Source organism: Marinobacterium sp. YM272 (assembly GCF_050908845.1).
In the GTDB taxonomy this organism is placed as follows: domain Bacteria; phylum Pseudomonadota; class Gammaproteobacteria; order Pseudomonadales; family Balneatricaceae; genus Marinobacterium_D.
This window is the reverse complement of record NZ_CP194171.1, coordinates 1-56,929: the sequence shown is the minus strand read 5'-3', so window position 1 is coordinate 56,929 and position 56,929 is coordinate 1. Positions and strand designations below refer to the sequence as shown.

Below are 56,929 nucleotides of genomic sequence, written 5' to 3'. Positions count from 1 at the left end.
ACATGGAGATGCTCGCCCTTGCGGTTCTGTACCATCGGTGCCAGCAACATCAGTTTGCTGCCCTCGGGCAGAGCCAGTACCTGGTCGACCATCTGGCTGATGGTCTGGGCCTGTAGCGGCAGATCGTGATCCGGGCAGCGTGGCTCGCCGGCACGGGCAAACAGCAGACGCAGGTAGTCGTAGATCTCGGTAATGGTGCCGACGGTGGATCGCGGGTTATGCGAGGTGGATTTCTGCTCGATGGAGATCGCGGGGGAAAGCCCCTCAATATGATCCACATCGGGTTTTTCCATCATCGACAGGAACTGTCGGGCGTAGGTGGAAAGTGATTCGACATAACGTCTCTGGCCCTCGGCATACAGGGTGTCGAAGGCGAGGGAGGACTTGCCGGATCCGGACAGGCCGGTGATGACGATCAGCTTGTCGCGCGGGATATCCAGATCAATGTTCTTCAGGTTATGCGTACGGGCACCGCGTACCAGAATCTTGTCCATGAACTCTCCGGCCAGAATGAGCAAAACGACTATTATAGGCGTTCACAGAGGGCGCCTTAAACCGCTTTGCTGTGTTATTCTGAGCGTTACGCGTTCCGCCCGAAAAAGGAGATTTCGGCGGACGATGAGTTGTGAATTAAACCGCTAAGTGGAGACAAAGATGGCGCGTGGCATCAACAAAGTAATTCTGGTCGGTAATCTGGGCGGCGACCCCGAAGTACGCTACATGCCCTCTGGTAACGCGGTTACCAACGTAACCGTAGCGACCAGTGAGTCCTGGAAGGACAAGCAGTCCGGTCAGCAGCAGGAACGTACTGAATGGCACAGGGTTGTGTTTTTCAACCGCCTGGCCGAGATCGCCGGTGAATACCTGCGTAAGGGCTCGAAAGTTTATGTCGAAGGCTCCCTGCGCACCCGCAAATGGCAGGGCCAGGACGGTCAGGACCGTTACACCACGGAAATCGTCGCCAGCGAAATGCAGATGCTCGACAGTCGTGGCGGTGAAGGCGGTGGTTATTCACAGCCTGATCCGATGGGATATGGTCAGCCTCCGGCCCAGCAGCCGCGTCAACCGCAGCGCCAGGCTCCGCAGCAGCCGCCTCAGCAACAGCCGCAGCAGCCGGCGGCTCCGGATATGGACCCGTTCGACGACGATATCCCCTTCTGAGGCTATTACTCACGCGAATAGCCGGTTTACCGCTACCCGATGCTGGCCGTTTCGGGTAGCGGTAGACAACCTCGCTGGACCCCCATCGTTACACAACGCTTTGCACCTAAGCTGAGGCCGTTGCGGCTGTAGGCGATACCGTATACTTGTGCTATGAATGTACCACTCCCACTGGGATTTGCTGGACGTAATTGGTTCCAGTTTCAATCTGTTAGGTTTGGGTATGGTGGTTAGCATACTGGGCTAACGGCGGTGGCGTCGGTTCGGGCTGTTGTCTGCCTGCAAGTGAGAGGTTTGAGGAGAGAAAAACCGTTTTGGAAAGCGTTTCCCAATTTTACACGGAGCCAACCAGGCTGCTGATAACCGGGGCTGAAGGCCAGATCGGCAGGGCACTGGTGCGCATTATTCAGGACGATTCCCATTTCAGAGTAACGGCGCTGACCAAACGTCAGCTCGATATCACCCGGCGCGAGCAGCTTACCGAGATCCTGGCCTCCGACCTGCCGGACTATGTCGTTAACTGCGCCGGTTTTAATCGGGTTGATCCGTCCGAGCGGAATCCTGAACGCGCCTACGCCGTCAATGCGGAAGGGCCGCGGCTGCTGGCCGAGCTCTGTGGTGAACTGTCGATCCCTCTGTTGCACCTCTCATCCGACTATGTCTTCGATGGCCACTATGCCAGTGGTTACACCGAAGCGGACGATGCGGCGCCGCTCGGGGTTTACGGTAACAGCAAGTGGGAAGGCGAAGAGCTGATACGACAGCTGCTGCCGCGCCACATTATTCTCCGTGTCAGCTGGATTTTCAGTGAGACCGGCAGCAACTTCCTGTTGAAAACGCTGCAGCAGGCGCGAAAAGAGAACTGCGTGCTGGCGGCGGATGATCGGCGTGGCTGCCCCACGTCCGCCGATGATGTGGCGCGGGTGCTGGTCGCAATCCTCAAACAGCTGGCCAATGGCGCCGATGCCTGGGGCACTTACCATTACTGTGGCGCGGAAATAACAACGCGCTACGGTTTCAGCGAAGCGATTCTGGCAGCTGCGCGTCAGTATGAAGAGCTGAAAGTCAGCGAGCTGATGCCGGTGGCGTCGAAAGATCTGCCGAACGAATCAGTGGAACGTCCGGCTTCGTCTGTCCTCAAATGTAGTAAGCTGTTAAATACCTTTGGTATTCGCCAACGCCCCTGGCGCATTGAATTGCAGCGCCTGGTGCGTGAACTTTATGAGTCGGGCGCGTTAAAACAGGCCGATAGTCGGGGAATGAATCCGGGCGACCGCGACCAGGTAGCCGAGGCTTAGCAGGGCGAATAACAGGGCTGTCAGACGCGTCCTGCGGGTACGTCCGCGTTTCAACGCCAGCGTGCCAAATACAATGTAAAGCAGCAATGCCGTCAGTTTCGCGGTCAACCAGTGGTTCACCAGCGGATACTGGTGGATCAGGAACATCAGCCCTGTGCCGCTGAGCAGCAGCAGGGTATCGATGACATGAGGGACCACTCGGACCCAGCGCCAGTTCAGGCCCCTGGGATACCAAAGCATCAGCGCCGAGCGAAAAAGAAACAGCATGATGGTCAGTGCTACCGTGGTGAGGTGAAAGTGTTTCAGGGCAATATAAAGACTGGACATGTTCCGAAGGATCAACAGGTTGTGAGTTCGGAGAGCACCTTGAGCGATCGGTCGTTTTGAGTCAAATAATATAAGAATGTTAGTAGTGGTGGTTCTATGAGTGTTAAGGGTCCTGCGCCGCTGATCGACCGTTTCGGACGACAGGTCACCTATCTGCGGATGTCCGTCACCGACCGGTGCGATTTCCGCTGCGTTTACTGCATGTCCGAGAAGATGGAGTTCCTGCCCCGCTCCGAAGTGCTGTCGCTGGAAGAACTCTACGATATCGGTGAGACCTTTGTGCGCCTGGGCGTCAACAAGATCCGTCTGACCGGCGGAGAGCCGCTGGTACGGCGCGATATTCTTTCGCTGATCGAGCGGCTCGGACGTCTGCCGGTGGAGCTGGTGATGACCACCAACGGTTCACAGCTGCCGCACATGGCCCAGGACCTGGTACGCGCCGGTGTACAGCGGCTCAATATCAGTCTCGACTCCCTCAATGCCGACAAGTTTTCAGAGCTGACCCGCACCGGCAAGCTCGACAAGGTGCTGGCCGGTATCGACGCAGCCCGTGGCGCCGGTTTCAAGCGTATCAAACTCAATGCGGTGGTACTTAAGGGGCGCAACGATGACGAGGTACTCGATCTGGTCGAGTTTGCCCGCCGCAGCGGTCTGGATATCAGTTTTATCGAAGAGATGCCGCTGGGTCAGATCAGCGAGCACGGTCGTGCTGAGGCCTACTGCTCGAGCGATGAGCTGCGCGAATTGATCAGCAGCCGCTATCCGCTGATGAACAGCACCGAAGATACCGGTGGTCCGTCGCGTTATTACCGTATGGCGGACTCTGCGTCCCGTATCGGCTTTATCTCCCCGCACAGCCATAATTTCTGCGGCGACTGTAACCGCGTGCGCCTCACCGTCGAGGGTATGCTGCTGCTCTGTCTCGGCAACGAACACTCCATGGATCTGCGCGAGATCGTGCGTAACCATCCCGGCGATAGTGAAGCACTGGAAGCGGCCCTGCGTCAGGCGATGGAGATCAAGCCGGAGAAACACGAATTCAATCTTGATGAAGAGCCGCAGATTCTGCGGTTTATGAATATGACCGGCGGCTGAGTACCGCCGTCTGCCGGTAACAGGAGATTCCATGTCCCACAGCGCCGAAAAAGCGTTCCTTCCCCTGGATATCGCGGTCCTGACCGTATCCGATACACGCACTTCAGAGAACGATACCTCCGGTGACCTGCTGGCCGAGCGGGTTGAATCCGCAGGGCATCGTCTTGCAGACCGGGCCCTTATTGCCGACGACATCTATCGGCTGCGGGCGCGGGTGTCACAGTGGATCGCCGATCCGGAGATTCAGGTGGTCGTGCTTACCGGCGGTACCGGCTTTTCTCACCGGGATTCCACACCGGAAGCGATAGCCCCGCTGCTGGATAAAGAGGTAGAGGGCTTTGGTGAGCTGTTCCGCCACATCTCCTGGGAGGAGATCGGCAGCTCCACCGTTCAATCCCGCGCCCTGGCCGGGCTGGCCAACGGAACCCTGATCTTCTGCCTGCCGGGATCCACCGGTGCCTGTCGCACAGGCTGGGACCGGATCATCGCCGAGCAACTGGATAGCCGTCACCGCCCCTGCAATTTTGTCGATACCCTGATGCGTGCCCGGGAACAGCGCAGGGCGCTGTCATGAGCTGCAGCCAGCCTGGCCTGATATCGCTTGATGTCGCCCTCGCCGACCTGTTGTCACGGATACAGTGCCTCGCTGAGGTGGAGTACTGCCCGTTGGCGGATGCTGTTGGCCGTGTACTGGCGGAGCCGATCGAGGCGGGCGTAGACGTTCCCCCGGCTGATAACAGCGCGATGGATGGCTATGCCGTGCGGCTGGCCGATCTGCAGCGCGGTGAAGCGCTGCCGGTGAGTCAGCGTATAGCGGCCGGTGCCGCACCTGGGCCGCTTGAGCCGGGCACCGCCGCGCGTATTTTTACCGGCGCAGAGATTCCCGCAGGGGCCGACACGGTGGTGATGCAGGAGCAGACAGAGTCTGTTGGTGACAGGGTTATGTTCACCGCTTCCGCCTCAGCAGGGCAGAATATCCGGCGTGCCGGACAGGATATACAGAAGGGCCGAGAGGTACTGGCGGCGGGCAGCCGCCTGACACCGGTGGCTCTGGGTGTACTCGCCTCGGTAGGCATCGTAGAGGTAGCGGTCTACCATCCGCTGCGGGTGGCTATCTTATCCACAGGCAGTGAGCTGGTGCAGCCGGGGCAGCTACTGGCGCCGGGGCAGATCTACAACTCCAATCTTTACCTGTTGCAGGGGCTGATCGCCGAACTCGGCATGGAAAGAGTGGATCTGGGCGCGGTGGTCGATACGCTGCCAGCCACCGAAGCGGCACTCAGCCGTGCAGCCGCCGAGGCCGACTTTATCCTCACCACCGGCGGTGTATCCGTGGGGGAGGAGGATCACGTCAAGGCGGCGATTGAGAAGCTTGGCCAGCTGGACCTGTGGAAGGTCAATATCAAGCCGGGTAAGCCCTTTGCCGCTGGCCGTGTCGGTGATACCCCGCTCTGCGCCCTGCCCGGTAACCCGGGCTCGGCGTTGATTACCTTTGCGTTGCTGGCGTTGCCCTGTCTGCGCAAGGCGCAGGGGGAGCAGGTCTCCGAGCCGGTTTCGTTTCCGGTGTCTGCGGGCTTCAGCCGCAGTCGGACGCAGAGTCGTGACGAGTATCTGCGTGTCGAGTGCGATGCCGAGGGTGTCGTGCGTCCCTACAACAACCAGAGTTCGGGCATGCTGGCGTCATTGCTCTACAGCAACGGCCTGGCACGGGTGCCAGCGGGTACTCTGGTTGAAGAGGGTCAGGCACTGAGATTCTACCCGTTGACCTCTTTGCTGCGCTGATTTTCCGCCGATGCATGAAAAACGGCGAATTGTTGGCTAAAATGTGCGCCCATTTGACGCGAAGTTCGAGGTTAATGCCGGCGCATGAGTGAACAAGATCTGGTGAACGATCCCTATCAGGCGATTCGCCCCTATCGTGATGACGAAGTGGGCGAGGTGCTTACCGGCCTGATATATAACGACGAGTTCGTTCGCGCCATCACCCATTACCAGTTTCCCCGGCTGTCCGAGTGGATGGGCTGGGTGCTGCGTCCGATCGTCCGGATCGCGCTGGCGGCGCGTATCGGCGATGTGTCTGACGTACATGATTTCCAGAAGCTGGTCGCTGATTACATGGCGAAGATGATTTCGCGCACCACCACCCGGATGACCTGCTCCGGTATCGAGCAGTTCGACGATGAGGAGGCCTACCTGTTTGTCTCCAACCACCGGGATATCGCCATGGACCCTGCGTTTGTGAACTGGGTGCGTTACCAGTACGGCATGAGCACGGTACGCATTGCGATCGGCGATAACCTGCTGCGCAAGCCCTATGTGTCCGACCTGATGCGTCTTAACAAGAGCTTTATCGTCAACCGTTCCGCCCGTGGTCGCGAAATGATGACGGCTCTGACCCAGCTCTCCAGCTATATCGACCACAGTATCCAGAATGGCCACTCGATCTGGATCGCCCAGCGCGAAGGCCGGGCCAAGGATGGTAACGACCGCACCGATCCGGCACTGCTGAAGATGTTCTACATGTCGCAGCGCAAGCAGCGCAGCTTTTCGGAAGCGGTGGAGCGGCTCAATATCGTGCCGGTATCGATCTCCTACGAATACGATCCCTGTGATGCCAGCAAAGCGCGCGAGCTGGCGGCGAAGGCGACCTCTGGTGCTTATGAAAAGCAGGAGTTCGAGGATATCGACAGCATCGTCAAGGGTATCACCGGTAACAAGGGCCATGTCCACGTCGCCTTTGGCTCGCCGATCCGTGGCCAGTTCGATACGCCGGAGGATCTGGCGCTGGAGATCGACCGGCAGATCTACCTGAACTATCACCTGCATCCGTCCAACCTGGCCGCCGCCGGCGAAGAGGTTTCAGCGGAAGATCAGGCGCAGTTCGATTCTCACCTTGCCCAGGTCGAAGAGGGGCCAGAGCGGGAAATCATGAAACAGATGTACGCTAATCCGGTATTCAACCGCCGCCGCATGGAGGGCAACCTGTGAGTAAACTGACCCACCTAGATGCCGAAGGCCGGGCCTCCATGGTCGATGTCTCCGACAAGGCGGTGACCTCCCGCGAGGCGGTTGCCCAGGGCCGGGTGCGGATGCAGCCGGAGACGCTGCGGCTGATCATCGAGGGCGGCCACAAGAAGGGCGATGTACTCACCGTGGCACGTATCGCCGGCATTCAGGCGGCCAAGCGCACCCATGAACTGATCCCGCTCTGCCATCCGCTGATGCTTACCGGCATCAAGGTTGAACTGAGCACCAACGAGGCCGACTGCTGCGTCGATATCGAGGCGCGATGCAAGGTCAGTGGACAGACCGGTGTGGAGATGGAAGCGCTGACGGCCGCCTCCGTGGCGGCCCTGACCATCTATGACATGTGCAAGGCCGTGGATCGTGGCATGGAGATCGAGGGCGTGCGGCTGGTCGAAAAAAGCGGCGGTAAAAGCGGCCACTGGTCGCGTGGAGACGAGTGATGAAATTGGTTTATTTTGCCAGTGTGCGCGAGCAGCTTGGCGCTGATACGGAAACCCTGGACCTGCCAGCCGGTGTGACCACTGTTGCCGGGTTGGTCGAGTGGTTGAGTGCGGAAAGAGGTGAGCCCTGGAGCAGTGTACTCGGCAATGCCCGCCTGCTCTGCGCGGTGAACCAGGAGATGTGCGGGCTCGATACCGCTATCGCTCAGGCCGATGAGGTCGCGTTTTTCCCACCGGTAACGGGGGGCTGAGGCGAGATGGCGAAACGCTCAACCTTCCTGCCGGCCCTGCGTTCCGGGCTTTACTACCTGCTGATGTACCCGGTCACCATTATCTATGCAATTTTCTGCCTGATCGTCGGCCCCCTGTTGCCTTTCCGTGCCCGCTTTGCCGTGCTCAGCAGCATCAACTACTTCTATATCGCCTGGCTGCGGATCAGCTGCGGGGTAAAGGTTGATGTGCAGGGGCGTGAAAATCTGCCCAAAGGCCAGGCGTTCGTCGTTGTTGCCAACCACCAGAGCGAGTGGGAAACGCTGTACCTGCAGCTGCTGGTGCGGCCCCAGGTGGTGGTGCTCAAGCGCGAGCTTCTGAAAATCCCCTTTTTCGGCTGGGCGCTGGCGCTGTTGAAGCCGATCGCACTGGATCGCTCCGAACGCCGCGGTGCGCTGAAACAACTGCTGCAGCAGGGTGTGGCGCGTTTGCAGGAGGGCATACCGGTGCTGATCTTTCCGCAGGGTACGCGGCTGCCGGTGGGCAAACTTGGCCGTATGAACAAGGGGGGCTCGATGCTCGCCTGCAAAGCGGGTGTGCCTGTTGTGCCTCTGGTGCACAACGCCGGTGTTTTCTGGCCGGGTAAATCCTTCGTCAAGTACCCGGGCACGGTGCAGGTGCGGGTCGGTAAGCCGGTTCCGGTGGAAGGGCGTTCCGTGGATGAAGTACAGAAGGACGCCAGCGAGTGGATGGAGCAGCAGATGCGCGAGATCGGCGCAATCTGAACTTGCTGGCTGATCGCTGATACAAAAAAACCGTCCAGATGGACGGTTTTTTTAGGTCTGCAGACTGCTATCAGTCTTTGTACTTCTGGAACACCAGGGTGGAGTTGGTGCCGCCGAAGCCGAAGCTGTTGGACATGACGCGCTCCAGGTTAACGCCGTCCTGACGTACGGTAACCACGGGCAGACCCTGAGCTTCCGGATCCAGCTCCTCGATATTGGCCGAGGCGCAGATAAAGTCGTTCTGCTGCATCAACAGGCTGTAGATCGCCTCCTGTGCACCGGTTGCGCCCAGGGAGTGACCGGTCAGCGACTTGGTGGAGCTCACTTTTGGCATATCATCGCCAAAGGTGGTCTTCATCGCTTTCAGCTCCTGGATATCGCCGGCCGGCGTAGAGGTGCCGTGGGAGTTGATGTAGTCGATCGTGCCGTCCACGGTGGACATCGCCTGCTGCATGCAGCGTACCGCGCCTTCACCGGACGGGGCGACCATGTCGTAGCCGTCGGAGGTAGCGCCGTAGCCCACCAGCTCGGCGTAGATCTTGGCACCACGCGCCTTGGCGTGCTCGAGTTCCTCGAGTACCAGCATGCCGGCACCACCGGCGATGACGAAGCCGTCGCGGTTGGCGTCGTAAGCGCGGGAGGCTTTCTCCGGCGTATCGTTGTACTTGCTGGACAGGGCGCCCATGGCGTCGAACATGCAGGTCAGCGACCAGTGCAGCTCTTCACCGCCACCGGCAAAGACCACGTCCTGTTTGCCCAGCTGGATCTGCTCCATGGCGTTACCGATGCAGTGTGCGCTGGTGGCACAGGCAGAGGTGATGGAGTAGTTGATACCCTTGATCTTGAACGGGGTCGCCAGGCATGCGGATACGGTGGAACCCATGGTGCGGGTTACGCGGTACGGGCCGATGCGGCGAACGCCTTTCTCGCGAAGCACGTCGGCGGCTTCAACGATGTCGGCGGATGATGCGCCGCCTGAGCCGGCAATCAGGCCGGTACGGACGTTGGATACCTGGTCTTCGCTCAGGCCGGAGTCTTTGACCGCCTGGTCCATGGCAACGTAGGCGTATGCCGCTGCGTTACCCATGAAACGGCGCAGCTTGCGATCGATCAGTGAGTCGAGATCGATGTCCACGCTGCCCGCGACCTGGCTGCGAAAACCAAGTTCCGCATATTCCGGCTGGTATTTGATGCCGGAGCGGCCCTGTTTCAGCGATTCCAGAACCGTTTCCTTGTCATTACCCAGACAGGAAACGATCCCCATTCCGGTCACTACGACACGTCGCATGTGTAGCCTCTCTAAATTTGTCGAGTTCTGTTAATTGGGTTCGCAGTGCTCCCTGGCCGTCAACGCTGGCCGTTACTTATTGGAGCAGACTCTGCGCAAATAGGTTCAGAAGCTGTCGGTGCTTTTGAACAGTCCAACCCGCAGATCCTTTGCAGTGTAGATCTCCCGGCCGTCAACCGACAGTGAACCGTCAGCGATGCCCATGACCAGCTTGCGCTCGATCACACGTTTGAGATGGATGTGGTAGGTCACCTTGCTCGCGGTTGGCAGAACCTGGCCGGTGAATTTGACCTCGCCGGAACCGAGCGCGCGGCCGCGGCCTTCGTTACCACGCCAGCCGAGGAAGAAGCCAACCAGCTGCCACATGGCGTCGAGTCCCAGGCAGCCAGGCATCACCGGGTCACCGGGGAAATGGCAGTCGAAGAACCAGAGGTCGGGCCGGATATCCAGCTCGGCAATGATCTCGCCTTTGCCGTACTGACCGCCCTCGGCACTGATCCGAGTGATGCGGTCCATCATCAGCATGTTGTCGACTGGCAGCTGGGCGTTGCCCGGGCCAAACATCTCGCCGTGACCGCACTTGAGCAGGTCTTCGCGTTCAAAGGAAGAAGGTCTAGTCATGAGAAAACTGTTTATCCACATCCAATTTGTTCAGAATAGCGGCATATTATAGCGGTTAGCAGCTTGTGAGGCACGAGCTGTGTCAGCTAATTTCCATGGAGAGGTCGCGATTCGGCACATTACCTCCGTTTGTTCATATGGTTGGCAGGTGGGATAAATAAAAATGGAACATGATTTCTGGCATCAGCGCTGGCAGGAAAACCGCATCGGCTTCCATCAGGCAGAGATAAACCCCTGGCTGCAGAAGTACTGGTCGAAGCTGCGCTTCGAACCGGGCTGTCGGGTGTTGGTGCCGCTGTGCGGCAAGTCAAAGGATATGCTTTGGCTGCGTGAGCAGGGGCACGAAGTGCTCGGGGTGGAGTTGAGTGATATCGCCTGCCGCGATTTCTTTTATGAGCAGGGGTTGGACGTCGCTGCCGTGACGGTGGATACCTATCACCGGCGTGAGCGCGATGGCATCGTGTTGCTGACCGCCGACCTGTTTGCGCTGCCCTGGGAGAGCTTTCGTGGCGTCGGTGCCGTATATGACCGGGCGGCCCTGATCGCGCTGCCGCCAGAGATGCGCAGGCGCTATGCCGAGCGGCTGGCGCAACGAATAGCGTCCGGTGTGGAGATGCTGCTGGTGTCTCTGGAGTTTGGCGGCGACGCTGGCCCGCCGTTCGCGGTACCGGAAAACGAGATCCGCGAGCTGTTTGAGCCGGCGTTCACGGTGATTCGCCTGGCTGACGCGGAGGCGGAGAAAAGCCGCAGTGGCGAAACCGTTCGCGAAGTTGCTTACCTGCTGCATCGCCAGTAGTAAGGCACGCACCCAAAGGGCATAACAACCCCGTGTCGATTGAATCTGGCATGGCGGTGATTCAAAACACCGGCGGTTGATCGCGGCGAGGGCGTCGCTCCTGCGTGAAACGAACCCGGTAGGGCGCGCGCGCGCGCCGATAGGAGGCCCGAAAGCGGCTCAGCTGGTGCGCTGAACCGCCATGCCCGCGATCTGCTCAAGGGTCTCGCGGAAGCTGGTTGCCGGCAGGCTTTGCAGTGCCGCTAGTGCCAGATCAACCTGCTCCTGGGCTTTCTGACGGGTGTAATCGATAGCGCCGGTGTTGCGGACGATCTCAAGGATCGGCGTCAGGTCATCGAGGCCGCCCTGGCGGATCGCCTCACGTACCTGTTTGCGTTCCTCTTCGCTGCCGCTACGCATGGCGTGGATCAGCGGTAGCGTCGCCTTGCCTTCGGCCAGATCGTCACCGACGTTCTTGCCCATCTCTTCGCTGCTGGAGAGGTAATCCATCACATCGTCGACCAGCTGGAAGGCGATGCCGAGGTGGCGGCCGTACAGGCGCAGCGCCTCGCGTGATTTCTCGTCGCTGCCCGCCAGAATCGCACCGCACTCGGTGGCGGCTTCGAACAGCATGGCGGTCTTACCGAGAATCACGTTCATGTAGGACTCTTCGGTGGTGTCCGGATTGCGCTGGTTCAGCAGCTGCAGCACTTCGCCCTCGGCGATGACGGTGGTGGCGTTGGAAATCACCTCCATGATCGCCATTTCGCCGATCTCGACCATGATCTGGAAGGAGCGCGAGTAGAGGAAATCACCCACCAGTACACTGGGCGCGTTGCCCCATTTCGCGTTGGCGGTGGCGTTGCCGCGTCGCAGTTCGGAGTTGTCCACCACGTCGTCGTGCAGCAGAGTCGCGGTATGGATGAATTCGATCACTGCGGCCAGCGGGATATGCTCTTTACCCTCGTAGCCACAGGCGTTGGCAGCCAGCAGCACCAGTAGAGGGCGCAGGCGTTTGCCGCCGCTCTCCACGATGTAGTGGCCGATATTCTCTACCAGGGGAACGTTGGAGCCGAGGTGGTTGAGAATATACTCGGTTACCGCATCAAACTGCGGTTCAATCAACGGGTTAAGCTGGTGTGGCTGCATGGATATAGGCATAAATGTCGACAAAATAGTTCGCGGAATGCTAGGGAGAAGCCCAGGACCTGTCAAGAAATGAGCAATATGGCGGGTTTAGGCGCTGTTTTTCCTTGAGCGGGCTGGGGTGTTTGTGTAAAATTGCGCGCCCTGAGCCTGTCCATCTTTGCTCCCTACCATAGGGTGTCGTGGTTTCCACGCGGAGCTGGTCCCTTAGAAGTAGGTTTGTGTCCTAGTAGCCGGGCAGGCATAACACTGGAGAAAAACATGTTTGCAGTTATTGTTAGCGGTGGTAAGCAGTACCGCGTACAGGAAGGCCAGACGCTGAAGCTGGAAAAGCTGGCAGCTGAAGCTGGTTCCAACGTTGAATTCGATCGTGTGCTGCTGGTCGGCAACGGCGACGACGTTAAAGTCGGCGCGCCGGTTGTTGAAGGTGCCAAGGTTGCGGCTGAAGTCGTTTCCCACGGCCGCGGCGAGAAAGTGAACATCATCAAGTTCCGTCGTCGTAAGCACCACATGAAGCGTCAGGGCCACCGTCAGTGGTTCACTGAGGTTAAAATCACTGGTATCAGTGGCTAATCAGACAGGAGATTTATAATGGCTCATAAGAAGGCTGGTGGTTCAACGCGTAACGGACGCGACTCACAGTCCAAGCGTCTGGGTGTCAAGCGTTTCGGTGGTCAGAACGTTATCGCTGGTAACATCCTGATTCGTCAGCGCGGTACCAAGTTCCACGCTGGTGAAAACGTTGGTGTTGGTAAAGACTTCACCCTGTTCGCCAAGGCGGACGGTGTGGTCAAGTTCGAGGTTAAAGGCCCGAACAACCGTAAGTACGTCAGCGTGGTTTCTGCCTAAGCGGCACGCTGAAGTTGAAAAAAGCTCCGCTAAGGCGGGGCTTTTTTTGTTTTTAAGCCGGTTGTTCCGGCGTTTAACTCTTTCGGGAGGTAACAGATGAAATTTGTCGATGAGGCGATCATCACGGTTGAGGCCGGGAAAGGCGGCAACGGTTGCATGAGCTTCCGGCGCGAAAAGTTTATCCCGAAAGGGGGGCCGGATGGCGGTGATGGCGGTGATGGCGGTTCGATCTTCGTCGAGGCCGATGAGGGCCTGAATACGCTGATCGATTACCGCTACACCCGCCAATACAAAGCGCAAAATGGTGAGCAGGGCAGCGGTCGTAACTGCACCGGTGCCAAGGGCGAGGATATGGTCCTCAAACTGCCCGTGGGTACCACCGTTGTTGATGTGGATACCGATGAGGTGCTGGCGGATCTGACCCAGATTGGTCAGGTCGAAAAGATCTGTCAGGGCGGTTTCCATGGTCTCGGTAATACCCGCTATAAGAGCAGTGTGAACCGCGCGCCGCGCCAGACAACCAATGGTACGCCGGGCGAGCTGCGTCATGTCCGTCTCGAGCTGAAAGTGATTGCCGATGTGGGCCTGCTGGGTCTGCCCAATGCCGGTAAATCGACACTGATTCGCTCTATTTCAGCGGCCAAGCCCAAGGTGGCGGACTATCCGTTCACCACGCTGGTGCCGAACCTCGGGGTTGTGCGTACAGCGGCGCATCGCAGTTTTGTGGTGGCCGATATTCCCGGAATCATCGAAGGCGCGGCCGAAGGGGCCGGTCTTGGTATCCGTTTCCTTAAGCATCTGGCGCGCAACCGCGTGCTGCTGCATCTGGTGGATATGGCGCCCTGGGATGAGAAAACCCCAGCCGAGGCGGCGGTTACCGCTGTGGCTGAGCTGGAAAAGTTCAGCCCGACGCTGGCGCAGCAGCCGCGCTGGCTGGTGTTGAACAAGCTGGATCTGTTGCCGGAAGAGGAGCGCGAGGCGGCCTGTCAGGCGGTGCTTGATGCGCTGGAGTGGGAGGCGCCGGTTTACCGTATTTCCGCGCTCAACAAAGAGGGCCTCAAGGAGCTTGTGCATAACCTGCAGGACTTCCTTGATGAGCGTGCTGCGGCCGTCGCGGAAAATCCGGAGCTGCTGGAGCAGGAGCGGGAAGTTCGCGCAATCATCGATCAGGAAGCCCGGGAGAATCTGGAGCGCCTGAAAGAGGAGAGGCGCGCACGTCGCCAGGCTGCAAAAGATGGTCTGGATGACGACGATGATTTCGACGACGACGATTATGATGTAGATGTTGAGTGGGTGCGCTAGGCCCTGCTTTGGCATTAGGGAGACACAGGTGGTAACGGGTCGTAAGGGGTTGGCTCACAAGGGCCGTTGGGTTGTTAAGATTGGTAGTGCGCTGCTGACCAACGATGGTCGCGGTCTGGACCTGGAGGCGATCTCCGACTGGGTGGACCAGGTGGCCGAGCTGCGTGCTCAGGGTGTCGAAGTGGTACTGGTCTCCTCCGGTTCCATTGCCGAGGGGATGAAGCGTCTGGGCTGGGATACCCGCCCGGGCGAGGTCTATCGCCAGCAGGCGGCGGCTGCGGTTGGGCAGATGGGGCTGGTAAAAGCGTACGAATCCAGCTTTGCCCGTCACGGTCTGCACACCGCCCAGGTGTTGCTGACCCATGATGACCTGTCGAACCGCAAGCGCTACCTGAATGCCCGCTCCACGCTGAAGGCGCTGATCGAGCTGGGTGTCATCGCGGTGGTCAACGAGAACGACACCGTTGTCACCAGCGAGATCCGCTTTGGCGACAACGATACCCTGGGTGCTCTGGTGGCGAATGCCATCGAGGCTGATGCATTGATTCTGCTGACCGACCAGGAAGGTCTCTACGAATCGGACCCGCGCTCCAATCCCGATGCACCGTTCGTGCATGAGGCGCGTGCGGATGATGATCGTCTGATTGCCATGGCCGGTGGTGGTGGCAAGCTGGGACGCGGTGGTATGGCCACCAAGGTGCGTGCAGCGCGCCTGGCGGCGCGTTCTGGCGCGCAGACGGTGATCGCCAGCGGGCGTGAAAAGAATATCCTGCTGCGCCTGTTTGCCGGGGAGTCGCTCGGCACGCTTCTGGTACCGAACAAAGAGCCTGTGGCGGCGCGTAAGCAGTGGATTGCAGGTCATCTTCAGGCCCGTGGCACGCTGGTGCTGGATGCCGGAGCGGTGAGAGCGCTGGTCTCGGGCGGCAAGAGTCTTCTGCCGGCGGGTGTCAAATCGGTGACGGGAGATTTTTCCCGGGGCGAGATGGTGCTGATGCAGGACGAGGCGGGGGCGATAGTCGCGCGTGGCCTGGTCAATTACGGTGCCGACGATGCCCGTCGCATCATGGGTCTTCCGAGTCGTGAGATTGTGGATATCCTGGGGTTTGTCGGCGACCCTGAACTTGTCCACAGGGATAATCTGGTGTTGGCCTGACAGGGCTGCAATTCAATCTGGTAATTGGAAGGGTGGGTCTCGTGCGAGGTCTGCCCTTTTTATTGGGCGTTGTAAGTGTGAATTTCAGGCACAAAAAAACCGGCGGCTGCCGGTTCTTTTGGAGCTTCGATCAGGCGGCTTATGCCATTGCCTTGATCTTGGCGTTCAGGCGGCTCTTGGTGCGAGCAACCTTGTTCTTCTTGAAGATGCCCTTGTTGACAGCGCTGTCGAGCAGCGGCTGGGCAGTCTTGAAAGCGTCCTGGGCAGCAGCCTGGTCACCGCTTGCGATGGCTTTCAGAACTTTCTTGAAGTAAGTGCGCACCATGGAGCGAAGGCTAGCGTTGTGTTTACGACGCGTCTCCGCCTGGCGAGCGCGTTTACGGGATCCTGCGGAATTCGCCACGATCGGCTCCTTAAAGCTTTGAGTTAATCAGAATACGGCGGTACGTTGTGCCGAAAAATTAGACGCGAGATTATTCATGTTAGGCGGTTGAGTGTCAAGTGATCGATCCGCTTTTTACAGCGTTTCGTCCAACCGCCTGTCGCTGTATGATCAGCCGGCCCAACTCCCGAACTCAGACGAACGGAAACAGTAGCGTGTCCGATACCGAAAAACAGCCCGCAGGCCTGCTCCGGTCCAGCGCAGTCGTTGGCGTGATGACGATGCTGTCACGTGTCCTGGGCCTGGTGCGCGATGTGGTGATCGCCGGTTATTTTGGTGCTAGCGGTAGCGCTGATGCGTTTTTCGTCGCGTTCAAAATACCCAATTTTCTGCGCCGCCTGTTTGCCGAGGGGGCTTTTTCCCAGGCTTTTGTGCCGGTGCTGTCGGAGTATCGCAGTCAGCGCGACCTGCAGGCGGTGCAGAGTCTGGTTTACCGGGTCTCCGGCACGCTGGGGTCGGTACTGCTGGCTGTAACGCTTGTCGGTGTCCTGGGAGCGCCGCTGCTCGCTGCGCTGTTTGCGCCGGGGTTCTATATCGCCGGCGGTGAGAGGTTCGATCTGGCGGCGCAGATGCTGCGGATCACTTTCCCCTATCTGGCGCTGATTTCGATGACCGCGTTCTGCGGTGCCATTCTCAACGCCTATGGACGTTTTGCTATACCGGCGTTTACGCCGGTGCTACTGAACCTGACGTTGATTTTCTCTGCTGTGGTGCTGAGCCCTGGCTTTGAAACGCCGATCATGGCCCTGGCCTGGGGTGTATTTATGGCCGGTGCACTGCAGTTGCTGTTTCAGCTGCCATTTCTGGCCCGGCTGCAGCTGGTGCCGGTACCGCAGCGAGGCTGGCGCGATGAGGGCGTACGCCGCATCCTGAAACTGATGCTGCCCGCCCTCTTTGGTGTGTCGGTGGCACAGATCAACCTGCTGCTGGATACGGTACTGGCCTCTTTTCTGCAAACGGGCAGTGTCTCCTGGCTGTATTACTCCGATCGCCTCTCCGAGCTGCCGCTGGGCGTGTTCGGCATCGCTATCGCCACGGTGATCCTGCCAAGCCTGTCGCGGCGTCATGCGGAGCGCTCTCCAGAGCATTTCCGCAAAACCCTCGATTGGGCCGTGCGCATGGTGCTGCTGATTGGTGTGCCGGCAGCGGTGGCGCTGGTGGTGCTGGCGGAGGAGCTGCTGACGACCCTATTCCACTACGGCACCATGACCGATCTGGATATAGAGATGTCCGCGCGCAGTCTGCGAGCCTATGCCCTGGGACTGGTGGCATTCATGCTGATCAAGGTGCTGGCGACCGGATTCTTTGCGCGCCAGGACACGGCAACACCGGTCAAGGTAGCGGCCCTGGCGATGGCGGCCAACATGGTCTTCAACCTGATTCTGGTCTGGCCGCTGGCCCATGCGGGGCTGGCGCTGGCCACGGCGCTGTCGGCATTTATGAACGCAGGGCTTTTGCTGCGCGGGCTGTTGCGTGACGGCGTGTTTCACTGGCAGCGTGGCTGGGGCGTTTTCGTGCTACGGATGCTGCTGGCCAATGGGGCGCTTGGCGCGCTGTTGATCGGCTTTTCGCGACCGGTGGCTGAGTGGCTGGCGGCGGACGTTTGGCAGCGGGCGCTGTGGATGTCGACGCTGGTTTTTTCTGGCGTGGCGCTCTATGCAGTTGTGCTTTTTGCCTCCGGGATCCGTCTGCGGCACCTGAGAGGGTGATCAGGGCTTAATCAACCACCGCTTTGTAGGCTATAATCCGGCGTTTTCGTATAACTGGCGCCGCTTTCGGCGGTACCGTTTTCTCGCTTGCATGGGGCTTAAGTTCAGTCGCGTATGGAATTGATTCGCGGTTTACACAATCTGCGTGAACGCCATCTCGGGTGCGTCGCAACCATCGGTAATTTTGATGGTGTGCACCTGGGTCATCAGGCCGTGCTCAATCAGTTGCATAGCAAAGCTGAAGCGATGGGGCTGCCGAGTGTTGTCATCATCTTCGAACCTCAGCCCCGTGAATACTTCGCACCGGATGGTTCCGCGCCGCCAAGACTGACCCGTTTCGGGGAAAAAGTCCGCTTTCTGGAGTTTGCCGGTGTCGAGCGGGTGCTCTGCCTGACCTTCAACACCCGCCTGCGCAGTATGTCGGCGGACGAGTTTGTCCAGCAGCTGCTGATCGAACGGCTCAATATCCGTCATCTGGTGGTGGGGGACGATTTCCGCTTTGGCTGTGATCGCCGCGGCGATTTCGCGTTGCTGGAGCGGGCCGGCGAGAGTTTCGGTTTTTCCGTCGAGGAAACCGCTACCTGTCTGCTGGACGGTGAACGTATCAGCAGCACCCGCGTGCGTTCTGCGCTGCAGGCCCATGATTTCGACCTGGGCGCGCGCCTGCTGGGGCGCCGTTATCGGGTCGTCGGGCGTGTCATGCATGGCCAGAAACTGGGCCGCGAGCTGGGGTCGCCCACGGCGAACGTGCGCATGCACCGTTTCCCCTGCCCATTGCGTGGCGTCTATGTGGTGGATGGGCTGGTCAACGGGCAGCGCTATCCCGGCGTATGTAACGTGGGGATGCGGCCAACGGTACACGGTCGGCAGCCGGTACTGGAGGTTCACCTGCTGGATTTCAGCGGCAACCTTTACGGCGAGCTGATGCAGGTGGAGTTCAGACATTTCTTGCGTGCCGAGCGTCGCTTTGACGGGCTTGATGCGCTGAAGACACAGATTCAGACCGATATCGAAGCCGCCAGAAGCTGGCTCGAATCGCAGGCTGATTAAGTTAACGCTGGGAAGTTTTTTGATATGACCGACTACAAACCGACACTGAATCTGCCGGAAACGGCCTTCCCGATGCGGGGGAATCTGCCCAATCGCGAGCCGCAGCGGCTCGAGCGCTGGGCCCAGATCGACCTCTACGCCAAGCTGCGCGAAGAGGGTAAGGGACGCCCGCAGTTCATCCTGCACGATGGCCCTCCGTACGCCAACGGCAATATTCATATCGGTCATGCGGTTAACAAGGTGATCAAGGACATGATCATTAAATCGAAGACGCTGAGCGGTTTCGATGCGCCCTACGTGCCGGGTTGGGACTGCCACGGTCTGCCGATCGAGCACAAGGTCGAGACCATGATCGGCAAGGCCGGTGACAAAGTGCCTTATCGTGAATTCCGCCAGAAGTGTCGTGAATACGCCGCCGAGCAGGTTGAAGGCCAGAAAGCCGACTTCATCCGTCTGGGCGTGATCGGTGACTGGGAAAACCCCTATCTGACCATGAACTTCGATACCGAAGCCAACATCGTCCGTGCGCTCGGCAAGATCATCGAAAACGGTCACCTGGTGAAAGGCTACAAGCCGGTTTACTGGAGTGTTGTGGGTCAGTCTGCGCTGGCAGAAGCCGAGGTGGAGTACCAGGACAAGACCTCCACCGCCATCGACGTGCGCTTCACTTTTGTCGATCAGGACAAGGTACTGGCACTGTTTGAGACCAGCGCGGGCGAAGCGCCGGTGTCTCTGGTGATCTGGACTACCACTCCCTGGACTATCCCGGCTAACCAGGCGGTATCGCTGAATGGTGCTCTGGACTACGCCCTGGTCGATGCCCACACCGAACAGGGTGTGGATCGCATGGTGCTGGCGGCGGAGATGGTCGATGACATCATGGACCGCTGGGGGGTGGACAAGTTCGAAGTGCTGGCAACCTGCAACGGCGCTGCGCTGGAACTGCTGCAGCTGCAGCACCCGATCTACGCCAAGCAGGTGCCGGTGATCCTGGGCGACCACGTCACCACCGATGCCGGTACCGGTGCCGTACACACCGCGCCTGATCACGGTATGGAAGACTTTGTTGTCGGCCAGCAGTACGGCCTGAGCACGCTGAACCTGGTGCAGGCTAACGGTACCTATACTGATGACGCGGGCGAGTTCGCCGGCGTACACGTCTACAAGGCCGATGAGCCGGTCTGCGAGGCGCTGGAGCGTGAAGGCAAGCTGGTGCACCTGAAGCGCTTCCAGCACAGCTACCCGCACTGCTGGCGTACCAAGACACCGCTGATCTACCGCGCCACACCGCAGTGGTTCGTCTCCATGGAAGAGAAGGGCCTGAAAAAACACGCGCTGGAAGCGATCAAGGGCGTGCAGTGGTTCCCGGACTGGGGTCAGAACCGTATCGAAGCGATGGTCGAGCAGAGCCCGGACTGGTGTGTTTCCCGTCAGCGCACCTGGGGCGTGCCGATCACCCTGTTTACCCACAAGCAGAGCGGTGAGCTGCATCCGCGCACCAAAGAGCTGATCGAGCAGGTGGCGCAGAAGATCGAAGCGGGCGGTATGGATGCCTGGTTCGAGCTGGATGCCAAAGAACTGCTCGGCAACGAAGCGGACGACTACGACAAGGTAACCGATACTCTGGATGTCTGGTTCGACTCCGGCGTGACTCACTACTCCGTGCTGAACCAGCGCGATGGCCTGCGCTTCCCGGCGGATATGTACCTGGAAGGCTCGGATCAGCACCGCGGTTGGTTCCAGTCATCGCTGAAGACCTCCATCGCGATCAACGAATGCGCGCCCTACAAGCAGGTGCTGACCCACGGCTTCACCGTCGACGAGAAGGGCTACAAGATGTCCAAGTCGCTCGGTAACGTGATCGCGCCCCAGGAAGTCACCGACTCCCTGGGTGCCGATATCCTGCGTCTGTGGGTGGCTTCCACCGACTACTCCGGCGAGATGGCGGTCTCCAAACAGATCCTGCAGCGCACAGCCGATTCCTATCGTCGTATCCGTAACACCTCGCGTTTCCTGCTGGCGAACCTGAGCGGCTTCGATCCGGCAACCGATATGGTCGAGCCGGAACAGATGCTGGCGCTGGACCGCTGGGCGGTAGATGCGGCAGCCAAGCTGCAGAAGAAAGTGATCGACGCCTACGATGGTTACCGTTTCCTCGATGTGTACCAGCAGGTGCATAACTTCTGCGTACGCGAGCTGGGTGGCTTCTACCTGGATATCATCAAGGATCGCCAGTACACCACCAAGCCGGACAGTCTGGCGCGCCGCTCGTGCCAGAGTGCGCTGTTCCATATCGCCGAAGCGTTGACCCGCTGGATCGCGCCGATCCTCAGCTTTACCGCTGAAGAGATCTACGAGGTGCTGCCGGGCGAGCGCCGTGACAGTGTGCTGCTCACCACCTGGTACGATGGGCTGACCACCGTCGCCTTTGATGACGAGTTTACGCCGGAGTTCTGGCAGCGCGTGATGGGGGTGAAAGATGCTGTGAACAAGTGTCTGGAAGATGCTCGTGGCGAGAAGCTGGTCAAGGCCTCCCTGGCGGCTGAAGTGACACTGTACGCCGATGAAACACTGCAGCAGGATCTGGCCCGCCTGGGTGACGAGCTGCGCTTCGTGCTGATTACGTCGGTAGCGCGTATCGCGCCGCTGGCTGAAGGTGCGGATGCCCGCGACACCGACGTTGCTGGTCTGAAGGTGGCGGTTAAAGCCTCCGAACAACCCAAGTGCGCCCGCTGCTGGCACCATCGTGAAGATGTGGGTCAGCACAGCGAAGACCCGGAACTGTGCGGTCGCTGTGTCGAAAACGTCAGCGGGGAAGGCGAACAGCGCCAGTACGCCTGATGGAGTCGCTCACGACAAAGGCCAGCGCACTGCGCTGGCTCTGGCTCAGCGCGGTCGTCATTCTGCTGGATCTGGGCAGCAAGTACTTGGCGGACAGCCGTCTGACCTACGCTGACCCGGTTCAGATCCTGCCGGTATTCGATCTGACACTGCTCTACAACAAGGGTGCGGCGTTCAGCTTCCTGGCGGCAGAGGGCGGCTGGCAGCGCTGGCTGTTTATCCTGATTGCACTCGGCGTCAGCCTGATGCTGCTGGTGTGGATGAAACGCACCCCGGCACGCGTCTGGTGGCTGGGGGCTGGACTGTCTCTGCTACTCGGCGGTGCTCTGGGCAACCTCTATGACCGTATAGTCCACGGACATGTGATCGACTTCATCTCGGTGCACTACGCCGGCTGGTACTTCCCCGCATTTAATCTGGCCGATACCGCGATCACCTGCGGGGCGATCCTTCTTATTATTGATATGCTGTTTGCTGGACGCGAAAGCGCTGGAGAAACTGAAAAATGAGCGAGCTGACCATAGGCCCGGACAAGCAGGTCACCCTGCACTTTGCCATCAAACTGCAGGATGGCCAGATTATCGACTCCAACTTCGACGCCGACCCGGCTACCTTCACCTTCGGCGATGGCAACATCCCTGAAGGCTTCGAACAGGCCTTGCTGGGCCTGAAGGCCGGCGACGAAGCCGAACTGACCATCGCCCCGGAACGTGGCTTCGGTCAGCACAACGCCAGCAACATCCAGGTGATGAAGCGCAGTGATTTCAAGGATATGGATCTGGAGCCTGGGCTGGTGGTCTCGTTTCAGGAACCGGGCGGTGAAATCCCCGGCGTGATCGTCGAGTTCAACGATGAGCGCGTGTCAGTGGATTTCAACCATCCGTTGGCGGGGAAGACCTTATTATTCAGTGTGAAAATACTGACTGTGAATGCAGCGGCAGGGTGATCTTCTGATCAGTCCTGCCAGCAGTCCGCCGGGGTTTTTGTGTTGCTCTGGTTGATGGTCAGTGTCTGACCACCGCAGTCATTGACCTGGTCATTTTGAGGTATGGCCTGGATGGTGTAGGTCGATGCAGTGGGAACGCCCTGCAGGGAAAAGTTATAGTCGCCATGGCTGCCGATTCCCAGGGAGGCCGCGTTTAATTCTGCTACAGACCCATAACTATTGTTGTAGGCCCGATAGCGCTCCTGCTTGATCTGCGCGTCCAGCAGCACAGCCTGCGCCTCTGCGCGTCGACTTTTCCGAACGTAGTCGAGATACGATGGATAAGCGACCGCTGCAATAATGCCGATGATGGCGACTACGATCATGAGCTCGATCAGTGTAAATCCGCGGTGTGAGTGGTTCACTGTAGTTCCTTTATGCTGCTATGCTCAGAGAGCTCAATCTTAGCATCCTAAAAAAGGATTTGGTCGGTGGAAGTTTCGGTTACAAGGAAAGACTGTTCTGCGTCAGGTGGGGCTGTCTTACATAAAGAATCTGGCTTCACTCTGATAGAGCTGGTAGTCACCCTTGCCGTCGTCGCAATTCTGGTAACAGTGGCCGCACCGGCTTTCCGCGACTTCTTCGAGAATAGGCGACTGACCGGGGCTGCACAAACTCTTTATGCCGATCTGCAGTTCGCCCGTGCAGAGTCCATAAAACGAAATCAAGCCATTTTCGTCAAGTTCGATGATACACCATCCAATGATTGGTGTTACGGGCTGGAAGAGGCATCCTCGGCGACCTCCTGCGATTGTTCTGATGCAACCAATACTTTCTGTACGATCAATGGCGTCCGTACAGTGACCGGTGTGGAAAATTACCCGGGTGTGCTGATGAGTGCTGCATCGGTTTCAGGGTCTACAGTCACCTTCGATCCTCGGCGCGGGACTCTCTCTCCAGCGGGCTCCATCTTTTTTACCGGCAATAACGGTAATCAACTGCGTATCGTTATGAGCTTCCTGGGTAGGCTAAGGTTGTGTACGCCTCCTGGCTCGGCAGTATCGGGGTTTGAATCATGTTAAGGATGAAGAAACAGTCGGGTTTCTCATTGATAGAACTGATGATCGCGCTTTTACTGGGGTTGATTGTCACCGGTATAGCGATATCGATGTATGTCTCAACTCTGGGGATCACCCGGCAGACCGTTACTACAATGAGATTGAATCAGGAGCTGAGGACCACTATGGATATGATGGTTCGGGATATCCGGCGCTCCGGGTATTGGGCGGCGGCCAGCCTGGCGGGGAGTCCCTACGAGGATGCAGTGGCGGGCGGTTTGCCTGTCAATTTGTTCGACGATTTTACGGCGACTGCGCCGACTACGGCGTCAGCGGCGACCTGCGTTGTGTTGGCCTATGATTATGATGGCTTGGGCGCATCGGATATCAACAAGTTGATTGGATATCGCCTGAAAGACGATGCTGTAGAGGTGCTATGGAAGACCTCCGTAATCACCAGTGGGGCGGACTGCACGGGGGTATCCAATTGGCAGAATCTGACTGACGAAAACAGCACCGTTATTACCGGACTGGTGTTTGAGCCCCTGCCATCGGCCGCATCCTTTGCTTCAGCGGCTGCACGCTCAATAAAAATCACCCTGACCGGGCAATCTGCTACAGATGCGCGTTTGGTTAAACAGTTGGTAGAAGAAGTGAGGGTTCGAAATGACCTCTAAATTCAGGCTGTTACGTGATCATGGCCAAGTTCTTCGGCGAGAAGGCGGTGCTGCGACATTAATCGTTGCAATCGTGCTACTCGCGCTTTTGACATTAACAGTATTGACCGTGGCAGGTCTTACAATGTTGGAGTTAAAAACTGGTGCCAATACCAACCGTGCAAAAGAAGCCTTTCATGTGGCTCAGGGCGGTTTGGATTATGGCGCCATGAAATATGTTGAAGATGCCTCGGCCTGGACACCCAGTGGTACGACAAGTGTTGCGATTCCCGCCAGCGGTGCTACCGAAGCGCAGGTTTCCGTCGTCGTGTCTGGCGGTTATGCCACAGTGACAGCAACCGGAGAGTCGCCCGATCAGACAGGTTCTGCCACCATTACCGAAAGATACGGCACAGTGCCGCTGCTCGGTAGTGGCGAACTGCCACCGTTGATGGCGAACGGAAATATACCAATAAATGGTTCCTTTTCTATCGTCACTAACCCCAATGGCGGCGGTGAAGGTGTGCCAGTATCGGGCTGGGCAAAGACGGCTGACAAGAATGGGACGGGCTCTTGGGATACCTGTAATCTGGATGAGTTTCTGTACGCAGGTGGTAACGCTGACGAAAAAGCTAAAGAAGATAGTGATGTTGCGGAGTGGGTTTGCGACGACTGTAAGTGCAGTAATGTACCCGCTGACGAGAAGTTGTGTGATTCCAAGGCGGTTGTCGATGCCTGGGAGTGCGATGATATCGTGGCCGAGCCTTGTGCACCGGATACCTTTGAAAATTTATTTGGTGTAAATGTTGCTACCAATCCCTGTGGCAGTGACTCAGGCGTTACTCCGAGTGCCTGGCAAGAATACAGAGACTTGGGCATGCAGTACGGTGTGACCTGCGGTGACTTGGACGAGGATATTGGCGATATGTTCTACTCCGGTGGTGCGCATGAGGGTGAGATGCCACTGATCTGGATAGAGGGTAACTGCAAACTGCCCACAAGAGTGGGCAAGGAAGAAGCGCCTATTATATTGGTGATTCATGGTGATGTTACCGCGAACGCGAACATAGTTATGTACGGTATTCTGTTTGCATTCAGCGATATCTACACAGCGACCCCAAAGGAGGATTACGGGATCAAGCTTACAGGTACCGCGACGGTCTATGGCGTGGTTATGGTGAATGGAACTGCGGAACAAGTCACGGGGACTTATACGCTGGTCTACTCGAACGATCTGCTCGATAAGCTAACCAATGACGGTGAAGGTTTTGATGAGTTAGCAAGGTTTCCCGGCTCATGGACGGATATAAATTAGAGGGTATGGCTATGAGCTATATAACGAGGAGTGGGCATCTTAAAAAGGGTAAGGGTTTCACCCTGATAGAAATTCTGGTGGCTCTGGTTGTACTGATGGTGGGCCTCGCAGCATTATTGCAGCTGCAAGCCAGCTTTATTACTGGGGCCTCTGACTCTGAAAAGCGCGCCGTAGGGATGGCGCTGGCTGAGAAAAAACTGGAAGAATTCAGGGATTTTCAGTCCATTGCCGAGTATGACAGGATTGGTTCCGCCGCTTTCCCCACATCAGATACGGAAACAGTATCGGTGGGGAACTCATCGATGGATTACACGTTGGATTGGGCAGGTATAAATACAGTTTCGTCTGCAGTTAATGCTTCCGAGTATAAAGAGATCACAGTTCGGGTTAGTTGGGATGCAGGAAGCTTGGCGTTGTCGACTATCCTTGCGCGGATAGATCCTGGTGTCGGGGCCTTGTTAGGTGTGTCGGGTATAGGCGGGGGAACTCCGGAAGTTAGCCATGCCCCCGGTACGATACCAGATGTTATACCGATAGAACTCGGGAACGGCAATATCAAAGAAACTTCAAAACCTCTGCCTGAGATTGCCAAGAAGAATCAGGGTAATGAAAGTACCGAAGTTAAGTTTTCAACGACGACGTACGATACAAGCAGTAATAAGCAAATTCAGGAAGAATTTATTACTGTCAACTGTTTCTGCCAGTTAGAGTCGGGTAATGGCGTAGCTTTACAAACCCCCTATCATTATGAGTATCTGAATGGGGAACTGGTTGTTAAAAAGGGGGTCTACTACACCGGCGGGGCAAACGATAGAACGGGGTCCCCGGTTAGTGATATGGATCAGTCACAGTACTGTACCCGCTGTTGTGCGGGACATCATGATGCGGCCACTGTGAATATTTATACTTTGAATGGAGTGCCTGGATTCAAGGAAACATCCCCGAGTAGTGCTCATGCTCATTATGCATTGGATAAGGATGAATTGCTTGCCAAAAATCCGGCGACTCCTGCCGTTGTATTTACCGGGGCAGAGGCTGTAAGTGATGATTTTTATCCTGAGGCCTGCCGCTTTCGGCGGGTTGATGGCATCTTCCGGCTCTTTCCTGACTGGAAAATGGTTGCTTTGAACGTAATGCTTCCAGAGTTTATCGATGATACTGCCAGCTCTGCGCTCAGCGACTATCAGGACTATGTTGTCGATGAAATATGGTATCAGGTCTTTGGTTCACCATCGGCGGCGATGCCGTCTGGGCGTGATTTTACCGCCAATAACGCCGAGAAAAAGCAACTGTTGTCCCGCAGTATCTACTACGATGATATGACCTATGATAGCGCTTGGAATAGTTACATCGCTTCCATTGCGGCCGGCACTGTGGCCTCTCAGGGCTGGTTATCGGTGGTGCCATTTTTTGAGATTAATACAACGTTGTTGACGACCTGGACCTCTAGTTCCGCTACTGTCGCAGCGGTTACCAATGAGGTGACCAAAACAATACAGGACGACGAGGCACTCTACTATGACAATGTTTACAGTCGTGGGGCTGTGACAATGGCAGTTAGCGGAACTGGTTCAGCTGCGATTACGGCTTACTCTAAGACTGATAACACGGGGCTGCTCAGTAATGTTTATGATAATGCCAGCAATTTTCCGGGGCAGGATAATAAGATTGTCCCATCGCCTGCTACCCTTTCCGATACAATCAACGCTACCATTTCTTGCGTAGGTCCTTGTCCAGTTACGATTTCGGGTACTATATCTACGTCCACAGACGGAAATCTGAATAAAGTATCTGTGTTGCCTGCTGATAATTGTACGATGCTGGATACTGTAGGTAACGTTCGTGGCTATAACTGCGAATGGCCGGCGGGTACTGTGAGCACCACAGTGACTATTGAACCAACTATTACGGGTGGGTCTACTTTCGATCCGCCTTCGCTGCTGGTTACAATCGATGAGTTTGGTACGAGTGTCACTGATATTAACTTTGTTCTGATAAAATAAAGCTGGCCTCAGTTTTACCAAGGTGTAGATATTTGAGTTATATAGTCATAGGCGCGGGCGTCATCGGCTTGATGATGGCCCGCGAACTGACTCGTGCTGGACAACGTGTCACAATTATCGAAAAAGGTATCAGCGCAAAAGAAGCCTCCTGGGCCGGTGGCGGTATCGTCTCTCCTCTTTATCCCTGGCGTCATGGCGAAGCGGTTACCCGGCTGGCGCTCTGGTCGCAGAGTAGTTACATCCTGCTGGCGCAGGAGCTGTTTGCGGAAACCGGTATCGACCCGGAGCTGCGCCAGAAGGGCATTATCATGGTGGATGTTCATGATGAAGCCGAAGCGCTGCAGTGGGGCCACGACCATTACCGCCCGCTGGTGCAGGTCGATAGTGAGTTTATCCACAGCAAAGAACCCCGTATCAACGCTGATTTCCGCTCCGGCATCTGGATGCCAGAGGTGGCCAGTATTCGTAACCCGCGCTTGGGTCAGGCCTTACGAAAAAGTGTGGTCAGTCATCCGAATGTGGAGCTGATCGAGAACTGCGAAGTGTCCGGGTTTATTACCTCCGCGGAGCGCATCGAGGGTGTATCCACCTCGCGGGGCGAGATTCGGGCGGACGAGACGGTCGTTGCCAGCGGTGCCTGGAGTGGTGGCCTGCTTGAGAGTCTGGGGCTGAAATTGCCGGTTGAGCCCGTGCGTGGCCAGATGATGGTGTTCAAGGCACCTGTTGGTTTGATCGATCGTATCGTTATGCTCAACGGTCGTTACCTGATTCCGCGTAGCGATGGCCGAATCCTCGTGGGCAGTACGCTGGAACATGTGGGCTTCGACAAACAGACCACCGAAGAAGCGCGCGAATCCCTGTACAAAACCGCTCTGACAATCCTTCCTGATCTGGCACAATACCCCGTTGAACATCACTGGGCCGGGCTCAGGCCGGGGTCTCCCGAGGGGATTCCCTTTATCGGCCAGGTACCGGGATGGTCGGGGCTGCATCTCAACTGTGGTCACTACCGTAACGGACTGGTGCTCGCACCTGCATCCACCCGCCTGCTCAGTGATCTGTTACTGGATCGCACACCGATCATCGATCCGGCGGCCTATGCCGTCGATGGCCGTATTGAACACGACTGACAGGTATTCTTGAGTACAGATGAGTAAGCCGATTCGGGTCACCATGGCCCAGTTGAATCTTTTGGTGGGTGATATTCCCGGCAATACCGAGCGGGTTATCGAAACAGCCCTGAAGGCCCGGGACGAACTTAACGCCGATCTGGTAATGTTTCCCGAGCTGGCCCTGAGTGGCTATCCTCCGGAAGACCTGTTGCTGCGCCCCAGTCTTGAGATCCGTATCGAGCAGGCGCTGAAGCGGGTGCTCGATGCTGTTCGCGGCATCACCCTGGTGCTGGGCTATCCCCGCTACCGTGACGGCGCGCTCTACAACATGCTGGGTGTGATCCGTGACGGCAAGATCCTCACCGAGTATGCCAAGCAGTGCCTGCCCAATTACCAAGTCTTCGATGAACAGCGCTACTTCGTGGCCGGCACCAAGCCGGGCGTGTTCGAGCTGGAGGGTTATCCGGTTGGCCTCAGCGTCTGCGAGGATATCTGGCATACCGCACCGGTACAGCAGATGAAAGCCGCCGGCGTGCGGCTGATCCTGAATATCAATGCCTCGCCCTTCCATGCCGGCAAGTCCGAGCAGCGCATCGATCTGCTGTCGCGCCAGGCGCAGGACGCCGGTTGTCCGATCCTCTATGTTAACCAGGTGGGCGGCCAGGATGAGCTGATCTTCGATGGCGGCTCCCAGGTTGTTACCGCCGAGGGGCAGCAGGCGTTCAGCGGTGCGTTTTTCGAGGAGGCGCTGTACAGCGTCACCGTTGATCCCGCCGACGGTTCAGTAACGCCGGAACAGCCAAGCATCGCAGCGCCTGATTTTGAGAGGTCCGTCTACGATGCGCTGGTGCTGGGCGTGCGCGATTACATCAACAAGAACGGCTTCAAGGGTGTAGTGCTGGGGCTTTCCGGTGGTATTGACTCGGCAGTGACCGCCGCTGTCGCGGTGGATGCGCTTGGCGCGGACCGGGTCGAAGCGGTGATGATGCCGTTCCGCTACACCTCTAGCATGAGTGTAGAAGATGCGGCCGAAGAGGCGGAGCTGCTGGGCATCCGTCACAGCGTGATCTCCATCGAGCCGATGTACGAAGCGTTCATGGCGTCACTGGCCGACGAGTTTGAGGGTACCCGGCCGGATACCACCGAAGAGAACCTGCAGGCCCGCTGCCGCGGAGTGCTGCTGATGGCGATCTCCAACAAGAAGGGCTACCTGGTGCTGACCACCGGCAACAAGTCGGAGATGGCGGTGGGTTATTCCACTCTCTACGGCGATATGGCTGGTGGCTTCGATGTGCTCAAGGATGTGCCAAAAGTACTGGTCTATAGACTGGCCGAGTATCGCAACCGCATATCCCCGGTAATTCCGCAGCGTGTCATTGACCGGCCGCCCTCAGCAGAACTGGCGCCGGATCAGAAAGACCAGGACAGCCTGCCCGATTACGATGTGCTGGATCGGATTCTGGAGCTGTATGTGGAGCGTGATTACAGTGCCAAGGCGATTATCGCTGAAGGCTTTGCCGAGGCCGATGTGAATCGCGTGGTGCGTCTTGTTGATATCAACGAATACAAGCGGCGTCAGGCACCGGTAGGGCCGCGTCTTACGCAGAGAGGCTTTGGCAGGGATCGGCGTTATCCGATCACCTCGGGTTGGAAGCCGGGCGAGTAATTCGACCGGCTACTGATTTCCTTACCCTATAAAAAATAAAGGCTTGCACACTATCCGTGGTGCAAGCCTTGTTGGCATCCTGCCCGCTAATCCCTGCAATGTCAGGCGGTCCAGCGCCTGTGTAAATCCAAGTTTCTATCCCTAACGGCATCCTGCCGTTGCTGCACTCCCTGCAGCGCATGTCGCTATGATCCCACCGCATTGTGCTCAGGCCTATAGGAATTTTTCCTAAAATGCCCGGAATCGGTTAAATACGGTTCAGGTTAAGTAGCGGCGCATCCGCCAGTTCCACCGCCACATGGGGCAGGGCATCGATGGCCCGCATCAGGCGCTGTTCGCCGCTCTCACGTATGAATGTCAGCAGCGGTTGTCTAAGCGAGCGGGGCAGCAGTGCATGCAGCGGATGATCACGTCCGTCGGCGCGCAGGTAGACCCAGTGGTCCGGGTAGGTCTGGCTGATCTCGACCAGGGTTTCAAGCTGCGTCTGGCCGATGCCGGGGCTGTCGCAGGGCAGGATAATCAGGTCCTCATCGGGCAGCTGTGGCAATAGCTCACCGAGGGCCCTGAGCGGGCCGGGAAAACTGTCATCGGGGTCCGAGATAAGCGGGTAGCCAAAGGCCGCGTAGGCGTCGTGGTTGCGGTTGCAGTTGATATAGATCCGGTGACAGAGCGGCTCCAATGCAGCCAGTGAATAGCTCACCAGGGGGCGCCCTTCAAAGTCGATCAGCCCCTTATCCTGCCCGCCCGTGCGGCGGCCGCGACCGCCGGCCAATACCAGCCCGGTCAACTCGTTTTGAGTCTCTTTTGTCGTGTTGTTCGCGTCTGACACGGTAGTTCCCCAGAAAGATCGCGCCCATTGTCAGGCGACCTCCTGTGCTCTGGCAAGTGATATCGCCTGCGCCCGGGCGGTGCGGGTCACCTCGCCGACAATAATCAGGCTGGGGGAGCGGAACTGTGCCTCCCGGGCTTTATCCACAATGCAGTCGAGAGACGCAAGCAGGTTACGCTGATCTGCTCGGGTGCCGTTCTCGATCAGCAGAATAGGCCAGTCGCCGGGTAAGCCCTGTTTCTGCAGCTCCGTGGTAATGGTGGGCAGAGCCTCCAGACCCATGTAGAACACCAGGGTTTGATCCCTGCGTGCCAGTGCTGCCCAGTCGTGGCTGAGATGATCGGCATGATGGGTAGCGGTGACGAAACGTACCTGGTGGGCACTGCCCCTATCGGTCAGCGGGATACCTGCCGCGGCGGCGCAGCCCGATGCGGCGGTGATGCCGGGGACAATCTGCCAGGGAATGCCGGCGCTGTTAAGTGCCTCGATCTCTTCCGCCATGCGGGCGAAAACCGCCGGATCTCCGCCCTTCAGGCGCAGCACGGTTTTACCGCGGCTGGCCTGCTCCACCATCATCGTGCCGATTTCCGCCTGGGGAACGCTATGATCACCGGGTGCCTTGCCCACGTAATAGCGTTCGGCATCGGCGGGGATCAGGTCGAGGATATCTTCGCCGACCAGGCGATCGTAGATCACCACCTGGGCTGCGCGGATCAGCCGGTCGGCTCGCACCGTCAGCAGGTCTGCCGCACCGGGGCCGCAGCCGATCAGGTGCACCTCGCCAGGCTTGCCTGTTGATTTGCGACCGGCCTTGAAGGCGGTGTTTATCGGTGTGTTTGTTTTGCGCCGGCCCAGATCGATGATGCGGTTGAAAGTCTGCGCCAGTGGGTTGAAGCGGTTACTCAGAAACATGTTCGGCTTCCTTGACGCTGTTAGCGATCAGCGACTTAAGTTCGGGGAGGCAGGAACCACAGTTGGTTCCGCATTTGAGTTGTTCGCTCAGCTTTTCGGCCGAGTCGCTGCCGGCGTTGATCGCCTCAAGAATCGCCGGTTCGCGTACCTGGAAGCAGCTGCAGATCACGGCGCCGCAGGGTTGAGCGCCCGGTGCGCGTGCCGCCAGAAGCTGGCGTCGTGTATCCTGGTTGAGCGAACCCAAGGCGAACTGTGTGTCGAGCCAATCCAGGTCAGGCAGATTGTTGTCGCGCTCGACCAGTAGCACCCAGTCGAGACGATCTCCGGCGAATCCACAGGCGCGGAAACGGCCTTCAGCCTTATCTTCCAGTAGCAAATCGGGTGTTGAGCCAAGCTGTTCGTCACACCAGGCGGCCCAGTCGGTGACAGCGTCAGTGTCGGCCAGGCGGAAGCTGGTGCAGTACTGCAGTGGCGCCCGGCTCCAGTATTGCGCGCGGGGGGCGCTCGCAGCGCGGCTCAACAGCCGTGCCTGCCATCGAGTCTCGAGTCGGTGGATGCTCGCCACACCCTGTTTGGATTCGGGCTGGCCCGATACCGGGTCCACCACCGCATCGATCAGATTGCCGCTGATCGCATTGCCGCTGAACTGCTCGTTCCAGTGCATAGGGATAAAGAGTTCACCGGGGCGCTGTGACTCGCTTAGCTGTGCTCTGGCGACGTAGCTGCCCTGCTTGCTCTCAAGGACGGCGATATCGCCACTGGCGATCTTGAAACGCTTTGCATCGCTGGGATGAAGCTCGATAAACGGCTCGCTTCGGTGCTGCAGCAGACGGGCAGCGCGGCCGGTACGGGTCATGGTGTGCCACTGGTCCCGGAGCCGACCGGTGTTAACCACCAGTGGACAGGTTTCGCTGGGCTGCTGTTCAGGCAGACGAGGTTCTATCGGCAGCAGGCGCGCTTTGCCATTGGGGGTGAAAAACTGACCGTTGGCAAACAGGCGCGTTGTTCCTTTCGGGGCGCAAGCGTTTACCGGCCACTGTATGGGGGTAAGTTCATCGTATTCAGTGTTGCTGATCTGTGAGAGCCCGCTGATATCGAAGCCCCGCTTGCCGTCGTTTTCAAACCCGGAGAGCGCGGCGTGTTCGCGAAAAATGGCTGCCGGGCCGGAATAACTGAATGGTTCGGTAAAGCCCAGTCGTTTGGCGACCTCACAGATAATCCACCAGTCGTTTTTTGCCTCGCCCGGTGCCGAAATGAGCCCGCGCTGGCGCGAGATGCGCCGCTCAGAGTTGGTGACGGTGCCATCTTTCTCGCCCCAGGTGGTGGCGGGCAGGGCGATATGGGCCAGCTCCACGGTGTCGGTCTGTGCCATGCATTCGGAAACAATCACCAACTCGCATTGCTCCAGCGCTTTACGCACCCGGCTGGCCTGGGGCAGGCTGACCACCGGGTTGGTGGCCATGATCCAGACCGCCTTGATCTCGCCACGCTCGATAGCCGAGAACAGGTCCACTGCTTTCAATCCCTCCTGACGGGCAATAGTCGGTGCCTGCCAGAAGCGCTGCACGCGATCGATGTTCTCGTCGTTGGAAAAATCCATATGCGCGGCCAGCTGGTTGGCCAGGCCGCCCACTTCACGTCCACCCATGGCGTTGGGCTGACCGGTCAGCGAGAAGGGGCCCATACCGGGTTTGCCGATGCGGCCGCTTGCCAGGTGGCAGTTGATGATGCTGTTGACCTTGTCGGTGCCGCTGCTGGACTGATTGATCCCCTGGGAGAAAAAGGTCAGGACCTTTTCGGTGTTGCAGAACCACTCCACCAGGGTTTCCAGATCCCCCTCCGGTATATCGGTCAGGCGGGCCGCTGTGGCCAGGTCAGGGGCGCTGTGGCGCGCCGCTGCGAGTGCTGCATCCAGGCCTTCGGTATGCTTATCCACATAGACCTGGTCGACCTTGCCGCGTTTTTCCAACTGCACCAGGATCGCATTGAAGATCACCGCATCACTGCCCGGTTTCAGCGACAGCTGCAGGTCGGCCAGCTCCGAGGTGGCGGTGCGACGCGGATCGATCACGACCACGCGCAACGCGGGGTTGGCTTGCTTCGTCGCGGCCATGCGCTGGAACAGGATCGGGTGGTTCCAGGCCGCATTTGAGCCCACCAGCACCATCAGGTCGGCGTGATCGATATCCTCGTAACTGCAGGGCATCAGGTCGCCACCGAAGGCGCGCTTGTAGCCGGCAACGGTGGAGGACATGCACAGGCGTGAATTGGTATCCACATGGCTGGAGCCGATAAACCCCTTCATCAGCTTGTTGGCCACGTAGTAGTCCTCGGTCAGCAGCTGGCCGGAGAGGTACATGGCAACCGACTCGGGTCCATGCTGCTCGATAACCGAACTGAGACGAGCGGCAACGCTGTCGAGCGCTTGGTTCCAACCGGTTTCAACGCCATCGACCCGGGGCTGGATCAGTCGGTCGTGCTCTCCGGTGGTTTCGTGCAGCGCGCTGCCTTTGACGCAGAGGCGCCCCTGGTTGGCGGGGTGTGTCTCGTCACCGGAGACGGCGATGATCTGCTCATCTCTGATTTCGGCGCTGACACCGCAGCCAACGCCGCAGTAGGGACAGGTTGTGTTGTTGCTCATCTTTAGGCCCCGCAAAAAAAAAGCGCCTGAACCTCGAGCCTGCCTTAGCAGGGGGAGATTCAGGCGCCTTTGCCATCTATCGAAAACGTCCGAAGACTTTTCCGGAAAATTGTTTAACCACTTACTTGTCGAAGAAACTGCAAGTCTGGTGCCATCAATGGGCGCGTATACAATTCAAAGGCCTAGCTGAGGTGTTCGCCGATTTTCTCGGTTTTTACGCATTGCTTGGAGGCGTTATGCACTCAAGTGGTGCGGAATCAGGCCGGTGAACCGTTCATTACGGTTTATGCTATTCATGGCCGGTAATTGACGCTTTAGGCATATAAAGATGGGAGTGGTTATTTGTGCTGGTTCTGAGGGCAGCGGGGTAGTCAGCATTCCTGGACAGTTGCTCTATTTTTGATCAAAAAAACGGAGAAACTGCTTGATGTCGGTGCAGGTTCGCGAAGCCACACAGGCATGTTTGAGGTTGGCTTTTATTTATCGGATTGTTTTTAAAGGAATAAATAAGAATTGGCACGAGCTTCGCTTTAGCTTTTGCAAATCGAGGCGTGTCGGCTTTTTCTTCCAGATCGACGACACCGCCACCGAATGCTCGTTTAGAGCCTGACAATTAGCGAATACGGCAAGGGCGCCGTTCCTGTATCACAGACCGAGGTCTGGGGTGTGGGAGCGGCGCCCTTTTTTGTTTCTGGATAGGAGTTGTTATGAAAAAGACCCTGAACCGTCGTTCTCTGTGCAAGCGTGTCCTTCTGGCTGCTTCTGTCAGCCTGGCCTCTGCTTCCCTGTCACTTCCAGCTCTGGCCGAGGTGGGCTATGCCGAGAAAGAGGAGTTGAAATTCGGCTTCATCAAACTCACCGATATGGCGCCGCTGGCGATCGCCTACGAGAAGCAGTACTTCGAGGATGAAGGGCTCTATGTGACCCTGGAAGCCCAGGCGAACTGGAAGGTGCTGCTGGACCGCGTCATCGACGGCCAGCTGGATGGCGCTCATATGCTCGCCGGTCAGCCGCTCGGTGCGACCATCGGTTTTGGTACCAAGGCCGATATCATTACCGCGTTCAGCATGGATCTGAACGGCAACGGCATCACCGTTTCCAACGATATCTGGGAACAGATGAAGCCCAATATCCCGGTCGGTGAAGATGGCAAACCGGTGCACCCGATCAAGGCGGATTACCTCAAGCCGGTTGTGGATAAGTACAAGGCCGAGGGTAAACCGTTCAACATGGGCATGGTGTTCCCGGTCTCCACCCACAACTATGAGCTGCGCTACTGGCTGGCGGCCGGTGGTATTCACCCCGGTTACTACGCACCGGCCAAGGGCGACACCAGCGGCCAGCTTCAGGCGGATGCGCTGCTTTCCGTTACCCCGCCGCCGCAGATGCCGGCGACCATGGAAGCCGGCACCATCTACGGTTACTGCGTCGGTGAGCCCTGGAACCAGCAGGCGGTGTTCAAGGGGATCGGTGTGCCGGTGATCACCGACTACGAGATCTGGAAAGACAACCCGGAAAAAGTGTTCGGTGTCTCCAAAGAGTGGGCCGAGAAGTACCCCAACACCCATATCCGCGTGGTCAAGGCGATGATCCGCGCCGCCAAGTGGCTGGATGAAAACAACAACGCCAACCGCCCCGAAGCGGTAGAGATTCTGTCCCGCCCGACCTACGTGGGCGCGGATGAGGAGGTGATCGCCAACTCCATGACCGGCACCTTCGAATATGAGAAGGGCGATGTGCGTGACGTGCCTGACTTTAACGTCTTCTTCCGCCACAACGCCACCTACCCGTACTACTCCGATGCGATCTGGTACCTGACCCAGATGCGCCGCTGGGGCCAGATTGCCGAGCCCAAGCCGGACAGCTGGTACATGGATATCGCCAAGCAGGTGTACCGCCCGGATATCTACGCCATCGCTGCGAAAGAGCTGATTGCCGAAGGCAAGATGGATGCGTCTGAGTTCCCGGATTTCGACTCTGAAGACGGTTTCAAGGCGCCGCAGACCCAGTTTATCGATGGCGTGACTTATGACGGTCACAAGCCCAACGAGTATCTCGAGAAGTTCAGCATCGGCCTCAAGGGCGAAGAGCAAATCTAAGCTTCGGAGCAGCCCTCCGGGGCTGCATATCCGGGGGAGGAGAGTTTACCCATGACTAGCATTCGTATGGCATTGGCCGGAGTTTCCAGCATCGCCGGTGTGAAATCCAACGATACCCTGGGCAGCTGGTTCAAGCGTGCGCTAGGGGCGCTGGGGCTGCCGCTGCTTGGCCTCGCCGTGTTCCTGTTTATCTGGCAGGCCGGCGCCAAGCAGATCGACACCTCGCTGGGGCAGTTTCCGGGACCGACGCAGGTCTACGAGCAGTCGGTGGCGCTCTATGCCGAGCATGTCAGTGAGCGTGAGCGGGAGACGGCGTTCTATGAGCGTCAGGAGCAGCGCAATGCCGATCGCGTCGCCAAGGATCCGGATTATGTGCCGAAGATTCGCGACTACACCGGCAAGCCGACCTTCTTTGACCAGATCGGTACCAGCCTGGTGACCGTGTTGGCCGGCTTTGCCATCGCCGGGATCATCGCTATCCCACTGGGGATCTGCATCGGCCTGAATGCATCGCTGTATGCGGCGCTGAATCCGATTATCCAGCTGTTCAAGCCGGTATCGCCCCTGGCCTGGCTTCCGCTGGTGACCATGGTGGTCAGTGCCGCTTACGTGACCGACGACCCGATGTTTGCCAAGTCGTTCCTGACTTCCCTGTTTACCGTCGCGCTCTGCTGTCTCTGGCCCACGCTGATCAATACCGCCGTTGGTGTATCCGCCGTCAGCCAGGATCTGCAGAACGTCAGCAAGGTGCTGCGCCTTAGCTGGATGACCCACGTGATCAAGATCGTGCTGCCGTCGTCGGTGCCGATGATCTTTACCGGTCTGCGCCTGTCGCTGGGTATCGCCTGGATGGTACTGATCGCCGCGGAGATGCTGGCGCAGAACCCGGGCCTGGGCAAGTTCGTCTGGGACGAGTTCCAGAACGGCAGCTCCGACTCCCTCGGCCGCATCATGGTGGCGGTGCTGGTGATCGGCCTGATCGGCTTCCTGCTCGATAGGGTCATGTTGCTGCTGCAGCGCCGTGTGTCCTGGGACAAAAATGCAATTACCCGTTAAGGAGGGCTCAACATGTCTAAGCATCTCGAACTGACCGGTGTCTCCATCGAGTTCCCGACGCCGAAGGGCTCCTTCAAGGCGTTGGATAACGTAAACCTCAAGATCGCACGGGGTGAGTTTGTTTCGCTGATCGGCCACTCCGGCTGCGGTAAGTCCACTGTGCTCAATATCGTTGCCGGCCTGTACCAGTCCACCACCGGTGGTGTGGTGCTGGATGGCAAAGAGGTGAACGAGCCGGGCCCTGAGCGTGCCGTAGTGTTCCAGAACCACTCGCTGCTGCCCTGGCTGACCGCCTACGAGAACGTGGAGCTGGCGGTGAAGCAGGTGTTCAAGGGCAAGAAATCCAAGGCCGAGATGAAGGCCTGGATCGAGCATAACCTGGAACTTGTCCACATGACCCACGCCATGCACAAGCGCCCGGATGAGATCTCCGGCGGCATGAAGCAGCGCGTCGGTATCGCCCGCGCGCTGGCCATGGAGCCCAAGGTGCTGCTGATGGACGAACCCTTCGGCGCGCTGGACGCACTGACCCGTGCACACCTTCAGGACTCGCTGATGGAGATCCAGAAGGACCTGAACAACACCGTGATCATGATCACCCACGATGTGGATGAAGCGGTTCTGCTGTCCGATCGCATCGTCATGATGACCAACGGACCCGCGGCTACCGTGGGCGAGATCCTGGATATCGAACTGGAACGTCCCCGTAACCGTATCCAGCTGGCGGACGATCCCCAGTACAACCATTACCGCCACGAAGTGCTCAGCTTCCTTTATGAGAAGCAGCGCAAGGTGGAGGATATCGGTCAGCACCGCAGTCAGAAGGCTGCCGGCGCGAGCCAGGAGGCTGCGGAAAAAAAGCAGGCCCGGGCTTAAGTGACGGATAAGGAAGGATAAGGTCATGAGAAAGCAGGTCGATCTGCTGATCATCGGTAACGGCATGGCGGCTAACCGGCTGCTGCAGGAGTTGTGCAAACAGCCGAACCGGCCCGAGTCGATCCTGGTCATCGGTGAAGAGCCCAGGCCCGCGTACAACCGGGTGCTGCTGTCACCGTTTTTGGCCGGTGAGCTGGGTGCGAGTGACGTGGAGCTTAACGAAATCGACTGGTACGCAGAGCAGGGGATAGAGCTGCTGTGTGGCGATCCGGTCCTGGAGGTGGACCCGGCCACGAGACTTGTCAGAGCGGCGGGCGGAAAGGTGGTTCGGTATCGCCGGCTGGTGTTTGCCACCGGCTCCCGTTCTGCGATGCCGGAGATGCCGGGGATCGAGCTTGACGGTGTGATGGGCTTTCGAACCTGGGCGGATGTGGAGCAGCTGCAGGCCCGGGCCGCCAGAGGCGGGCGCGCGGTCGTAGTCGGTGGCGGTCTGCTGGGGCTGGAAGCCGCTGAGGGCTTGAGAAAGCTGGGCATGCAGACCTGCGTATTGCAGCGTGGTCCCTGGCTGTTGAACCGCCAGCTGGACAGGAGCGCAGCCGGGTTGCTACAGGCAACGCTGGAAGAGCGCGGCCTAAAAATATTAACCGGCGCAGGCATCGAAATGCTGCAGGGAGACCGGGGGCGCGTCAGCCAGGTGATGCTCAAGGATGGTCAGATGCTGGACGCCGACCTGGTGGTGGTCGCTGCTGGCATCACGCCGGAAACTGCTCTGGCCAGGGAGGCAGGTCTTAGCTGTCACCGGGCGATCGCTGTGGATGCGCGGATGCGCACCAGCGATGAGCGGGTGTACGCCCTGGGCGAGTGCTGTGAATTCCAGGGGCAGACCTATGGTCTGGTTGCACCGATCTGGCGCCAGGCTGAGGTGCTGGCGCAGGTATTGAGCGGTCAGGAGCACGAGTATAGCGAGCAGCCCATAGCGACCCAGCTAAAGGTGAGCGGTATCTCACTGTTTTCCTGTGGCGAGATCGATGCCAAGGACGCTCAGGCGATCGAGTACCTGGATCTGGCGCAGCGAGAATATCGTAAACTCTGGCTCAACGAAGGGCGTCTTATCGGTGCCGTACTTTATGGTGATACCCGCTTAGGTCCCGGCTATTTCGATGCCTTGCTGGCGCAGCATAACCTCTCTGGACAGCGCGAATCCCTGCTGTTTGGCATTGAAAACGACAGGGTTGCCTGAGAGCCCGACAGGCAATATCCGGCGGGTCTAATAAAAGCAGCAGGCTGGCTGATAGTTGAATTTATCTAAACTAAGGATGAAGAAAGGATCGTTTTAACTCAGCCAGGTGGCTCCGTATCATAGGCCTCAAGTTAGACATTCAACGAAAGTCGAATCCAAAGAGGTGTCATCATGGCTGAACAAAATCTTACTACTGCTGAAATCGCCCGTCGCAACGGTTGCGAAGATCCGATCGTCCTGGCCCAGATCGAGCGCGCTGAATACATCGCTGAACTGATCCACGGTCTGACCAGCTGGGTTTCTACCAAGGTTTCCCAGGTTGCTCACGAAGTTACCGCGCTGTTCCACCGTCACGCTCACTGACCGGTAGAACAGCCCCTCCCCAGGGCTGGGGACAGAATAATAAAGCCCTTGCTCTTCTTTTCTGCGCGCCTTGACGGCCGCACCGCGTAACACCACTGGCTTCAGTATCTGCTGTATCTCTGCTTTATATCTTAAAAACTGTTATTGCCTTGCACTGAGGACGTTGTCAGGTTGCCGCTGGACGGGCGTGTGACGTTTGAAGGCTAGCGTTTGTATCTATCGTTCTGCTTCCGTGCCTGAATCAATCGGCGTCCTACAATGGTCGCGATGTATGATTTCCCGTAGCAGCAGCGACCTCGCCGCGATCATCCGCGGTGGTTTTGAATAACCGCTTTACCGGGTTCAATCGGCGCGAGGGCGAGCTTCCTACTGCGCTTCGTAACGTTGGTCGGTCAGGGTTTTCATAAAGGCGACCAGGGCATCGACGCGGCGATCATCCAGGGCAGGGGCGTCCTTCAGGATCTCTTCCGACAGGTTGCGGTTCACCTCGGCGTCGTTCCAGGCATTACCGGTTTCCGGGTTGATCGCCCGGGCCGGATTGCGGCTGTTGTAGTGGTCATAAAACAGCACCACGGTACGTAGATCCTCAAAGACGCCGTTATGCATGTAGGGGCCTGTGACCGCCACGTTGCGCAGGGTCGGCACCTTGAATTTGCCGTCACGGGTCGGGTCATCGATGCTGGCGTTGGCCGAAAGACCCAGGTCAGTATCTCGCTCAAGCGCCGGGTTCACCGGTACGCCGATGTTGTGGTAGCTGTAATCGGTGAATGTCTCCCGCTTGTACATCGGCGTCTGGCTGAGCTGATGACACTGGTTGCAGTTGGTGAACTGCTGGGAGAAGAACAGGGTGCGGCCAAGCTCCTCCTCGGCGGTCATCTCGTATTCGCCACGCAGGTAGCGGTCGTATTTCGAATCGAAGGGCGAGAAAAATTCGGTCTGCTCAAACGCCTCGATGCTGTCGCCAAGGGCCTGGTAGGCACGCTCCGTATCGCTCAAAATTGCGGCGTCAAACAGCCTGGCGAAACTCTGCTGATAGTAGGCGTCCTCGCGCAGCCGCTCGATAATCGCTGCCTTGCTGGTCATCCCCATCTCCGCCGGGTTCAGCGGTGGTCCCATGGCCTGATCGGCTAAGGTTGCGGCGCGGCCATCATGAAACTGTCCGCCCTTGTAGCTGCCATCTTCGCTCTGATGGAATTCAGGGGAAAAGGCGGCGTAGCTGGCGGTGGGCGCATTGCGGCCGCCGTGGGAGCTGCCATCGTCGCCAAGCGAGTCAGGGGTGCCCTTGGGATCCACGAATCCGCTGGCAGGATCATGGCAGCTGGCGCAGGACTGGGTGCGGTTTTTTGACAGGTTGACGTCGAAATAGAGCCGCTGACCCAGCTCGGCCAGCGTTTCTGCGCCCTGGGTTTGCGCGGTGCCGCTACCTGACTGGCAGCCGGCGAGCAGTGTACCCAGTAGCACAGTCGCCACCAGTGGAGCTCTGTTGCGATATAACTTCATGAGTCGCCCTCTATACCTGCCAATACGCCTGCCCGGCACGCGCCTGATCGGGATGAATAACCTGACAAAACGTCAAGGTAATTACAAATGATACATATTATCAGTCGCATTACAAAGTGGAAGACGGCCTGGCCTGTTGCAGGTCAAACATTCAGGCCTGGAGTTGATGCGAGCGCCTGAGGTAAAGGGGTGAGCTAAGGGGTGAGGCTGGGGCGTTGGAAAGCGCTGAGCTGTGGATAAAAAGAAGCCCCGGCCTAAAGCCGGGGCGGGTGTGGTGCCGGGATCTCCAAGTCAGCTGGGCTCAGGCAGCTGCCTCGTCCTTCTCCGGTACCGACTCGCGAATCAGGTAGTCGAAGGCACCCAGTGATGCGGTGGCGCCGGCTCCCATGGCGATAATGATCTGTTTGAACGGCACGGTAGTCACATCACCTGCGGCGAAGACGCCCGGCATGGATGTTTCACCCTTGGCACCGATCTCGATCTCGCCAAATTTGGACAGCTCCAGATCGCCCTTGAGCCATTCGCTGTTCGGTACCAGTCCGATCTGGACGAAGATACCGGCCACATCCACGTCGTGGGATTCGCCGCTGGCACGGTCGGTGTAGGTCAGACCGGTGACACGTTCGCCATCGCCGTTCACCTGGGTGGTAGCGGCTTCCTTGATGATCCTGATGTTCGGCATCGATTCCGCCTTGCGCACCAGTACTTCATCTGCGCGCAGGGTGTCGCCGAATTCGAGTACGGTGACATCCTTGACGATACCGGCCAGGTCGATAGCCGCTTCGATACCGGAGTTGCCACCACCGATTACTGCCACGCTCTTACCCTTGAACAGAGGACCGTCACAGTGCGGGCAGTAGGCCACGCCCTTGCCGCTGTACTCTTTCTCACCGGGGACGTTCATCTGTCTCCAGCGGGCACCGGTAGCCAATACTACGGCGCGGCTCTTCAGGGTGGCGCCACTTTCCAGGTCGACCTCAACCTGACCTTCGCGACGTAACTTAGAAGCTTTCTGCTCGGTGATGATATCCACGTCGTAATCGCGGACATGCTCTTCCAGGCTGGCAACCAGCTTGGGGCCTTCGGTGTACTTGGTGGAGATGAAGTTCTCGATCCCCACCGTGTCCATCACCTGGCCACCGAAACGCTCGGCGACGATACCGGTACGGATACCTTTACGCGCAGCGTAGATTGCCGCCGCGGCACCGGCCGGGCCACCACCGACGACCAGCAGGTCGTAGGGTTCTTTCTCGGACAGCTCGGCAGCCTTGCGCTCGGCGGCGCCGTCGTCGACCTTGTTCAGGATCTCCGGCAGGGTCATGCGGCCCTGGCCGAAGGCTTCGCCGTTCAGGAACACACTGGGAACGGCCATGATGTTGCGCTCGCTCACCTCATCCGGGAACACGCCGCCGTCGATCATGGTGTGAGTGATCTTCGGGTTCAGCGTGGCCATCAGGTTCAGCGCCTGAACCACGTCCGGGCAGTTCTGGCAGGAGAGCGAGATGTAGGTCTCGAAGTGCAGCTCCTTGTCCAGTGCCTTGATCTGTTCGATCTGATCTTCAGCCACTTTCGGCGGATAGCCGCCGTTCTGCAGCAGGGCCAGTACCAACGAGGTAAACTCGTGTCCCATCGGGATACCGGCGAAATGAACGCGAGGAGTCACACCCTCGGGGGATACCGCCATGCTCGGTTTGCGAGCGGCGTTGCCCTCTTCGTTCAGGGAAATTTTGTCAGACAGAGGGGCGATCTCCTGCGCCAGTTCGCGCAGCTCTTTGCCCTTGGCTGAGTCGTCTGCAGACAGGGTTATCTCAATCGGAGTAACCAGCGCCTGCAGATAGGAAGTCAGTTGCTGTTTCAGGTTTGCATCCAACATGAGCCTGTCCTGCATTGGTGATTTAAAAAATCTTGAAGGGCGGGCTGCGCCCGGGTACTTGAAACGCAAATACCTCGGGGCAGCCTTGTGTGGAACCGGTCTTAGATCTTGCCGACCAGGTCCAGAGACGGTGCCAGAGTAGCTTCGCCTTCTTTCCACTTCGCCGGGCAAACTTCACCCGGGTGGGAAGCAACGTACTGAGCCGCTTTGATCTTGCGGATCAGGCTTTCAGCTTCACGGCCGATGCCTTCAGCGGTTACTTCAGCCGCCTGGATGATGCCTTCCGGATCGACGATGAAGGTAGCGCGGTCTGCCAGACCCTGGCCTTCACGCAGTACGTCGAAGTTGGTGGTAACAGTCCAGTTCGGATCGCCGATCATGGTGTACTTGATCTTGCCGATGGTTTCGGAAGCGTCGTGCCATGCTTTGTGGACGAAGTGAGTGTCGGTGGAAACAGAGTAAACTTCGACGCCCAGCTTCTGCAGCTCTTCGTAGTGGTCAGCAACGTCGCCCAGTTCGGTCGGGCAAACGAAGGTGAAGTCAGCCGGGTAGAAGAAGAATACGGACCACTGGCCTTTCAGGTCAGCGTCAGAAACTTCGATGAATTCGCCGTTTTTGAATGCAGTAGCGGTGAACGGCTTGATCGGGGTGTTGATTGGCTGAGCCATGTCTAATCTCCTTTAGGTTTGTCAGTAGCGTTTCGACAGGATCTAGAATAGGTTTCTCAGTTGGATATGAGAAATTGATTATTCCAAGGTTGTTGATAGCTATCCTTAATCGGCGACCCTGGTTGCTGGACTTGGTCGCTGGGGATTATCTCGGTGGGATTAGACTTCGAAAGATTCAACCCCAGTTCCTGCAATCTATAACTCCTTCAACCCTGAGATTCGTTGAGGTTCGTCAAGCAGATCCCTGTTGCCCGCCAGCCGCAGCCTGTATCGCCGTGAGCGCGATGGTGAAAACGATATCCTCCACCAGTGCGCCCCGGGACAGGTCATTAACCGGTTTGCGCATGCCCTGCAGCATCGGGCCGATACTGATTACGTCGGCACTGCGCTGCACCGCCTTGTAGGTGGTGTTGCCGGTATTCAGGTCGGGGAAGATGAATACGGTGGCACGACCTGCTACGGGGCTGTCCGGGGCTTTGCTACGGGCAACGCTTTCCATGATGGCCGCGTCATATTGCAGGGGGCCGTCAATCAACAGGTCGGGACGCTTCTGCTGTGCTAGGGCGGTGGCCTTGCGCACCTTGTCCACATCGGCGCCCTGGCCGGACTGGCCGGTGCTGTAACTGATCATCGCCACCCGAGGCGGTATGCCGAAGGCGGCGGCAGAGTCGGCGCTCTGGATGGCGATATCGGCCAGCTGCTCGGCGTTGGGGTCGGGGTTGATGGCACAGTCACCGTAAACCAGTACCTGATCCGGCAGCAGCATAAAGAAGACCGACGAGACCAGGCTGGTGTTGGCGGCGGTGCGGATCAGCTGCAGCGGTGGGCGGATGGTGTTGGCCGTGGTGTGAACGGCACCGCTTACCAGGCCATCTACTTCGTCCGCTTCCAGCATCAGTGTGCCGAGCATCACGTTGTCCTGCAGCTCGTCCCGGGACTGAAGCTCCGTCATCCCCTTGCTGGCTCTGAGTTGCATCAGCCGAGGTACATAGTGCTCGCGGGTCTGCTCGGGATCGATTATCTGCACCCCCTCGGGCAGATGTATGCCCTGATTCTGGGCCAGTTCCGCGATCTCCTGTGGATCGCCGAGCAGAATTGAGCGTGCGATGCCGCGTTGAGCGCAGATCGCCGCGGCTCGGATCGTTCTGGGCTCGTTACCTTCCGGCAGGACGATGCAGCGGTTGGCTGCGCGGGCTCTCAGCGTCAGCTGGTAGCGGAAAGCGGCGGGGGAGAGATGCACCTCGCTGCTGCAGGTGCGCAGCGAGGCAAGCCAGTCGCGGTCCAGGTGAGCGGCGGTGAACTCCTTGACCCGTTTGATCCGCTCGCGATCATCGACGGGGATCTCCAGCGAGAAGCGGGGGATGTTGAGCACCGTCTGCCAGCTGTCGCTATCCACACACACCAGTGGCAGACCGGATTCCAGTCCTTTGGCACATAGCTTCATTATCTGCTCTGAGGGGCGAAAACCGCCGGTCAGGACCAGCCCGGCCAGCTCGACACCGTTACCCGCAGCCAGGCAGGCGGCGAGGATAATATCCTCGCGATCGCCCGGCGTGAGGATCAGAGAGCCCGGGCGCAGGTGGCTGGCGGCGTTGCTCAGGGTCTGGGCGCAGAGAGTGATATTGCTGACCCGGCGGGTGGTGATCTCGCCGGTGTTCAAGATGCTGGCACCGAGGTATTCGGTGATATCGCAGAGGCGAGGTGCCACCATGGCCGCGTCCCAGGGGATGCCGCCAAGTACGCGAAAACCCGGGTTGAACAGGCTGGCCCCGGTCTGCAGCTCGGCCAGGGTAAAACTGCGCGTCTGGGTTTCGTCCATGGCCAGGTCGGGCCTGGGATTGCCTTCCCGGTCCAGCGGCGCGTCCAGCTTGTTGAGAATGCAGCCGAGTACTTTCGGGTTGCCGATGCCGCCATAGAGGCGGGCAACGATATCGATATGGTCCTGGGTGGCTTCTACCGAATCCAGACCTGGCGAGGCGACCAGCACCACGTCCGCATCCAGTGCCTTGGCGACCTCACGGTTGACGGTGTTGGCGTAGGGCTGGGTCTGGGTGGAGACCAGCCCTTCGATGACCACCACGTCCGGTATCTCGCCGTAGCAGGTCTGAAACCGCTCGATGATCTGCTCCAGCAGCTGGTCCTGCTGGCCGGTGCTGATCAGATGCTCCGCCTCACGCATGGGAATCGGGTCGGCGATGGCGAAGGCGCTGGTGGAGCGCAGGATCGCCACGCTGTGATCGGTGCTGTCGCCGTTGCGGGTCTGGGCAATTGGCTTGAAGAAACCGACGCGGATCCCCTGCTGTTCAAGCGCGTGGACCAGCCCGAGCGCGGTGGTGGTGAGACCGCTGCCGAGTCCAGCCGGCGCGATCATAATGCTGTGTGGCATAGCCTGACGTCCCCTGTTTGGAAGTGACGACGATAGATTGTGCGATGCACAAAATATACGCCGCCCTGTCCGGTGATGGGAACCCCGGGCGACTGCGCTGGATCAGCTGTTGGCGCAGATCACTGCTCTTTTTTGAGCCCGGCGCAGTAGTCGGGGTTTTCCCTGGCAGGGGTGAAGAGTATCAGGTCCACTGTTGCAAAATTGCCAAAGGTCTCGGGCTGGTAGCTTTGTGCCCGCTCGCTCTCCTCAACCGCCTGCAACATCAGCGTGAAGGAGGGCGTGCTATCCAGCCAGCGCGGTACGCCCAGATCCTTGCGCGCATGGATGCTGCCGGTCAGCAGTATGCCGGTGCGACCGGCAAGGGTGTTGTGCCTCAGTACGCGGGCGATGCTCTGGTCCCGTGCCAGCTGTACCTGGCGCATGGGGTCGAGCTGGGAGCGTGGCAGCTGGCCGCAGTGGCTTTCGTATAGAAGATCGCGCATAAAATCGGCGTGGGCCGGCTCCAGCTCGCCATCCGGGGCTTTGTCACGATAGACCCGGCTCATCGATTCCCGGTTGATATCGGCGGCCAGAACCCCCTGGCTCCATTTGAATGCGGCTTCCACCGGCGCCTGGTAAAGAGACCAGGGCCAGCCATCCTGCCAGTCGAGTGCCTCGATGGTCGGGGCGTCGCCTGAGCTGAAGACCCGGTCGAATGTCGCCTGCCGGTCCGTGGACGCCATCTCCAGGGCCACATAGCCAAGGCGCTGCTGCTCGCCGAGTGTTGTGATCAGCTCCTGCTGAATACGATGATGGTCCGGGTTGTCGTGCTGCTCGCCGATCAGCAGCCAGCCAGGGGCTGGCAACGCGGCATGAAAGTCGGACCAGTCGATAAAGCGTTGCTGGCCCGGCGACCAGAGTTTGCCCACCAGCGGATTATCCGCGGCACTGGCCGGTAACATGAGTAGCAGCAGAAAGAGCGTGGTGGCGGTTCTGAGCATTGCGGTCAGTCTCCATGCGATGAACTGGATTTTACATCCAGATAGTCGCGATGGATCACCGCCTCCAGTGCGTTGGTGGCTGCCACCAGCTCGTCGAAGGTCTCGCGGTGGTTTTTCAGCTGTTTGATCTGCTCCTGGCTGGGTCCACCCTCGTTGCCGGAACTGGCAATATCGAGCAGCTCGCGCACATAGCTGGCGCGGGCGTGGGCCACCATGCTCAACAGGGGCTTGAGGTCTTCCAGGGACAGCTCGGGGAATTGCGGATTGATGATCTCGCGGTTGATCTCGCGGCGGTAATTTTCCAGCTCCAGCAGCAGGCGGTTGTTATTCACAGGCATGGCGAATCTCCATGATCACGGGGGTATTGTGAGCAGTCTCCGGCTCCGTGTGCTTATGGCAGATTAGTCTGAAACCGCGCAAAAGCGTTAGCGAATCAGAGTCTTGTTCTGATCTGGCTTGTTCCGATCTGGCGAGCGCCGGGATGACGCTTTGACAGGTAGATGGCATACTCGCGACGTCCGCTGCAGGCAGCGGAGTTTCGTTTTGCGTGAACAGGAAGCCCGAATGAGTGTAGAGACCACCGTGGAAAATGGCACCGAGAAACTCTCGTTGCGTGACTTTACCGAGAAGGCTTATCTCGACTATTCAATGTATGTGATCCTGGACCGGGCGTTGCCGCATATCGGCGACGGCATGAAGCCGGTACAGCGACGTATTGTCTACGCCATGTCGGAACTGGGCCTCAAGGCCACGGCCAAGTACAAGAAGTCGGCGCGAACCGTCGGTGATGTACTGGGTAAGTTCCACCCCCACGGTGACTCCGCCTGTTACGAGGCGATGGTGCTGATGGCGCAGCCGTTCAGCTACCGTTATCCACTGGTCGATGGCCAGGGCAACTGGGGCTCCCAGGATGATCCCAAGTCGTTCGCGGCCATGCGTTACACCGAATCCAAGCTGTCGCGCTACTCCGAGGTGCTGCTCAGCGAGCTGGGCCAGGGCACCGTTGAGTGGGTGCCCAACTTTGACGGTACGATGAATGAGCCGGAAGTGCTGCCGGCGCGACTGCCCAACGTACTGCTTAACGGTGGCACCGGTATCGCGGTCGGCATGGCCACCGATATTCCACCGCATAACCTGAACGAAGTAGCCAAGGCCTGTGTTCACCTGCTCAAGCACCCCTCTGCCGATGTGGAGCAGCTCAGCGAGTTTGTGCCGGGGCCGGACTTCCCCACCGATGCCGAGATCATCACGCCGCGTGAGGAGCTGCTCAAGCTTTACCGCACCGGCCGTGGCTCGGTGAAAGCGCGTGCTGTCTACAGCAAGGAGGATGGCGAGATCGTCATCACCGCGCTGCCGTACCAGGTGTCAGGCGCCCGGGTGCTGGAGCAGATCGCCCAGCAGATGCAGCAGAAGAAGCTGCCGATGGTGTCCGACCTGCGTGATGAATCGGACCATGAGAACCCGACCCGCCTGGTGGTGGTACCGCGCTCGAACCGTATCGATACCGAGCAGCTGATGGCGCACCTGTTCGCCAGCACCGACCTGGAGCGCAGCTACCGCGTCAACCTGAACATGATCGGCATCGATGGCCGCCCGCAGGTGAAGGATCTGCGTCAGATCCTTACCGAATGGCTGACCTGGCGTACCGACGTGGTACGCCGCCGCCTGCAGCACCGTCTGCAGAAGGTGATCGACCGCCTGCATATCCTCGAAGGCCTGATGGTGGCCTACCTCAATATTGATGAGGTGATCGCGATTATCCGTCATGAGGATGAGCCCAAGCAGGAGCTGATGAGCCGTTTCGGCCTGACTGGTATCCAGGCGGATGCGATCCTCGATCTTAAACTGCGTCACCTGGCCAAACTCGAAGAGTTCAAGATCCGTGGTGAGCAGGATGAACTGAGCGAAGAGCGCAAGCAGCTGGAAGAAACCCTGGGTTCGGACAAGCTGATGCGCAAGCTGATCCGCGAAGAGATCGAAGCCACCGCAAAAGAGTTCGGAGACGAGCGCCGCTCGCCGCTGGTCGAGCGAGAAGAAGCCCAGGCGTTCAGTGAAAAAGACCTGCTCAGCGCCGACCCGGTCACCATTGTACTGTCCAAACAGGGCTGGATCCGTGCCGCCAAGGGGCACGATATCGATGCGGAAGGGCTGAGCTACAAGTCCGGTGATGGTTTCAAGCTGGCCTGCCCGGGGCGGATGAACCAACCGACGATTCTGCTCGACTCCACCGGACGCAGCTATACGCTTGATACCCATACCCTGCCATCGGCTCGGGGGCAGGGTGAGCCGGTCACCGGCAAGCTGACCTTTCCCAAGGGGGCGGTGGTCGATGGCCTCACCTCCGGCCGCGACAAGGACCAGATTCTGATGGCCTCGGATGCCGGTTACGGCTTTGTCACCCGCATAGAGGATCTGACCTCCAAGACCAAGAACGGCAAGGCGGTGCTGACACTGCCAAAGAATGCCAGGGTGCTGGCGCCGGTAACTGTGCAGGCGCCTGATACCGAACTGCTGGCGGCGGTGAGCTCCACCGGACGGCTGCTGGTGTTCCCGGTCTCCGAGCTGCCACAGCTTGGCCGCGGCAAGGGCAACAAGATTATCAACATTCCATCTGCCGCTGCGGCCAGCGGTGAAGAGCTGATGGTGGCGATCCAGACCTTCTCACCGGAGGATACGCTGGTGATTCACGCCGGGCGTCAGCACCTGAAACTCAAGGGCGCCGACCTGGAACATTACCGTGGCGAGCGCGGTCGCCGCGGCAGCAAGCTGCCACGGGGCTATCAGCGTGTTGATGGTATGGATGTGATCTCCGCCGCGAAGGCGGAGGAGTAAACCCGGCGGGGCGTGCGGGGGAGGCGCGCCCCGTGCCGATTGGGCTTGGCACGCTGTTTATTTCGGGCATCGGCGGTTGATCGCGACGGGGTCGCCGCTCCTACTCGGAACGGCACCCAGTAGGAGGCGCGCACCCAAAGGGCATAACAACCTCGCGCCGATTGGGTTTGGCAGGGTGGTTGATTTGAACCAGGGCGCTTAATTCCCCGCCTGCTCCTGTTCCCGGCTCTGCAGCTTGGATAGCAGGTGGCGTGCCTGTTTCTCCAGCAGGTCCTGGTAGGACTTGGCAACCTTCAGAATCAGCACCTTGTCCTCGTCCTCGCGACGGATATCAGCGTTTTCCAGCAGTGTGGCTTTCAGCTCCGGTGACTCGGTCAGCGCGGTGTGACTGATCAGTTCGTTGCTTTCGGTGGTGCGGGTCAGAAAGTGTGCTTCTTCCTGCAGCCGGTCCAGTCGCTCATGCCTGCCACGCACCAGTGCCAGATGTAGATTGATCACCGGTTTGAACTGGCGGATGCGGTGCTGGTTGTAGTGGCGGTACAGGTAGCTGAACAGCATGGCGCTGCAGAGGGCATTGATGCCGTGGCTGTCGTCATCCTTGGGTTCATCAAAGAAAAGCTGCAGGTCGCCGTCCTGGCCGGGCTCCACCCGCCCGCTGTAGATATGGGCCACGGAGTTGGCCAGGGTGCGATAGGGGCGCAGCAACTGCTGACGTTCCTCTTCGCTGATGTTCTCGGAGCGAGCGCTGGTCGCGTCGATCAGGAACAGGTAGCCGGCATCTTTCGCCTGCAGCATCAGTTCCAGTTCCTGCTCCAGGGTGTAGAGTCCAAGCTGCTCCTCGGCTCGTGAGCCCAGTGGCTTAACCACTGACAGCCGGGGCTTTTCGGCCGGCTGTGCCTCAGCGCTGTCGTCAAACTCCACCTGGTCCATATCCGGTGCGATCGCTTCATCACTGTCTTCATCGCGGTGGTCCTGGGGAGTGAACGGCGGCATGCCCTGGCGGCCGCGGGAGGGGCGCAGCAGTTCGACCAGCTCCCGGTTGTCGTCGCGGTCGCTGGTTTCCGCTGCTGTAGCGGCCTGAGGCTCTAGCTGTTCCGTCCCTGGCTCGTCGACCGTTGGGCTCTCGCGCTCAGCCTGATTATCCATCGGTTTCAGCCAGGAATTCAGCTGGGGCTCAAAGTCGGTAATCTCCGCCCTGTCTTCCGGCGCTTTTTTGTAGGCAACATCGGGCGCCTCGTCGGCAAAGCTCAGCGGCTCATCCGGGTCATCATCCAGCGCGTCGCCGGAAAGGTCTTCAAATGCCAGGGCATCATCGCTGCCCCGGGGTTCACTCTGGGCAGGGCTTACCTGGGTGTCACGCCGGTAGGGTTCAGGCCCGGTGGCGGTCCGGAGCTCATCGTCCTCGTCATCGATATAGGCATCAAAGCCTGGTGCCACATCCGTGGCCAGGGTACGGAAATCGGTCGCTTCGGGGACGGCTGGCCGCGCGTTGCGCTTGAGCGTAAACCAGAGTGTCAGCAGGGTCAGTATCAGGGTGGCAAGCCCGAGAGCCCCGGCTTCCATTAACTGGTTCAGCAGCATCGTACGGCTGTATTCGGGTTCGACCCAGAGAGTCAGCTCGCCAAGGCGTTCATCATCGCGGCTCAGCTCCAGGGTCTGGCGCAGGCCCGACTGGCTGCCGGCCACAGCCACCGGCAGGCGGTTGGCGTCGATCAGGTTCAGGCCGTTGAGCTGGGGTTGTTTGTTCAGTTCGTTGAACACGTAGTTCAGACTGATGCGGTCGTCTGCCAGCAGCAGGGGCTGGATCAGGATGGCGGTGGCCCGGCCGATATTCTGGCCATAGTCACGCGCCTCCTGCTCTGCATTTCTTTCGGCACTGTAAAAAAGCAGGGCTGTGCTCAGCAGCAGGCAGACAACCAGTATCCCGGCCACCGGCAGTAGTTGTTTGAGGAGTCCGCGTTTGTCTGCGCTGGGTGTGGGGCGATCCATCTGCTCTCGGGTCAGGTTGGCGGCCGGAAATTGGGGATGATCCGCCGGATGATAGCAGCTAGCGATCTGCAGTCACAGCCCGGAAAGGAGGCTCTGAGAGTGTCAAGCGTGGCTCGATTCACGGTATAATGTCCGCTTCAATGCACCAACCCGGAACACTGTGGGATGAACGTAGCAGAATACATGTCCGAACTGGGACAGAAAGCACGTGCGGCCTCGCGTCTGATGGCCCGTGCCGATACCGGTTCGAAGAACGCCGCGCTCGACGCGATGGCGCGCGTACTGGATGCCAGCCGCGAACAGTTGGCGGCAGCCAACCAGAAAGATCTTGAGAACGGTCGCGCCAACGGTCTGGACGCGGCGATGCTGGATCGCCTGGAGCTGACTCCGGCGCGCATCGATACCATGATCGAAGGCCTGCGCCAGGTGGCGTCGTTGCCGGATCCGATTGGCGGTATCACCGATATGAATTACCGCCCGTCCGGCATCCAGATCGGCAAAATGCGGGTGCCGCTGGGTGTTATCGGCATCATTTACGAATCGCGCCCGAATGTGACGGTAGAGGCGGCCAGTCTGTGCCTGAAATCCGGCAACGCCACGATTCTTCGCGGTGGCTCCGAGGCGATCCATTCCAACCACGCCATCGCCGCCTGCGTCAGCCAGGGGCTGACCGAAGCCGGCCTGCCGGCGGAAGCGGTGCAGGTGGTGGAAACCACTGACCGTGCCGCGGTCGGTGAACTGATCACCATGCCCGAATATGTCGATGTCATCGTGCCGCGTGGCGGCAAAGGTTTGATCGAACGTATCTCCAGCGATGCCCGGGTGCCCGTCATCAAACATCTGGATGGCATCTGCCACGTCTATATCGACGATCAGGCGGACAAGAGCAAGGCGATCAATATTGCCATCAATGCCAAGACGCACCGTTACGGCACCTGCAACACCATGGAAACCCTGCTGGTGAACCGTGCCGTTGCTGCCGAGGTTTTGCCGGAGCTGGCCGAGCACTACGCCGAGCTGGGTGTGGAGCTGCGTGGCTGCGCCGCTACCCGCGAACTGCTGCCGCAGGTGAACGAAGCCAGCGAGGAAGACTGGGCCACGGAATACCTGGCGCCGATTCTCGCAGTTAGGGTAGTGGATAACATGGCCGAGGCGATCGAGCATATCAACCGCTGGGGCTCGCATCACACCGATGCGATCATTACCGAGAATTACACCAAGGCGCGGGCGTTCCTGCGTGAGGTGGATTCCAGTTCGGTGATGGTCAACGCCTCGACCCGCTTTGCCGATGGCTTCGAATACGGTCTGGGCGCCGAAATCGGTATCTCCACCGACAAGATCCACGCGCGTGGCCCGGTGGGGCTGGAGGGGCTGACATCACAGAAATATGTGGTGCTGGGCGACGGGCAGGTGCGGCAGTGACCGATGCCTGAGAACGCTCCATTCGTGTTTATGGGCGGGACTTTCGATCCCGTCCACAACGGTCACCTGCGCACGGCGCTCGAGATCCAGCAGTGGCTGGATATTCCCGAAGTCTGCCTGATTCCGTCGAAGATGCCGGTGCATAGAGACGAGCCCGGCTGTACCTCGGAGCAGCGCCTGGCGATGGTAGAGCTGGCGGTGGCCGATGAGCCGTCGCTGACGGCAGACGACCGTGAAATCCTGTCGGATAAACCCTCCTACTCGTTGCTGACGCTGGAATCCCTGCGTCAGGAACTTGGCGCCGCCCGGCCACTCTGTATGGTAATGGGGATGGATGCCTACATGACGCTCTCCAAGTGGCATCAGTGGGAGCGTTTTATCGACCTGTGCCACATCCTGGTGGTGACCCGGCCCGGCTATCCGCTGGCGCTGGATCACGGGATGCGGGCATTTACCGAACAGCACGCGGCCAACTCCAAGGCGGAGCTGCTGAGCGCGCCTGCCGGCAAGGTGCTGATTCATGAACTGACTCCGCTCGGGATCTCGGCGACGCAGATTCGTCACCTGGTCGCGAGCGGACGCTCACCACGTTATCTCATGCCTGATGCGGTGTGGGACTATATTCAATCAAACAGACTTTATGGCTTCCAAAATAGGTAACGAAAACCCGATGCAGACCGATCAGTTGATCACCCTCGTGCTGAGTGCGCTTGAGGATATGAAAGCCCGTGATGTGGTGACCCTGGATGTCGCCGGCAAATCAAGCGTTACCGATTGCATGGTAGTCGCCAGCGGTACCTCCAAACGTCACGTCATGTCCGTGGCACAGGAAGTGCTCGACAAGGTGAAAGAGCAGGGTATCCAGCCTGTGGGTATCGAAGGCCAGGGCGTCGGTGACTGGGTACTGGTCGACCTGGGCGATGTGGTTGTTCACGTGATGATGCCGGACGCGCGCAGCTTCTATGATATCGAACGTCTCTGGTCGTTCGATGCCGACAGTGACGCCGCTGCAGACGCCGACTGATCGATGCGGATAAGACTGATTGCTGTTGGCAGCAAGATGCCCGGCTGGGTCAGCGAAGGCTACGATGAGTATGTCCGCCGCCTGCCGGCCGATTTCCGCCTTGAACTGGTGGAGCTGCCGATGGGGCACCGCGGCAAGGGAGCCGATCTGGCGCGGGCGATCCGCAGCGAAGGCGATGCCATGCTGGCCGCCATCCCCAAGGGTGACCGGGTGATTGCGCTGACCGTGGATGGTCGCAGCTGGTCCACAGAGCAGCTCGCGGAACAGGCCGAAGACTGGCGCATGTCGGGCCAGAATCTCTGCCTGCTGGTGGGCGGTCCCGATGGATTGGACCCGCGCTGCGTTGCTTGCGCCGATCAGAAATGGTCACTGTCGAAGCTGACCCTGCCTCATCCGCTGGTGCGTATTCTGCTGGCGGAACAAGTCTATCGCGCCTGGACCCTGCTGCAGGGCCACCCCTACCATAAATAGCGAACTCCATGGCGGCTCCCGAGCGACTTAAAGACTATTCACAGGAGGGCAGAACCTTCGCCAATCGTGCGGTAATTGCGATGGTGATCGTGGTTCTGATGATGGCCGTGCTGGTGGGCCGGGTCTACTTCCTGCAGGTGATCGAACATGACCGTTATGCGGCGATCTCCGAGAATAACCGTGTTCAGCTGCAGCCGGTGGCACCCCGGCGTGGACTGATCTACGACCGCAACGGCACGCTGCTGGCCGACAACCGCCCCGACTTCAGCCTGACCCTGCTGAAGGAGGAGGTCGATGACATGGACGCGACCATCGCCCGTATCGGCCAGATCATCGATCTGGAAGCGAACGATATCGAGCGCTTCAAGCGGCGTCTGCATCAGCGTCGACGGCCTTTCACCTCGGTGCCGCTGAAATTCAGCCTGACCGAGAAGGAGATTGCCGAGATCTCCGTCAATTACCAGCAGTTGCCGGGAGTGCAGGTCGAGGCCGACCTGGTGCGTTATTACCCCTATGGCGCCTCGCTGGTGCATGCGCTGGGCTATGTGGGACGGATCAACGAGCGTGAACTGCAGCGGCTGGACCCGGAAAACTACGCCGCCACCCACTACATCGGCAAACTCGGTATTGAGAAATTCTACGAGCCACTGCTGCATGGCCAGGTCGGTTTCCAGAAGGTAGAAACCAACGCCCGTGGCCGTGTGCTGAGGGTGCTGGAACGCCAGGATCCGGTGCCTGGCCGCGATATACAGCTGAGTCTGGACCTCAAGCTGCAGCAGTTTTCTGAAACGCTGATTGCCGGGCGGCGCGCTTCGATCGTGGCCATCGATCCGCGTAACGGCGAGATTCTGGCCCTGGTCAGCGAACCCGGCTACGACCCCAACCTGTTCGTCACCGGGATTTCCAGCAAGGATTACGCGGAACTGCGGGATTCCAAAGATCTGCCGCTGTACAACCGGGCAATTCGCGGTCGTTACCCGCCCGGCTCCACGCTGAAACCTTTCACTGCGCTGTCGGCGATCGACAGCGGCTCAGTCAGTATCGAACACACAGTCTGGGACCCCGGTTTCTACCAGCTGACCAAGGGCGGACGCAAATACCGCGACTGGAAGCGCTGGGGCCATGGCCGGGTGGATCTGAACCTGGCCCTGGCACAATCCTGCGATGTCTGGTTCTACGATGCGGGCTACAAAACCGGTATCGACAACATGTCGGATTATCTCGGCCGTTTCGGCTTCGGTCAGGTAACCAGCCTGGACCTGCCCGAGGCGGATGATGCCTTGCTGCCAAATAAGGATTGGAAACGTGGTCGTTACAATCAGCCCTGGTACCCCGGTGATTCGCTGAACCTCAGTATCGGCCAGGGGTATATGCTGGCAACGCCGTTGCAGCTGGCCACGGCCACCGCTGTGCTGGCGAATCGCGGCAAATGGGTGCGGCCTCATGCGATTCAGGGGGTGATCAACGCGGATGGCGCGCTGGTAATGCCAGAGGTCGAAGCGGAAAACCCGCTG

Annotated in this window: 52 protein-coding genes and 1 pseudogene (1 of these 53 cut by a window edge); 36 read left to right on the top strand and 17 right to left on the bottom strand. The window is 58.8% G+C overall.

Annotated features, from left to right (window positions below):
* Positions 1–494: the beginning of an excinuclease ABC subunit UvrA gene (gene uvrA / locus ACQUQP_RS00265; protein WP_432696841.1), read on the bottom strand. Its footprint begins 2,326 nt before the window's first position; 494 of the gene's 2,820 nt are visible here — the first part of the coding sequence; its start codon is at positions 492–494; the stop codon falls past the left edge of the window.
* A 160-nt stretch (positions 495–654) separates the two neighbouring features.
* On the opposite strand from uvrA, the gene ssb reads away from it, so the two are divergent.
* Both ssb and rfbD read left to right on the top strand, forming a co-directional pair.
* Positions 655–1,161, top strand: coding sequence for a single-stranded DNA-binding protein (gene ssb / locus ACQUQP_RS00260; RefSeq protein WP_432696840.1), 507 nt, complete (start codon positions 655–657; stop codon positions 1,159–1,161).
* A gap of 314 nt (positions 1,162–1,475) precedes the next feature.
* Positions 1,476–2,459, top strand: coding sequence for a dTDP-4-dehydrorhamnose reductase (gene rfbD, locus ACQUQP_RS00255; protein ID WP_432696839.1), 984 nt, complete (start codon positions 1,476–1,478; stop codon positions 2,457–2,459).
* Here rfbD and ACQUQP_RS00250 read toward each other — a convergent pair.
* Positions 2,397–2,786: a SirB2 family protein gene (locus ACQUQP_RS00250; RefSeq protein WP_432696838.1), complete on the bottom strand. Its 390-nt coding sequence runs from the start codon at positions 2,784–2,786 to the stop codon at positions 2,397–2,399. The genes rfbD and ACQUQP_RS00250 overlap by 63 nt on opposite strands.
* A gap of 96 nt (positions 2,787–2,882) precedes the next feature.
* Between ACQUQP_RS00250 and moaA the strand changes: the two genes are divergently transcribed.
* From moaA to ACQUQP_RS00215, 7 genes are all read left to right on the top strand, one after another.
* Entirely contained in the window at positions 2,883–3,881 is a 999-nt protein-coding gene (gene moaA / locus ACQUQP_RS00245) for a GTP 3',8-cyclase MoaA (RefSeq protein ID WP_432696837.1), read from the top strand.
* 31 nt (positions 3,882–3,912) lie between these two features.
* Entirely contained in the window at positions 3,913–4,455 is a 543-nt protein-coding gene (gene moaB, locus ACQUQP_RS00240) for a molybdenum cofactor biosynthesis protein B (RefSeq protein WP_432696836.1), read from the top strand.
* Complete coding sequence (locus ACQUQP_RS00235; protein ID WP_432696835.1) at positions 4,452–5,663, top strand: molybdopterin molybdotransferase MoeA; 1,212 nt, start codon at positions 4,452–4,454, stop codon at positions 5,661–5,663. The genes moaB and ACQUQP_RS00235 overlap by 4 nt, the downstream gene beginning before the upstream one ends.
* 84 nt (positions 5,664–5,747) lie before the next feature.
* The gene (locus ACQUQP_RS00230; RefSeq protein ID WP_432696834.1) at positions 5,748–6,869 is read left to right on the top strand and encodes a 1-acyl-sn-glycerol-3-phosphate acyltransferase; all 1,122 of its coding nucleotides are present in this window, start codon (positions 5,748–5,750) and stop codon (positions 6,867–6,869) included.
* Positions 6,866–7,348, top strand: coding sequence for a cyclic pyranopterin monophosphate synthase MoaC (gene moaC, locus ACQUQP_RS00225; RefSeq protein WP_432696833.1), 483 nt, complete (start codon positions 6,866–6,868; stop codon positions 7,346–7,348). Before ACQUQP_RS00230 ends, moaC begins: the two co-directional genes overlap by 4 nt.
* On the top strand, positions 7,348–7,599 hold the full coding sequence (moaD, locus tag ACQUQP_RS00220; RefSeq protein WP_432696832.1) for a molybdopterin converting factor subunit 1: 252 nt from the start codon (positions 7,348–7,350) through the stop codon (positions 7,597–7,599). The genes moaC and moaD overlap by 1 nt, the downstream gene beginning before the upstream one ends.
* Positions 7,600–7,605: 6 nt before the next feature.
* Positions 7,606–8,343, top strand: coding sequence for a lysophospholipid acyltransferase family protein (locus tag ACQUQP_RS00215; RefSeq protein WP_432696831.1), 738 nt, complete (start codon positions 7,606–7,608; stop codon positions 8,341–8,343).
* A 70-nt stretch (positions 8,344–8,413) separates the two neighbouring features.
* On the opposite strand, the gene fabB is transcribed toward ACQUQP_RS00215, so the two are convergent.
* Together fabB and fabA are read right to left on the bottom strand one after the other, a co-directional pair.
* Positions 8,414–9,631, bottom strand: coding sequence for a beta-ketoacyl-ACP synthase I (fabB, locus tag ACQUQP_RS00210; RefSeq protein WP_432696830.1), 1,218 nt, complete (start codon positions 9,629–9,631; stop codon positions 8,414–8,416).
* A gap of 105 nt (positions 9,632–9,736) precedes the next feature.
* Positions 9,737–10,252: a 3-hydroxyacyl-[acyl-carrier-protein] dehydratase FabA gene (fabA, locus tag ACQUQP_RS00205; RefSeq protein ID WP_432696829.1), complete on the bottom strand. Its 516-nt coding sequence runs from the start codon at positions 10,250–10,252 to the stop codon at positions 9,737–9,739.
* A 163-nt stretch (positions 10,253–10,415) separates the two neighbouring features.
* Between fabA and ACQUQP_RS00200 the strand changes: the two genes are divergently transcribed.
* On the top strand, positions 10,416–11,048 hold the full coding sequence (locus ACQUQP_RS00200) for a thiopurine S-methyltransferase (RefSeq protein WP_432696828.1): 633 nt from the start codon (positions 10,416–10,418) through the stop codon (positions 11,046–11,048).
* A 159-nt stretch (positions 11,049–11,207) separates the two neighbouring features.
* Here ACQUQP_RS00200 and ispB read toward each other — a convergent pair whose 3' ends face one another.
* Positions 11,208–12,176: an octaprenyl diphosphate synthase gene (gene ispB, locus ACQUQP_RS00195; RefSeq protein WP_432698732.1), complete on the bottom strand. Its 969-nt coding sequence runs from the start codon at positions 12,174–12,176 to the stop codon at positions 11,208–11,210.
* 258 nt (positions 12,177–12,434) lie between these two features.
* Here ispB and rplU point away from each other — a divergent pair, with 258 nt between their 5' ends.
* From rplU to proB, 4 genes are all read left to right on the top strand, one after another.
* Positions 12,435–12,746: a 50S ribosomal protein L21 gene (gene rplU / locus ACQUQP_RS00190; protein ID WP_432696827.1), complete on the top strand. Its 312-nt coding sequence runs from the start codon at positions 12,435–12,437 to the stop codon at positions 12,744–12,746.
* An 18-nt stretch (positions 12,747–12,764) separates the two neighbouring features.
* Positions 12,765–13,022 carry a 50S ribosomal protein L27 gene (gene rpmA / locus ACQUQP_RS00185; protein WP_432696826.1) on the top strand — a complete coding sequence of 86 codons (258 nt, stop codon included), beginning with the start codon at positions 12,765–12,767 and terminating at the stop codon, positions 13,020–13,022.
* A 96-nt stretch (positions 13,023–13,118) separates the two neighbouring features.
* Entirely contained in the window at positions 13,119–14,324 is a 1,206-nt protein-coding gene (gene cgtA / locus ACQUQP_RS00180) for an Obg family GTPase CgtA (RefSeq protein ID WP_432696825.1), read from the top strand.
* A 28-nt stretch (positions 14,325–14,352) separates the two neighbouring features.
* A complete protein-coding gene (gene proB, locus ACQUQP_RS00175; protein WP_432696824.1) occupies positions 14,353–15,477 on the top strand; it encodes a glutamate 5-kinase in 1,125 nt (374 codons plus the stop codon).
* A 139-nt stretch (positions 15,478–15,616) separates the two neighbouring features.
* Here proB and rpsT read toward each other — a convergent pair whose 3' ends face one another.
* Positions 15,617–15,880, bottom strand: a complete 264-nt coding sequence (rpsT, locus tag ACQUQP_RS00170) for a 30S ribosomal protein S20 (protein WP_432696823.1) — start codon at positions 15,878–15,880, stop codon at positions 15,617–15,619.
* Between the two features lie 146 nt (positions 15,881–16,026).
* Between rpsT and murJ the strand changes: the two genes are divergently transcribed.
* The 5 genes from murJ to ACQUQP_RS00145 all read left to right on the top strand — a co-directional run bounded on the left by murJ (position 16,027) and on the right by ACQUQP_RS00145 (position 22,465).
* Entirely contained in the window at positions 16,027–17,628 is a 1,602-nt protein-coding gene (murJ, locus tag ACQUQP_RS00165) for a murein biosynthesis integral membrane protein MurJ (protein ID WP_432698731.1), read from the top strand.
* 114 nt (positions 17,629–17,742) lie between these two features.
* Positions 17,743–18,678, top strand: a complete 936-nt coding sequence (ribF, locus tag ACQUQP_RS00160; RefSeq protein ID WP_432696822.1) for a bifunctional riboflavin kinase/FAD synthetase — start codon at positions 17,743–17,745, stop codon at positions 18,676–18,678.
* Between the two features lie 24 nt (positions 18,679–18,702).
* Positions 18,703–21,519: an isoleucine--tRNA ligase gene (gene ileS / locus ACQUQP_RS00155; protein ID WP_432696821.1), complete on the top strand. Its 2,817-nt coding sequence runs from the start codon at positions 18,703–18,705 to the stop codon at positions 21,517–21,519.
* Positions 21,519–22,028 (top strand): signal peptidase II, encoded by a 510-nt coding sequence (gene lspA / locus ACQUQP_RS00150; RefSeq protein ID WP_432696820.1) that lies wholly within the window; start codon positions 21,519–21,521, stop codon positions 22,026–22,028. The genes ileS and lspA overlap by 1 nt, the downstream gene beginning before the upstream one ends.
* Positions 22,025–22,465, top strand: a complete 441-nt coding sequence (locus tag ACQUQP_RS00145; RefSeq protein WP_432696819.1) for an FKBP-type peptidyl-prolyl cis-trans isomerase — start codon at positions 22,025–22,027, stop codon at positions 22,463–22,465. Before lspA ends, ACQUQP_RS00145 begins: the two co-directional genes overlap by 4 nt.
* An 8-nt stretch (positions 22,466–22,473) precedes the next feature.
* Here the strand turns inward: ACQUQP_RS00145 and ACQUQP_RS00140 are convergent, their stop codons facing one another.
* The gene (locus ACQUQP_RS00140; protein WP_432696818.1) at positions 22,474–22,869 is read right to left on the bottom strand and encodes a type IV pilin protein; all 396 of its coding nucleotides are present in this window, start codon (positions 22,867–22,869) and stop codon (positions 22,474–22,476) included.
* A gap of 66 nt (positions 22,870–22,935) precedes the next feature.
* Here ACQUQP_RS00140 and ACQUQP_RS00135 point away from each other — a divergent pair, with 66 nt between their 5' ends.
* From ACQUQP_RS00135 to ACQUQP_RS00110, 6 genes are read left to right on the top strand one after another with little or no spacing between them, the layout of a single operon-like run.
* The gene (locus ACQUQP_RS00135; protein ID WP_432696817.1) at positions 22,936–23,526 is read left to right on the top strand and encodes a GspH/FimT family pseudopilin; all 591 of its coding nucleotides are present in this window, start codon (positions 22,936–22,938) and stop codon (positions 23,524–23,526) included.
* Complete coding sequence (locus tag ACQUQP_RS00130; protein ID WP_432696816.1) at positions 23,520–24,179, top strand: PilW family protein; 660 nt, start codon at positions 23,520–23,522, stop codon at positions 24,177–24,179. Before ACQUQP_RS00135 ends, ACQUQP_RS00130 begins: the two co-directional genes overlap by 7 nt.
* Positions 24,169–25,473 carry a PilX N-terminal domain-containing pilus assembly protein gene (locus ACQUQP_RS00125; protein ID WP_432696815.1) on the top strand — a complete coding sequence of 435 codons (1,305 nt, stop codon included), beginning with the start codon at positions 24,169–24,171 and terminating at the stop codon, positions 25,471–25,473. Before ACQUQP_RS00130 ends, ACQUQP_RS00125 begins: the two co-directional genes overlap by 11 nt.
* An 11-nt stretch (positions 25,474–25,484) precedes the next feature.
* Positions 25,485–27,476: a type IV pilus modification PilV family protein gene (locus ACQUQP_RS00120; protein WP_432696814.1), complete on the top strand. Its 1,992-nt coding sequence runs from the start codon at positions 25,485–25,487 to the stop codon at positions 27,474–27,476.
* A gap of 32 nt (positions 27,477–27,508) precedes the next feature.
* Positions 27,509–28,606 carry a glycine oxidase ThiO gene (gene thiO, locus ACQUQP_RS00115; protein ID WP_432696813.1) on the top strand — a complete coding sequence of 366 codons (1,098 nt, stop codon included), beginning with the start codon at positions 27,509–27,511 and terminating at the stop codon, positions 28,604–28,606.
* A 19-nt stretch (positions 28,607–28,625) separates the two neighbouring features.
* Entirely contained in the window at positions 28,626–30,254 is a 1,629-nt protein-coding gene (locus ACQUQP_RS00110) for an NAD+ synthase (protein ID WP_432696812.1), read from the top strand.
* A 247-nt stretch (positions 30,255–30,501) separates the two neighbouring features.
* On the opposite strand, the gene ACQUQP_RS00105 is transcribed toward ACQUQP_RS00110, so the two are convergent.
* Genes ACQUQP_RS00105 through ACQUQP_RS00095 form a run of 3 tightly spaced genes read right to left on the bottom strand, consistent with a single transcriptional unit; the run spans position 30,502 to position 34,636 of the window.
* Positions 30,502–31,083: an NTP transferase domain-containing protein gene (locus tag ACQUQP_RS00105; protein WP_432696811.1), complete on the bottom strand. Its 582-nt coding sequence runs from the start codon at positions 31,081–31,083 to the stop codon at positions 30,502–30,504.
* 30 nt (positions 31,084–31,113) lie between these two features.
* A complete protein-coding gene (cobA, locus tag ACQUQP_RS00100) occupies positions 31,114–31,995 on the bottom strand; it encodes a uroporphyrinogen-III C-methyltransferase (protein WP_432696810.1) in 882 nt (293 codons plus the stop codon).
* Positions 31,982–34,636 (bottom strand): nitrate reductase, encoded by a 2,655-nt coding sequence (locus tag ACQUQP_RS00095; protein WP_432696809.1) that lies wholly within the window; start codon positions 34,634–34,636, stop codon positions 31,982–31,984. The genes cobA and ACQUQP_RS00095 overlap by 14 nt, the downstream gene beginning before the upstream one ends.
* Positions 34,637–35,343: 707 nt before the next feature.
* Between ACQUQP_RS00095 and ACQUQP_RS00090 the strand changes: the two genes are divergently transcribed.
* The 5 genes from ACQUQP_RS00090 (at position 35,344) to ACQUQP_RS00070 (ending at position 40,270) form a co-directional block, all read left to right on the top strand.
* Positions 35,344–36,735, top strand: a complete 1,392-nt coding sequence (locus ACQUQP_RS00090) for a CmpA/NrtA family ABC transporter substrate-binding protein (protein WP_432696808.1) — start codon at positions 35,344–35,346, stop codon at positions 36,733–36,735.
* A gap of 51 nt (positions 36,736–36,786) precedes the next feature.
* Positions 36,787–37,791 (top strand): ABC transporter permease, encoded by a 1,005-nt coding sequence (locus tag ACQUQP_RS00085; RefSeq protein WP_432696807.1) that lies wholly within the window; start codon positions 36,787–36,789, stop codon positions 37,789–37,791.
* 12 nt (positions 37,792–37,803) lie between these two features.
* Positions 37,804–38,667: an ABC transporter ATP-binding protein gene (locus ACQUQP_RS00080; protein WP_432696806.1), complete on the top strand. Its 864-nt coding sequence runs from the start codon at positions 37,804–37,806 to the stop codon at positions 38,665–38,667.
* 25 nt (positions 38,668–38,692) lie between these two features.
* Positions 38,693–39,907 (top strand): NAD(P)/FAD-dependent oxidoreductase, encoded by a 1,215-nt coding sequence (locus ACQUQP_RS00075; RefSeq protein WP_432696805.1) that lies wholly within the window; start codon positions 38,693–38,695, stop codon positions 39,905–39,907.
* Between the two features lie 171 nt (positions 39,908–40,078).
* Positions 40,079–40,270, top strand: a complete 192-nt coding sequence (locus tag ACQUQP_RS00070) for a hypothetical protein (RefSeq protein ID WP_432696804.1) — start codon at positions 40,079–40,081, stop codon at positions 40,268–40,270.
* Positions 40,271–40,636: 366 nt separating this feature from the next.
* Here the strand turns inward: ACQUQP_RS00070 and ACQUQP_RS00065 are convergent, their stop codons facing one another.
* The 6 genes from ACQUQP_RS00065 to ACQUQP_RS00040 form a co-directional block, all read right to left on the bottom strand.
* Positions 40,637–41,770, bottom strand: a complete 1,134-nt coding sequence (locus tag ACQUQP_RS00065) for a cytochrome-c peroxidase (RefSeq protein WP_432696803.1) — start codon at positions 41,768–41,770, stop codon at positions 40,637–40,639.
* 301 nt (positions 41,771–42,071) lie between these two features.
* Positions 42,072–43,643: an alkyl hydroperoxide reductase subunit F gene (gene ahpF, locus ACQUQP_RS00060; RefSeq protein WP_432696802.1), complete on the bottom strand. Its 1,572-nt coding sequence runs from the start codon at positions 43,641–43,643 to the stop codon at positions 42,072–42,074.
* A gap of 101 nt (positions 43,644–43,744) precedes the next feature.
* Complete coding sequence (ahpC, locus tag ACQUQP_RS00055; RefSeq protein ID WP_432696801.1) at positions 43,745–44,311, bottom strand: alkyl hydroperoxide reductase subunit C; 567 nt, start codon at positions 44,309–44,311, stop codon at positions 43,745–43,747.
* 232 nt (positions 44,312–44,543) lie between these two features.
* Complete coding sequence (pta, locus tag ACQUQP_RS00050) at positions 44,544–46,697, bottom strand: phosphate acetyltransferase (protein ID WP_432696800.1); 2,154 nt, start codon at positions 46,695–46,697, stop codon at positions 44,544–44,546.
* Positions 46,698–46,816: 119 nt separating this feature from the next.
* Positions 46,817–47,677, bottom strand: a complete 861-nt coding sequence (locus ACQUQP_RS00045; RefSeq protein ID WP_432696799.1) for a ChaN family lipoprotein — start codon at positions 47,675–47,677, stop codon at positions 46,817–46,819.
* A gap of 5 nt (positions 47,678–47,682) precedes the next feature.
* The gene (locus ACQUQP_RS00040; RefSeq protein WP_432696798.1) at positions 47,683–48,015 is read right to left on the bottom strand and encodes a hypothetical protein; all 333 of its coding nucleotides are present in this window, start codon (positions 48,013–48,015) and stop codon (positions 47,683–47,685) included.
* Positions 48,016–48,241: 226 nt separating this feature from the next.
* Here ACQUQP_RS00040 and parC point away from each other — a divergent pair, with 226 nt between their 5' ends.
* Positions 48,242–50,509, top strand: a complete 2,268-nt coding sequence (parC, locus tag ACQUQP_RS00035) for a DNA topoisomerase IV subunit A (protein WP_432696797.1) — start codon at positions 48,242–48,244, stop codon at positions 50,507–50,509.
* Between the two features lie 198 nt (positions 50,510–50,707).
* Here parC and ACQUQP_RS00030 read toward each other — a convergent pair whose 3' ends face one another.
* Positions 50,708–52,498, bottom strand: a complete 1,791-nt coding sequence (locus ACQUQP_RS00030; RefSeq protein WP_432696796.1) for a hypothetical protein — start codon at positions 52,496–52,498, stop codon at positions 50,708–50,710.
* Positions 52,499–52,663: 165 nt separating this feature from the next.
* Between ACQUQP_RS00030 and ACQUQP_RS00025 the strand changes: the two genes are divergently transcribed.
* From ACQUQP_RS00025 to mrdA, 5 genes and pseudogenes are all read left to right on the top strand, one after another.
* Positions 52,664–53,920 (top strand): glutamate-5-semialdehyde dehydrogenase, encoded by a 1,257-nt coding sequence (locus ACQUQP_RS00025; protein WP_432696795.1) that lies wholly within the window; start codon positions 52,664–52,666, stop codon positions 53,918–53,920.
* Between the two features lie 3 nt (positions 53,921–53,923).
* Entirely contained in the window at positions 53,924–54,580 is a 657-nt protein-coding gene (gene nadD, locus ACQUQP_RS00020) for a nicotinate-nucleotide adenylyltransferase (RefSeq protein WP_432696794.1), read from the top strand.
* A 10-nt stretch (positions 54,581–54,590) separates the two neighbouring features.
* Complete coding sequence (gene rsfS / locus ACQUQP_RS00015; protein ID WP_432698730.1) at positions 54,591–54,944, top strand: ribosome silencing factor; 354 nt, start codon at positions 54,591–54,593, stop codon at positions 54,942–54,944.
* Between the two features lie 3 nt (positions 54,945–54,947).
* On the top strand, positions 54,948–55,415 hold the full coding sequence (gene rlmH, locus ACQUQP_RS00010; RefSeq protein ID WP_432696793.1) for a 23S rRNA (pseudouridine(1915)-N(3))-methyltransferase RlmH: 468 nt from the start codon (positions 54,948–54,950) through the stop codon (positions 55,413–55,415).
* 8 nt (positions 55,416–55,423) lie between these two features.
* Positions 55,424–56,839: pseudogene (gene mrdA / locus ACQUQP_RS00005) on the top strand (penicillin-binding protein 2); the annotation flags it as partial.
* Positions 56,840–56,929 lie beyond the last annotated feature (90 nt).

Excerpts from the sequence above, each read along its gene's own strand:
- ACQUQP_RS00130 (WP_432696816.1), top strand. The coding sequence starts at position 23,520 with ATGTTAAGGATGAAGAAACAGTCGGGTTTCTCATTGATAGAACTGATG.
- ACQUQP_RS00030 (WP_432696796.1), bottom strand. The coding sequence starts at position 52,498 with ATGGATCGCCCCACACCCAGCGCAGACAAACGCGGACTCCTCAAACAA.
- ACQUQP_RS00145 (WP_432696819.1), top strand. The coding sequence starts at position 22,025 with ATGAGCGAGCTGACCATAGGCCCGGACAAGCAGGTCACCCTGCACTTT.
- ACQUQP_RS00095 (WP_432696809.1), bottom strand. The coding sequence starts at position 34,636 with ATGAGCAACAACACAACCTGTCCCTACTGCGGCGTTGGCTGCGGTGTC.
- rplU (WP_432696827.1), top strand. The coding sequence starts at position 12,435 with ATGTTTGCAGTTATTGTTAGCGGTGGTAAGCAGTACCGCGTACAGGAA.
- ACQUQP_RS00235 (WP_432696835.1), top strand. The coding sequence starts at position 4,452 with ATGAGCTGCAGCCAGCCTGGCCTGATATCGCTTGATGTCGCCCTCGCC.
- ACQUQP_RS00230 (WP_432696834.1), top strand. The coding sequence starts at position 5,748 with ATGAGTGAACAAGATCTGGTGAACGATCCCTATCAGGCGATTCGCCCC.
- rlmH (WP_432696793.1), top strand. The coding sequence starts at position 54,948 with ATGCGGATAAGACTGATTGCTGTTGGCAGCAAGATGCCCGGCTGGGTC.
- ACQUQP_RS00025 (WP_432696795.1), top strand. The coding sequence starts at position 52,664 with ATGAACGTAGCAGAATACATGTCCGAACTGGGACAGAAAGCACGTGCG.
- ACQUQP_RS00110 (WP_432696812.1), top strand. The coding sequence starts at position 28,626 with ATGAGTAAGCCGATTCGGGTCACCATGGCCCAGTTGAATCTTTTGGTG.
- moaD (WP_432696832.1), top strand. The coding sequence starts at position 7,348 with ATGAAATTGGTTTATTTTGCCAGTGTGCGCGAGCAGCTTGGCGCTGAT.
- ACQUQP_RS00250 (WP_432696838.1), bottom strand. The coding sequence starts at position 2,786 with ATGTCCAGTCTTTATATTGCCCTGAAACACTTTCACCTCACCACGGTA.
- rpmA (WP_432696826.1), top strand. The coding sequence starts at position 12,765 with ATGGCTCATAAGAAGGCTGGTGGTTCAACGCGTAACGGACGCGACTCA.
- lspA (WP_432696820.1), top strand. The coding sequence starts at position 21,519 with ATGGAGTCGCTCACGACAAAGGCCAGCGCACTGCGCTGGCTCTGGCTC.
- ssb (WP_432696840.1), top strand. The coding sequence starts at position 655 with ATGGCGCGTGGCATCAACAAAGTAATTCTGGTCGGTAATCTGGGCGGC.
- ACQUQP_RS00075 (WP_432696805.1), top strand. The coding sequence starts at position 38,693 with ATGAGAAAGCAGGTCGATCTGCTGATCATCGGTAACGGCATGGCGGCT.
- cgtA (WP_432696825.1), top strand. The coding sequence starts at position 13,119 with ATGAAATTTGTCGATGAGGCGATCATCACGGTTGAGGCCGGGAAAGGC.
- ACQUQP_RS00045 (WP_432696799.1), bottom strand. The coding sequence starts at position 47,677 with ATGCTCAGAACCGCCACCACGCTCTTTCTGCTGCTACTCATGTTACCG.
- ACQUQP_RS00200 (WP_432696828.1), top strand. The coding sequence starts at position 10,416 with ATGGAACATGATTTCTGGCATCAGCGCTGGCAGGAAAACCGCATCGGC.
- nadD (WP_432696794.1), top strand. The coding sequence starts at position 53,924 with ATGCCTGAGAACGCTCCATTCGTGTTTATGGGCGGGACTTTCGATCCC.
- fabB (WP_432696830.1), bottom strand. The coding sequence starts at position 9,631 with ATGCGACGTGTCGTAGTGACCGGAATGGGGATCGTTTCCTGTCTGGGT.
- ACQUQP_RS00085 (WP_432696807.1), top strand. The coding sequence starts at position 36,787 with ATGACTAGCATTCGTATGGCATTGGCCGGAGTTTCCAGCATCGCCGGT.
- ileS (WP_432696821.1), top strand. The coding sequence starts at position 18,703 with ATGACCGACTACAAACCGACACTGAATCTGCCGGAAACGGCCTTCCCG.
- ACQUQP_RS00090 (WP_432696808.1), top strand. The coding sequence starts at position 35,344 with ATGAAAAAGACCCTGAACCGTCGTTCTCTGTGCAAGCGTGTCCTTCTG.
- ACQUQP_RS00120 (WP_432696814.1), top strand. The coding sequence starts at position 25,485 with ATGAGCTATATAACGAGGAGTGGGCATCTTAAAAAGGGTAAGGGTTTC.
- parC (WP_432696797.1), top strand. The coding sequence starts at position 48,242 with ATGAGTGTAGAGACCACCGTGGAAAATGGCACCGAGAAACTCTCGTTG.
- moaB (WP_432696836.1), top strand. The coding sequence starts at position 3,913 with ATGTCCCACAGCGCCGAAAAAGCGTTCCTTCCCCTGGATATCGCGGTC.
- ACQUQP_RS00080 (WP_432696806.1), top strand. The coding sequence starts at position 37,804 with ATGTCTAAGCATCTCGAACTGACCGGTGTCTCCATCGAGTTCCCGACG.
- ahpC (WP_432696801.1), bottom strand. The coding sequence starts at position 44,311 with ATGGCTCAGCCAATCAACACCCCGATCAAGCCGTTCACCGCTACTGCA.
- ribF (WP_432696822.1), top strand. The coding sequence starts at position 17,743 with ATGGAATTGATTCGCGGTTTACACAATCTGCGTGAACGCCATCTCGGG.
- cobA (WP_432696810.1), bottom strand. The coding sequence starts at position 31,995 with ATGTTTCTGAGTAACCGCTTCAACCCACTGGCGCAGACTTTCAACCGC.
- moaA (WP_432696837.1), top strand. The coding sequence starts at position 2,883 with ATGAGTGTTAAGGGTCCTGCGCCGCTGATCGACCGTTTCGGACGACAG.
- ACQUQP_RS00215 (WP_432696831.1), top strand. The coding sequence starts at position 7,606 with ATGGCGAAACGCTCAACCTTCCTGCCGGCCCTGCGTTCCGGGCTTTAC.
- pta (WP_432696800.1), bottom strand. The coding sequence starts at position 46,697 with ATGCCACACAGCATTATGATCGCGCCGGCTGGACTCGGCAGCGGTCTC.
- ACQUQP_RS00040 (WP_432696798.1), bottom strand. The coding sequence starts at position 48,015 with ATGCCTGTGAATAACAACCGCCTGCTGCTGGAGCTGGAAAATTACCGC.
- ispB (WP_432698732.1), bottom strand. The coding sequence starts at position 12,176 with ATGCAGCCACACCAGCTTAACCCGTTGATTGAACCGCAGTTTGATGCG.
- murJ (WP_432698731.1), top strand. The coding sequence starts at position 16,027 with ATGATCAGCCGGCCCAACTCCCGAACTCAGACGAACGGAAACAGTAGC.
- ACQUQP_RS00070 (WP_432696804.1), top strand. The coding sequence starts at position 40,079 with ATGGCTGAACAAAATCTTACTACTGCTGAAATCGCCCGTCGCAACGGT.
- ACQUQP_RS00065 (WP_432696803.1), bottom strand. The coding sequence starts at position 41,770 with ATGAAGTTATATCGCAACAGAGCTCCACTGGTGGCGACTGTGCTACTG.
- ahpF (WP_432696802.1), bottom strand. The coding sequence starts at position 43,643 with ATGTTGGATGCAAACCTGAAACAGCAACTGACTTCCTATCTGCAGGCG.
- rsfS (WP_432698730.1), top strand. The coding sequence starts at position 54,591 with ATGCAGACCGATCAGTTGATCACCCTCGTGCTGAGTGCGCTTGAGGAT.
- fabA (WP_432696829.1), bottom strand. The coding sequence starts at position 10,252 with ATGACTAGACCTTCTTCCTTTGAACGCGAAGACCTGCTCAAGTGCGGT.
- ACQUQP_RS00125 (WP_432696815.1), top strand. The coding sequence starts at position 24,169 with ATGACCTCTAAATTCAGGCTGTTACGTGATCATGGCCAAGTTCTTCGG.